Source organism: Blautia massiliensis (ex Liu et al. 2021) (genome assembly GCF_052064225.1).
GTDB classification, from domain to species: Bacteria; Bacillota; Clostridia; order Lachnospirales; family Lachnospiraceae; genus Blautia_A; species Blautia_A fusiformis.
This window is the reverse complement of record NZ_JBQHWA010000021.1, coordinates 1-57,671: the sequence shown is the minus strand read 5'-3', so window position 1 is coordinate 57,671 and position 57,671 is coordinate 1. Positions and strand designations below refer to the sequence as shown.

Genomic DNA, 57,671 nt, shown 5'->3' with positions numbered 1-57,671 from the left:
GTGAGATTCTGCTTGCACCGTAACCGTTTTCTCCAAGGTTTCGGTGATCTTCACATCGTATTCTTTCAAGTTTCGATACCTCCGTTTCTTTGGAAATAAGAAAAGCGACCATCCATGAACCTGTTACAGTTCATAAATAGTCGCATCCACATCGGCTAAAAGCTCGAACAAGCAAATATCGTCCAGTTCGCAAATCAGGGAACCCATGTCGAAGAAAATATCGTCCTCGCATTCCACCGTAGTAACCACGCTGCGGTGTTCGTTAAGACAAATGGCTTCTTCCTTGTCCATCGTGATCGTAGACATACAGGACACCACATAGAATGTCATATCTTCTGCTAACCACAGCTCCTTGCTCTGAATCGTGCGAACTTTTTCATCGCCGCTCATATCTTCTACATAGGACAGAAGCCGCACGGCTCTGCTGTTCAGAAGTACCTTTCCCTGATAGTCGATACCCTCACCAGCAGAGGACAATACTCGATACTCGCTAATCATCTCGGCATTTTTCTGAAACGACTTTGCCAGAAGCGCAGGAGAAATATCATCGAACTCCTCACTGTAGTTTACGAGCATATCTACCATATAATCAGGATCGCAAAGGTCGTAGAGTTCTTCCAAAGCGCCCTGAATGTTTTTGGGTGTAAACATTTTTTACCTTACCTTTCCATTGATTTTTCTCTTTTTTTCTGCCATTGCTCCAAAAGCTGAATGATTTTATCCTCCATCTGCTTGTTGGTATAGGACTTCGGGAAGTATTTTCGCAACGAATCCGTTTTGAAGGTTACTCTGTCCAGCTCTCCCTTCTTGATTTCATTCATAATCTCGCACATCGCATCCAGCGTACACTCGCCCTCCTGTGCGAGCTTTTTAATTCGCTGTGCTTGCGAAAGGGAAGGAGCTGCTTGAGCATAATCCATTGCAGAAAGAAAATCCTTCTGTTCTTCACTTGCCAGATAGGAAAGCTCCACCGCAGGATTGAATTTGATCTGACCCGTATCTACCATATCCAGCAGTTCCGGAATCAGTTCGGTCAGACGGATATAACGGTGTACCTGATTTCTGCTTTCTCCTGCCTCCTGACCGACTATATCCATTGCCTGCAACTTCATCCCAACTTGGGATGAAGTTAAATCGGTGCGTTGACCTTGATGTTTAATCGCATCCAGCTTCATCTTATAAGCAAATGCTCTTTCACTCGGCAGGATACTCTCCCTCTGCAAATTCGCATCAACCATCAAAATAATGGCTGCATCATCGTCCAGGTCACGAACAATCGCAGGCATGGTTTCCTTACCCGCAAGCTCCGATGCCCGGTGCCGCCTGTGACCAGAAACGATTTCATAACCACCGTCGGGGTCAGGACGGACAATCGCAGGAGTGAGAACTCCGAAATCTCGGACGCTCTCTGCCGTTTTCATCATTTCTTCATCATCAACCACACGGAAGGGGTGTCCCTCAAAGGGGTGTAGCTCAGAAAGCGGAATTTCCTGCACACGCTCCTGCTGGGCTTCAGCTCTGGATTGATCGGTGGAGAAAATATCATCGTACCCCTTCAAGCTGATGTTTGCGCCTTTTTTCTGCATTGTTTAACACCTCCTTCGTCAGAATTTTATAGGCTTCGGCAACTTTGCCTTTGGGATCATGCTTGAAGATACTGGTTCCCTCTGCGCTGATTTCCTCTGCACGGACAGAGCGGGGAATGTCGGTCTTGTAAACCTTCAGCTTTCCGCCGTAGCTCTCCCGAATCAGATTGCTGATGTCTTTGGAGTAGTTGGTGCGGCTGTCCACCATCGTCAGAAGAATCCCTTCAATCCTCAGTTTCGGGTTGATTTGCCTCTTGACCTTGTTGATGGTTCCAAGCAGCTGTTCCAGACCCTTTGCAGGAAGGTATGCTGCCTGAACCGGTATCAGCACATTGTCGGCAGCTGCCAACGCATTGACGGTCAGCATACCCAAAGACGGCATACAGTCAAGAAGAATGTAATCATAATTCTGTTTGACTGTATCCAGGTATTGCCGGAGAATGGTTTCCCGGCTCATGGCATTGACCAGTGCTACCTCCATACCTGAGAGTTCGATGTTGGACGGCACCAAATCAACGCCCTCCGGATGATGAAGAATCCCTTCATCGGGAGTAATAGGGTTTTCCATCATAATCTTTCCCATCAGATCGGAAAGTGTCGGAGACAGATCATCCGGGCAGGGATTGCCCAAACTGACCGTCAGGGAAGCCTGGGGATCGGTGTCTACCAGAAGCACCTTTTTTCCTTCAAGAGCCAAGCCAACGCCCAGATTCTCGGTGGTGGTGGTCTTTCCAGTGCCTCCTTTCTGATTGACCACCGCAATGATGGTTGCTTTTTTCGACATTTATCGTCACTCTCCTTCCTCTCGCTTCATTTTCAATTTCTTAAATCCTCCTTCCAAATATCCGTGTGACATATCGTGCCGAACAAGAGCATCGTAGTAGGTGTCTATTGTCGTCGGCGCATTGTATATCGTAGTCAGCATATACTGACGGATATTTCTAATCTTTGTGGTGTTCTCCTTGAAGCAGTCCATAACATATCGAATGTGTTCGGCATTCAGTTTCATAAACCGACTGCGGACAATTTCTGCCGGACGCTCCTCTGCACCAATGCGAATCAACGGTCGCTTCGTGCAAACTGTTTCAACGATCAACTCCAGAATGTTATCCAGCATTTCGGAATCGTAAGGGTAATCCTTCTTCAACAAATCCATACTAAGCTGATCCGAGAAATAATCAAAGTATTCTTGATACCGGTCATTCTCGTCCATCATTCCACCATTTCCGGAAGGAAAGATAGAATCAGTATCACTAAATTCAGTATTTTTAATATCAGTATTATTACATTGTGATTTCGGAAGTTCTTGAGTTGTGATTTCCATTGTTCCAGAATTGTGATTTTCACAATTCAAGAGTTGTGAATCCACAGCAGAGATAAAGTTCTTCACATAGATCAGGTTGGGCTTTCCCAAACCCTGGCGCTTACGTTCAATCAATCCTGCTTTCTTCTCAAGTTCACTGAGCAGCTTGATAGCCTTTTGTTCAGCACAGTTCAGAGCCATCTTCGCTTCGTCGATTGTAAAAATGATATACACTCTACCGTTTTTATCTATCCAACCATTCTTGGCAGACAGGCTCATGCGGTCAAGCAAAATGCCATACAGCATCTTGGCATCGGCAGAAATATTCCAGAACCTCTCGTTCGTGAACAACACCTTCGGAACTCGATAGAATGTGAATAGATCGGATTGCTGACCGTAAAAATAATCAAAACTCACACGGCTTCACCACCTTCTTTCTGCGGAAAACTTTCTGTTGTCAGCGGAATGCTGCGGAAAGTCGTATCCGTCTTTTCGTAAGGACATCGGGCAAAATAGTAGAAGCGGTATTCCTGTTCATACACATCCATATCAACGAAGCCCCACTTCACGCATAACCTTCTTCGTACACCAACCAATGCACGGGTGATCTCGCCCATAGGGACAGCCATCACATTCCGACTTGGGTTTCGGCGGCAAAGAGATTAAGTAGTAGCAATTATTTCTACCCAGACGGCAGCCCTTTCTGCCATTCGTCCAGAAGTAGCAGTAATGACAGTCGCTCGGCTTGTCTGCGGTATAAACAGGCTTGCTCAAATAAAACACCTCCAATCTCTTGTATTTGCCCATGGGTTTGGGCATAAAAAAAGAGCGCCTATCCATCCCCAATGCGGGGCAAATAGACGCTCTATGTACATAACGATATTTAATTTTATCTGCTATAACTGCATGGTATTCAAAACATCCGCCTTTTTTGATTAGCTGGATTTTTGGCACGATTTTGGGGCTGATTAGCAGGAAGGGCATTTTCATTAGCAAGAACAGCCCGTTTTCTGCTAAAAATTAGCTGGCGATTTTGTCTTATAACAACCGTTCGATTCTGGAGGGGTTGTCAAAAATCAAATTTTGGAGTAGAATTTTATCTCATACAGTGAAAGAGCTTTTTCGTAGCTTTTTATATAAGAAAAGCCGAAAACCCTTGAAAACAAAGGCTTTCGGCGTTGTTCACTGGCGTCCATAAGAGGATTTGAACCTCCGACCCCACGCTTAGGAGAGCTCTGTGGTTCTGTTAATCCCTGTCAAGAACTGATATGTTTAGCCCTTTATTATCAAGGACTTTTTTCACTTTCAAATCAAATTCTGGTAATCTGAATATCCTTTCTGTTAAGTCCAGATAAGCCCTGAAAATTAGCAGATTCTTTGCAACTGCTAACATCCGGGGAAAGCTCTGTTGTTACTGACAGATATCATCTTCCGGCTACCATCCCCTTACAAGCGGGAATGATAAACAATATTCAATTGACCAGATTTCTATTATTACTATACACCGTTATTGAAAATTTGTCTATGGTGTTTCGACCACGACAGCCGATTTAAATACGAACATATCCAGTTGCCGGCCCGGCACCTACTTTTGCGATATATCCACTTTTAACCAGTTCCGTCAGGGTCCTTTCTACAGTTACCTTGCTTATATCCGGACATAACTCCATGATTTCTTTTTTGGTAATTTTTCCTACCTTATTATCAATCACTGCCTTTATACGATCCGGCTTTGAAAGGCTTCTGTTTTTCAGGTGCTCTACACGCCCCTCAAACTCACTGTATGCTTTCAGTATAATTCCCAGATAATATTTTACAAATGACTCATAACTGTTTTCATTTTCGTGCCATCCATTGGAACTTTCCTGTAATGCCTCATAATAAGTTTCTTTTGTCTTTTCAATCAGCATTTCAACACTGACATACTTTCCGACAATATAGCCGGCTTTATAAAACAAAAGAAGTGTTAACAGGCGGCTCATTCGCCCATTTCCATCATTAAATGGATGGATACACAGAAAGTCAAGAATAAACATAGGGATAAGAATCAACTTATCTATTCGATCTGCTTCCCATGCTTCCAGAAAATTTGTACAAAGTTCATTCATAGCTTCTGGAGTCTGAAATGCCGGCACCGGGATAAAACGCGCTTTCTGATGACCTTCTGCATCTGTTTCTGCAATTACATTATCCGAATTTTTATAATTTCCACCAGCATTTCCTCCGGAATATGAGTATAAATCCCGATGCAATTGTAAAATAATATTGGGTCTCAGATTAATATACTCATAACTTTCATGGATAGTGGCAAGAACTTCCCGGTATCCGGATATTTCCTGTTCAGACCGGTTACGCGGTTCGGCTTTCTGTCTTACTAATTCTTCCAAACGTTTGTCGGTAGTATAAATACCTTCAATCCTGTTAGAAGCCCCTGTACTTTGAATCAAAGCAACTTCCAGCAGAGTTTTCAATTCGTCTATATTGGCTTCAAGGAACAATTCCTGCTTACCTTTATGCTCATGAATGCTTCCGACCATCTGAACAATTTCAGGTTTTAGCAATTGCTCCGGAGTTTTTATATAATCAAAACTTCTCATCGAAATCTCCTTCATTTTAATATTATCTCCATCATTTTACCATCAAATGACGGTGATATCAATTAGCATGATGGAGATATATTTTTAACATTCCTTTTAACGAAACCCATTTTTTCACTAAAATTACACTATTTTTTCACTATTTTTCACTTCATTGTCTTCGCCAGTGACGTAAGAAGTGCTGCCATCTCAGGATTATTAAGGACCTTTGCAAGCAGTTCTGCATCCACACCTTCCGGAACCGCTACCGTGTTTTGTGCTGTATTCGGATGCATCTGCGGATCCAGATTTTTCTTCTCATAAAAAGCCTCTTCAAATAATTCTGCATTTTTCTTCCGGTCATCATCCAGGATATGGGAATATACATCCGTAACCATGCTGACCTGGGCATGTCCGGAATCTCCCTGAACTGCCTTAATATCTCCACCATTCAGTTTCAACTTATAGGTAACACTGCTATGTCTGAGACTGTGGAAAACAACCGGTGGGAGATCATAGTCCTTAATCAACTGATTCAATGGCTTCCGGATCGCGCCATCCCCCAAAGGAAGACCAAACGTACTTGCCATGACCAGGTTATAGTCCATGTATTCATCTCCAAGAACTTCCTTTGTCTCATTCTGTTTTTCTTTCCATTCGATCAGCATCTTTGCGACAGACTTTGGAAGGAAAACCTTTCGGACACTGCTGTCTGTCTTCGGTGTTTTCAAAACACGGACTGTTTTATTGGTCTTGCTTTTTTCCGGAAATATTAGCAGCACATCTTTTGCATCCAGCTCTTTTAAAGCGGATTTGCTCACTCGCTGGGATTCCTTATTGATAAACAGATATGCCCGGTTTTCCTCAATTGCTTCCTCCGAGATGTCCACACAATCCCAGGTAAGCCCCAGAAGCTCACTGATCCGGAGAGAGCAGGAGAAGGAAAGGTTCATTGCCAGCTTTAGCCGATCATCCTCACATACTTCCAGTGCGTACATCAGAGTTTCGGCAGTCCAGATCTCCCGTTTCTTTGTTTTATGTTTTGGTACGGTCGCATAGATACAAGGATTCTTCTCCATCAGTTCCCATTTGACAGCCTGTTTAAAACAGCTTCGGAGGAGTTTATGGATATCTCTGATGGTACTGGTAGATACATATTCATTCTTTCTTTTCCCAATTATAGGATTAACCACAGCCGGAGCTTTCAACAATCTCTGATAATATTTTTCAATAAAACGGGTATTGATCTCCGACAGTTTTTCATCCCCGATGATCGGAAGAATATAATTATTTATGAGAGAAACATTTCCATCATACGTAGATAATGCCCAGTTGTCTTTTCCATACAGGGCAACGTATTCTGCCAGAAGATCCTTCATGGTTTTACACTGCGGGATTATCATGGATCCCATTTCTTCTTTATATTCAATTTCTTTCTTGCGTTTCTTTGCCTCTGCCCTTGTAGCATAAGTTTCCCATTTCTGCTTCCGTTTCCCGTCTGCATCAGTATAGGAATAGATCACATTAAATTTTCCATTTCGTTCTCTGATCGATGCCATAATTTAACAACTCCTTTCTGTATTTCTCTTTTCCAGCCACGCTTCAAATTCTTTTCGTTTGATCCGAACATGATTCCTTATTTTTACAACCGGAAAATATCCTTTTGTGTACCAGACATTTATCATGGACCGGCTGACCTTTGCCATAAAGGCTGCTTCATCTATAGTAAGATACTGCAGATTGCCATTCCTTCCTCGTTCCCCGGTCTGTGCCAGTTTCTTTCTCCGATAATTCGCCAGTGCCACATTTTCTTCCATTGCCAGTTCTTCATAATCGTTCGCCGGATCCAGATGATATTCATCCTGCCCGTCCAGAAACTTCTGAAAGCTTTCCTTCGTGATTCTTTTTCGATCAGCGATCGTGACGAACTCAAAGAAATGCTGATACTTTTGACTATTCAGGATGCCATATACCTGATTTCTGGTGATTCCCAGCTGTCTGCCCATTTCCGGCATAGTGAGAGTTGCGGCCTCCATTTCCGCATCCCTCTTTTTATCTTCCTTCGTGCGGTATCTGGACTGTCCGTCATACCATTTCTGAAATGCAGCTTTTGGTACTCGTTTCCAGTAGTCCACAATCACGACTTCGATATTATTCCGCTTGATCAGGTCATAAACGACACCATCCGTAAGCTCCAGCATTTTTGCAACTTCCGGAACAGAATAAGACCATTCTTTCAATTCCTTTCCCGGTTCTTCTCCAGTGACTTTATGATATTTAATCTGATTCGCATACCACTTTTCAAAACTCTCAATATTGACCCGCATCTTCCCGGCAATCTCTTTGGTCTCAAAAAAGTTTTTATGTACCAGCCAATACCGATCTGTCTTTTTAAGCCCCAGGAGCTCGCCCATCTCAGAAACACTCATCCATTTCTTTTTCGCAGAAGACAGTCTCTTGTATGGGCTGTTTGCTTCCACTTCCTTTATCAGTTCTTCGTATTCCCCGGTATTCATTTTTTCCTTCTCATCCATGAAGCTTTCCTCCTTCTTCCCATACCATACCGCACTTTTTCAAAAAAATTTAGGATGTCGATTTTTCATCCAGATAGGAGATTAGTTGGAAGATTCCGGCAGCTTATCCAGCCAGTCATCAAAGCTCTTTTTGGAAATACGGTACTTTCCGCCATCCAGCTGGATCCACCGGAACTCATTTTTCTTCAGAAGGTTATATATTGTCGGTCTGCTGACTCCAAGAATTTCCTGTAACTCTTTTACTGTATAACATCTTTTCTCTGACATATGTCATTACCTCACATTTCATTATTTTGGAGGCGGCATATAAATGTCCCTCTATAATATCCAAAGTTTCAGAGGGACTTATACAACATGTTTCAGTAAAAAAATGTCAAGATGAGAAAAATTGGCAAAAAGAAACCTCCGTATGAAACAAAATCATACGATGCAAAAAGATTTATTATGTCATTTCTGAACATTAAAAGTATATTTGGAGAAATACACAAATTGGAATAGTTATTGTCGCAAAATAATCGAAGATTTTAACATCTCTTCAGTGATAATATAAACATTAATTTGTTCCTATAAAATCAGCAAACCACCAGTAGCCCTGCACTTTCTACTGGTGGTTCTTTTAATACGATGAATTATTTCTGTGTCTTTTTGAATACAATATTTTTCTTTCCTGTTCTACGAATCAATTCATCTTCTGTAATAACTTTTACCAAATTAATAATTTGTTTCCCAAGTGCCTCTTGATCATGGTAAAAAATAGTAGTCTTTACATTCTCAGCTGTAATTAATGTCGCTAAGATATCTTTGTCTGTAGCATCAAGAGAATGACCATAAATATAGATATTAGTTTCATCTGGGCAATATCTTTCTGCTGGCCTTGGTTTTATTTTTTCTAGCCAATCAACATAATCACATCCAGTAGCTTTATAAATTCTCTGGAAGAATTTCTTGAACTGAATATACTCATTATCGTTTTCTTTCACAGCTCCATCCAAGTATTCATCAATGCCAATTACCATACTACAAGTATCTTTGTCATGGCTAATCTCTGCTTTCCCATGAATGAAGTCACATTCAACTGTTTTAGGATCTGTTACATAATTTGCTCTGTATGTATCTGTATAGTTAAAACTTACAACGGCATGAATATCAAGTCCATCAAGATCAGGGAGTTTCCCCTTAATAGAAATTTTTTCTACATAGTCACAAAGATAAATTTCTAAGCATCTTGTCAGCCTATTTAAGTCATCTAGCATTTGTGCTTTTCGTTTTTTTAATGGTTCCATGCTCGTAAAGAATGAAGCTTGTCCAAAGAAAGGAGATAACACATTCTGTTCATGTGTAGTTAATTTTTCTCCTTTTCCACTCTGCTGTATGCCTTTTATTGTTTTAATTCTAACAACATCAAGAACTTGAATAATCTTTGCTATTTCTCCCTCAAAATCAATCCAGCCTTGTGCTATGTTAATTTTTTTAAAATGTTCAATTAGGTTATTATCCGTAATGAGCATACTTATCTCATCAACAAGCTTCTGAATATCTGTATCTGCAGAAGCTCTAGTGAAAAGGTCGTTAATATAAGAAATAAGCTGGGTTTCTTTTTCTTCATCCCATTTCTTTTCGTATTTTTTAGGTATTATTTTCCCTGTCTGATTATACTCAACAAATGCATCTGTAAATCTCAGAAAGTCTTTATAGCCTGTTGGTAATCCATGTGCCAAATCAAAACCATTACCAAGTACAAGTATGTTCATAATTTGAATTCCTCCTTAGAAATAGTACTATTCATCAAAATTGCTTATTTTTCCATATGCTGTCATGGAATACTTTAAAGCCTGATATATCTCAGGGTTAAGTTTATACATATGCGTGCTAACTCTTGTGAAAACTTCTTTTTTACCTGTTTCGATGTTTGTATCAATATAATCTTCTGTTGTATGTTTTTCTATGGAAATAACCCAGTTGGAATTATACAGACTATCATAAGAAAAATAACGTCCATACTTTGCAACAGGCTTGTTATCTGTTTCAAGGAATTTCTTGATATCAGCTCTATCACTTTCAGAAAAAGCATCTACAGCATTCCAAAGAGCTTGCATAGCCTCTTTTTCTTCTTTCTTAATTGTGGCTTCTTTATGAGAATTCCAGAATCTTTTCTTTCTGAATTCACTCCACACATATCTTAAAAGGGCAAAAATAAGGGTATATAATACTACAAGTATTGCACACGCCCAGTAAATCTTATTATCTGGGAATGGAACCATTTCCACATATTTATCTGGAGCTATTACTAACGTCACAATGCTTAATATAAATGCTCCAAGCACAGGATATCCAAACTTATCTATTACTTTCCATACAAAATCAAAGAACTCTTTTTTCATGTAATCACTCCTTTTCTTTCGTACAAGTCCATATTATCAAACAATAATAGTTGCATCTTCTATTACAACTGAATGTAATTCTATACGTAGAAATTTTTGATGTGATATTGCGATATCTGTCATAATATCATCGCTTGATTCTTCTTTCAAAAGATCAAAAAACTCCTTAGTTGTTTCAGGAAAAAGTATATCCCCCTCATCACTAAAATTCTCATCAGGTATCAATAGAATATTAACCTTTTTAATATCATCAATGTATTCGATAGGTACAAGTCTTTATTATATGTTTTTTCAAATGTTATATTAGTATCAATAATTTCTAATTTTATTTCATCAATCTCATGTCATATAAATTCTCACCGCGTCTTTTGATCATTACTCCTTATATTTTAATAATTTTCTTCTATATTATAATCCCTTCCAAATGATCCAGCTCATGCTGACAAATTTGTGCCGGCCAGCCACTAAGTTTCTGTCGCTGTTTTTTCCAATTCATATCATAATATTCTACTTCGATATTTTTATATCGTGTGGTTTTTCTTACACCGGAAAGAGACAGGCATCCTTCCTCTGCTTCATACGGAGTATCCTTGCTCAACAGGACTGGATTAAACATCACAACATCTACGAATCCCATATTTACAATGATCACTCTCTTTTTCACACCGATCATATTTGCAGCCATGCCTACACAACCGGCACGATTTGCCTGTAAGGTGTCCTGTAGATCTTTTCCCACCTGCAGATCTGCCTTTGTAGAAGGTTCTGACTTTTGTCCCAGAAAGAACACATCTTTCATTATTGGCTTTACCATCTATCATTCCTCCGTATCAAATCATTTCACATTCTGATTATATCAACAAAATCACATTTCTACCATAGCGAGGTTTTTTCATTTCCATGTTGTATAGGGGGCTCTCTTTTCCCATATAAGTGAGAGGTTCTTTTTCTAAGAGCAAGATCCACCCCGGTAATACCAAAATCCATTTTGGGGATTAGGTATTCCTTTCGGGGATGTATTCTTGATGGGGATTTCGTTTCCCCATGCCCTCGATTTAGACATCCTTGATGTCAATTGGCTTCCACAAAAGTGGTCGCAACACAAATTATATCAGAAGGGACAGCTGATTTAATTTCGTGAATCCACGATGTGGAATCATTGCATTTTTTCAGGAAAGGAGGAGTATGCCGCGTAAGAAAAAGTCAGAAAATCTCCGTCATAAAAATGTAATCACATTGAAATTGACGGACGCCGAGCTGGAACTATTAGATCATTCAGCAAAAATATTAGGCTTATCGCGCTCAGAATTTCTGCGAAAATCTTTTTTAGAAAAAGATATTCAGCTCCGCTATGAGATTGTAGCTGACATGGATGAACTTCGAAAGCTGGTCAGTGAATACGGAAAAATCGGATCGAATCTTAATCAGATAGCAAGGTATTTTAACACTAGCGGAGAATGGTCTGAGGAAATAAAGGATGAGATCCGGCAGTGTATTTCCGAGTTGTTCTCTTTAAGAAAAGAAGTATTACGAATGGCAGGTGAATTACATGGCCATAATCAAACACATTAAAAGCAGAAATTCAAACTATTCTGATGCCCTGGAATATCTGCTTTTTCAACACAATGAAAAAACAGGAAAACCGGTTCTGGATGATTCCGGCAGAAAGGTCCTGAGGGAAGAATTTTATATGGACGGACTGAACTGTGATCCGATGTCATTCGACAAAGAGTGCGAGAGGACTAACCAGTTTTTTCACAAAAATCAAAAAAGAGGAGATATCAAAAGCCACCATTACATCATCAGTTTTGATCCGGCAGATGCAACAGAATATGGACTTACCGGAGAAAAGGCGCAGGCTCTGTGTCTGGAATATACCCGAAAAAACTTTCCCGGCTATCAGGCACTGGTAGTCACTCATACGGACGGACACAATGGATCAGGTAACATTCATACCCATATCGTCATTAACAGTGTCCGCAAATATGCAGTTGAACGACAGGACTACATGGACAAGCCCCATGAGCAGGAAGCCGGATATAAACACCGCTCCACAAACAAATTACTGGATCATCTGAAACAGGAAGTCATGGATATGTGCAACCGGGAAGGACTACATCAAGTTGACCTTCTTTCTCCTGCTCCCGCAAAAATAACTAAAGAAGAATACTGGGCAAAGGCGCATGGGCAGGATGAACTGGATAAAGTGAATGAGGAAATCCGTGCTGCCGGACTTAAACCGGCTTCCACCGTATTCCAGACACAGAAACAGTTTCTGCGGGATGCGATTGATGAATGTTCTCAACTGTCCGGAAGTTTTGATGAATTCCAGTCGCTGCTTTTGGACAGGTACAATATTTCTGTCATCGAGAAAAGAGGAAGCTATCGTTATCTTCATCCGGACCGAAACAAACGAATCTCTGCAGAATCTCTGGGTGCCAACTATGGAAAAGACTTTCTGGAACAGGTATTTCAGAATCATGAAAACAGGAAAGATCTTTCTCACGAAAGGACACACAAATCGGAGAGTGCTTCAAAAGCCGATTATCATACAGATCCATTTGTCATCTTTTACATAAAATCAGAGCTCCGTCTCGTGACGGATCTCCAGAAAAATGTAAAGGCTATGCAGAATCAGGCTTATGCCCGGAAGGTAAAAATCGGCAATCTCCAACAAATGGCAAATACCCTGATTTATATTCAGGATCATGGTTATGACACCAGAGAGGATCTGGAAAAGCAGGCCTCAGATATTCAGGAAAAAATGGAAGATGCTCAGGATCAGCTTTCTGATCTCACTTCCAAAATGAAAACTCTGAACTCACAGATTCACTACACCGGTCAGTATTTTGCTTCCAAATCAGTGTATGCAGAATTTCTAAAATCACGAAATAAAAAGAAATTCCGGCAAGAACATTCTTCAGAAATCAGATCCTATGAGGAAGCCCGCGACTGGTTAAAAGCATTCTATCCGGACGGAAAGATGTTGTCAATGAAGACACTGAAATCTCAGAAATCAGAATTACAAGAATCTATTGATGCCCAGAAATCGGCTGTAAAACAATTCCGGGATTATCACAAAGAACTGGAAATCGCCAGCGTAAATGTAGATGCCATTCTCGGTATGAAAGAACCATTGGTTCACAATTCTTATGAACAACCGACACAAACAGAAAAATCAAAAACTAATACACAACACAAAAAGAAGGAGGACAAGACATTATGACACAAACAGAATTTCATTTGATCTTTGAACAGCAGGTGAAACGTTGTGAAGAAACCCTGTTGAGCAAAGCAAAAGAATATACCGGAAACAGCCCGGACAGGCTCAGCGCATTTAAAACATCTGCAGCCTTACAGGAATGTACACCCGAAAGGGCTCTTGCCGGAATGATGGCAAAACATATCATCTCAATTTATGATATGTGCTTTTCAGAACAGGCATCTTATGATCAGAGCATTTGGAATGAGAAAATTACAGATACTTTGAATTATCTGTTCCTGCTCAATGCATTGGTCAGAGAGGAGGGCGACCATGAATAGAATTGAAACAAAAATCCTGAACTGCTTTGCAGTAAAAGAAGCAGAAAAGAATATGGTTTTTGCCGCAAGACTGACCCAGAGAGGGCATATCATCCATTCCATGAATGACCTGATGGATCTATATAATCAAGCCTTTACGGATGAAACTTTGACAAATCTGGGAGATCTTCCACACCCAGCCATTCAGAAATTCACAGTAATTACTCTGGCTGTTGTAGGTGCAAGCAGAAGATTTCTCTCCCAAATCACACGTCATCAGAATGAAGTGAAATTCATGAGTGCTTCACTGCAGTACAACAACTATTCCGGAGAAGCTGATTTCGCGATTCCATACGAGATTATTTCTGCATCTCCGGAGATACAGGCACTTTATCTTGAAAGCTGTAAGGAAGACATGGACTGTTATGAGCGCCTGTGCAAAGCTGGTATCAGTCATGATGCTGCCGGTTATGCAACTCCACAAGGCCTTCGTAATGTACTGATTATCAGTGCAACACCTTATCAGTGGAAGCATATGATCGGTCAGCGTTGCTGCCGCAGAAATACCGATGAGATGCGGATCGTAATGCTCATGATCTGGCAGAATCTGTATGAATTAAGTCCGCCACTTTTTATTCCGAAACAGACCGGACCATTCTGTCAGAGAGCAAAATGTCTGGAAGGATAAATGAGCTGCAGGCATCCCATTGATCAGATCCTGCTGCCCGAAGATATTCTTCATCTGGATTATCCTTTACTTTTTAGAGGTGATGCAGTATGAAAATAAAACTCATTGATTTCGGGCTGACTTCCGGACACAATCCTCTCCGCGTCCATGAAAACGATGCCGGTTCCGATGTATATATGCCCTATGACTGTACGCTTCAGCCAGGGGAAATTGTCAAAGTTCCTTTGGGATTCGGATTGATCCTTCCAGATGGATATGCCGGATTTGTATTTCCCAGAAGCAGTATGGCAGAGAAAGGATTGACTTGCGAACTACCACCGGTTGACTCCGGATACCGCGGAGAGATCCATGCCATCATCAGCAATGTCAGCAATAAAGCTCAGACCATATCAAAGGATACGAGAGTAGGACAACTGGTGATCACGCCCATCATCATTGCGGATTTTGTATTTGATCTGGGAAAAGAGAGAGGCACGGATGCCCTTGGAAGTTCCGGAAAATAATTGTAACTTTAAAAACTGAGGTGTTAGACCGGCACCTCAACACATATAAAATACGAGGATATGACTATGATTACATTTGGAGAAAAATTACGATATTTAAGACGCAAAAACAATCTTACCCAGAAAGAACTTGGCATGGCTGTTGGATTTCCTGAAAATACCGCTGATGTCCGGATTGCTCAGTACGAAACCAATGCACGTATGCCACGAGAGGAATTATTAAAAAAGTTGGCACAGGTACTTGGAGTACAGAAAGAAATTCTCACTGTTCCGGTGCTCACAAAACCAAAAGAATTCTCTGCAGCATTCTTCTGGATGAATGAAATGGGAGAGAGAAGATTTTATTTATAATAATAAGATGGATTTACTTATACCTCATTTAAACAAATCCATTGCAAATTTTGCTCGACCGGTGTGAACATTTCGTTTGAAACGGTGTGATTGATTATTTCGGCTCTCCGGTCCACCCAGGTCGCATTTCAGCACAGTTAGACCGCACGTCAGTCCATTGATATGATCCGCGTTTCGGCACATGCTGACCGAAGTTCAGCTCATCCGTTGAAAAACCTGAAAGAAAAGGTCTATTAAAGAAGTATGCCAGAAGAATCAAAAGACATATGATAAATAAAAGACCGGCAGCCACAAACTGTCGGTCTCATTCATATTTTTGCTTTGATACAACCTTGCAAATAGTGGGCTAAGTTGTTGTTTTCCACTCCCAAGTTTGCCTCTGTCCTGCCTTTCTTCCCATTAGATACAACAAGAACAAAAACAAACATATTGGGATAATGATGTACTCAGTTACTGAGACTCTAGTTCACCAAACTAAGCGGTCTAATATGAATATTAATTTTCTTTGAATTCAATTCTTCATCAGATGGAATGATAATTCCATCTTTAAAGATCATCAGTTCGTTTGCCTTACGTTTAGTTGAAACGCTGTAGTTTAAATCATAAAGGCGAAGATTATAATTGTGATAGATTTCTTCAATTTGCGGTTCATAGTCATAAGTGATTATCCAATCACAGTTTACATGTTCGCGGATTTCTTGTTCAATACGAACATGATCCTTATAATTAAAGAAATTCATGTATAATTGCTGTCCTTTTCTAAAATATGGAGGATCAAAATAAATTAGTGCATTCTCTTCATACAGAGGAACATAATTTTTGATAAAACTATTTACGTCCTTATTGTACAATTTGATATCTTTTTTCCGAGCAGCAATTCTCTGTATACGTGTTACCAGTTCTTCTCGCTTGAAACGTACGTCCATTTTCCAATCTTTTGCCTGTTCCTGTCCCCCAATAACTCCACCCTTAATAATGCCGGAACGGTTGGTGCGGTTCAGATAAAAAGCAGCAAATCCTAATTCAAAGCTATATTTATCGTTTTGGGTAACAAGAATTTCGTGCTGTTTCTGCCATTCATCCACAGTAAGAGGAACCGTTCTGATTTCTTCAACAAAACGATCAGTCTCTGTGAGAATAGCTTTCCAGAAAGACCATACCGCTTTGTCATAATCGTTTATCACAATTCGGCTTACAACATTTCTTAAAAGCAATTCCATTGCAATTCCGGCTCCGCCGGCAAATGGTTCAATATATGTGCCGCCCTGATGCCCAAGCTGATCAATCATATACTCCATAAAAGAAGCTAATTTTCCTTTCCCTCCTGGATATCTTAATGGCGAATAATACATATACATCACCTCCTTTGCTTTTGTGTATGTCTCTATTCATTAACCTTGCCGTTATACTCCAAAAATGCATTATAAATCCAATCTGAAAGGTTATATGGGTTCAAATACAGCTTTCTATTTTCATCTCGGATTCTTTTTCTTAATGATGGAATCACTTCAAATTCTATCATATCTTCAGGGTTTTCCCCTTTTGATTCTTTGATCAGTTTTTTTAGAGGAACCAGCAATTCTTTCTGTTCTTCTTCAGAATAATCTTCCGGATATTTTCCTTTCAATGCATAATCAAACAGCTGAAGAGCAAGTGTCCTGTCAAATAAATCATGATTTCGCTGATTATAAAAGTTATCAAGGCAATTTTTGCAAGATCTTGAACATGTACATTCTGAAAGGATCTCTCTTGTCCGAATCATTACATCATCAAGAACTCCTTCTTCACCCATCAGAGAAGAATAACCGGCACCGCTGGTAAGGTTGTCGTAAAAGAACATTTCAATATGCGCTTCTCCGTTATCTTCATACCTTGTTCTCCATCCGCCGTTGATTTCATTATAGTCAATATCTAAGGAAAGAGAAACCGCTTTTTTCATTGCTTCATGAAGCGTCGTAGCAGCAGCTCTTAAAATACTCCTTTCTTCATTGTCATATCTTGACACTAATTTTTCAGAATCATACTTGATATCAATCATAAACATGTCTGTAAGAAATTCGTATCCCAAATAAATATTGGTAGCCACCGTTCCTTCATGCTTGCAGATATAACGGTCGTGATAAGGTTGAGAAAAATGGTATTCCCCCGTTGAAATTGGTGATGCAACTTCTGCACCACCACATTTTTTACAAATGTTGAAACCATTTTTCTTCTTACCCATATTTACAGTAAGAACATGATGATCCTCCAACTTTGCGAAACGAATACGACTCTTTTTATACGTCTTCATTTCAGTTTCTTTTGGTACATAAGAATAATACGGTGCTTCAGCGTATGTTTTTTCTTCTTCTTCATCTTCATACTTTACAGGATCGCCCTTTACAGGAGCAAAGCCCCATGGTTTGATCATCGTGCGATGTTCGACACGTGCATGGCAGTATGGACATTCTGTATATGTTTCCTGTGCCCCTCCAAACCAATTGCATTCCGAACAAACAATAATGTCTTTTTTATAATCCTTGCTGTTAAAATAGTATTCAGCCTGATTCTGTTCGTAATCTCTCGGTCTTGGATTAGAATACAAACCTCCACTTTTATATATTTTTTTATCAATCGTGATAAAACGGCCCGGAGCATATTCGCTTATTGCAACAGCAATATCTCTTTCTGGTGCATATTTGATGTCCTTAGGAGCTCTTCTTCCGCGTTCTGAATCTGTTTCCACACAGAATCTTACCACATTCTTAGGGAACGAATATGACGGGATAAACCCTTCTGAATAAAAAACATCAAATGCAGATGTTTCTTTGTCGCCGTTAAAATATTCATTTCTTTTTCCTTCTGCGAGCACCAAGTCACGGATTTTGCAGATTTTTTCGATCGTTCCATCCACTGGGAAATCAAGGGCTTCGCAGTGCTCAATAAATAAGTCGACATAGTTTTCACAAAAAGAAACAATCCCTACTTCTTCAATGCTGTCATAAAGGCTCTTCATCTTTTCCGTTGACATAAAACTATTCAACGCTTTCATATTAAAATGACGCTGCTCGATTTTCGGATTTGATCTGTCAATCCATGGTTTTCTTGGCGCACCAGAGATCATCTCGTCAGGGTGCCTGAAATAGTGACTGTCATGAACGCCGCCAAAAGCATATGTTACGATAGTGGAAATGCCAGAATTCTTTCGACCGGCACGACCTGCTCTCTGCTGATAATTCTCTCTCATCGGAGGAATATTTCTTAATCCTACAGCAGTCAGCGAACCAATATCAATACCAACTTCCATTGTTGTAGTACAACTTAAAACATCTATAGAATTTTCACCCGATTCTCCAGCATCAATGTCCTGAAAACGAATCTCATAATCTTCTGTTCTACTCAATATATCACTGGTTGTTTCCTTATGTGACAACTGTGCTGTATGCTCTTCAGTATCGATTGTGTGAATCCGCTCCTCTCCTTCGATTGCATCAATAACAGGCTTTCTCCAGAAATCAAATCTTGAAAGATCATCATTCGTGATCGTATGAAGATTTTTAGATTTAAAACAGGAACCACAGGTATCACCAATCTTATATGGAGAGATCTTACCACATCTTTCGCATCTGTACCAATTGAATTCTTTGTCAGTAATGACGATCTTAACTGCGTCGAGTTTTAGATAATAGCGCTGATTAGTTCCCGGCCCAAAGAAGTTACTTTTGATACATTTCAAAAGATCTTCCATTTTTTTATCACTGAAACCTGTCGTATTTTTGACTATGTTGATAAACTCTTTATCAATCGATGTCATAAAATCGGCTCCAAGCCCAAATTTAAGTATCTTGCTACGACCAGGGAGATTTTTTCTAATTTCATCATCAATAACATTTCCTAAAGCAGCATTATCATCCATAACATCCCAAAAAAGAAGAACCAAAATAGAGTGTAAAAGTTCTTTGTCAATTTCAATATCATAATCTTCTTCGAGTTCATAGATGCATTCTTCAAGCACATCATCCATAGGACCAAGGAAACCGAGGCCGATATCCTTGAAGGAGCGAGGACTTTCCGTAAAGAACGTCAAAAGCTGTTCATAATAATCGTATGGCAGCGGTTCAAAATTCTCCCTCGTTATGTCTCTTCCTTTTCTTAGTCGCTTTTCTATTTTCTCACGATGAACGTGGAAAATCCCAGCGCTTTCACCAGTAAAAAAGTCCAATTTCTGTTCAACACATACAGCTAAGAATGCATTGTAAAGTTCTTTTAGGGAATGCTCTTTTCCATCTGTTGCCAGTTTTTTAGATGCAAGCATGATTGCCTGACGGAAACCATCTGCATCAGACGATTTTGACAGATCAAGGGCAAGTTTAGCTGCATTCTGTCGCGAATCAGAAAATAGAAGTACTTTTTTACCTTCATTTATCAATTGCTCATCTCTTGCTGGTTGGAGTTCAAACTGTGCTTTTGTAAGGTTGTAAAACGGAATATTCCCCTTTGTTGCCAAATCTGTTGGCTTCTTTAACGGCATGTTTTTTTTACATTTTGGACACTTTCCAAACATAAAGCGGTCATTTTTTTCATCATAATCCGGATACAAAACCTTTAACAGAGAATCATCCCCATTATAATTAAGGTATAGTTTACCCGTAATCGGATCAAGATATGCTGGTCCGTCTTTCCCCTCAAGTTCATAGTCATCCGGACAAATATACAAAAGCATCTCTGTCAACTCATTTGCCCCTCCATGAAGGCCTTTATTCGGAAACACATACCAGTATCCAGTACCCTCAAGTTTTTGCACGTACACCTTAAAATACAGAGCACCGCACTTTACATGGTTTACCAATTCATACATTCTTCCTCCACATTTACATTTATATCGAGGAACAGAAACAACCTTGCCGAGAGGAAGCTTTTCTTGTTCAGAATACTTTTTCCCATCACAGCTACAATGTGGATTGGAACAAGCATACAGTCCTTGAATTCCACGAACAAACATATGAAGTCTTACAGGAAAAAGAATTTCATCATCCTTTTTTGCAAGAGAAACAATCACTAGCAAAGCATCAAATGCATCTGCGCCTTTTTCGTCATTGCCAAATAATTCTTCTTTTAATACAGAATACGATTTTGCTCCTTCTCTGCAAAGTTCATGCAGCTGTACAAAAGCTTGATAATCAGGAAGATTATCGTAAAGCCATGCTTGGGCTTCTTCCGTAGAAATATCACTGGAAAGATCCACATGAAAAACGCTATGAGCAAAAGCTCTTACTCGATCACTGATCTCTGTTTCAGTCACCTGACTTGTTCCGATTACCGCAAGCGATGCAGCATCAGTCATAACTTTATATTCTGTACGTATAGCTTCACGCTTACCAAATAACTTGACACATTCAGAATACTTTTTCCCAGTAAGTCCGTTAAAGAAGTCAGAAATCGCCTCTTCATCCCCTTCAGGCATACTCGCAGTGGTAAGAATAAACTGAACTTTATCAAGAGAGAGTCCAAGACGTGAGAACAGTCGGTCTAATAATAGCGCAATTTCCCCACCTGAAGACCCTCTGTACATATGTGCTTCATCAAGCACGATAAGAAGTCTGTTTTCTTCTGATTTTTCGAGCCACTCTTTTGTGTCATCCCAGATACCAGACTCCATCTGACGCATCAGCATATATTCGAGCATGGAATAGTTTGTAATCAGAATATCAGGGGTATTCCCCTGCATTTCAAATCTTGTGATATATTCAGCATCAAAAGGCCCTGGCTGATGAATACCGTTTTCAAGATTTTCAATAAATTTTCTAAGTCCTTCTTCACCACCATTTCTGGCAGGATATTTATTGATGCTCTTGTAACCATTAATTCTTCTAATCTGCTTTTTCTGATCTTCTTCTGATGCTGATTCATCAATAAGATAGTGCTCACGGTACTTTTCTGCAAGTTCTATATTCTTTTTATTCTTTGATTCTCCTGAATATGGAGTTCTACCGGTGTACATTCCAAAATGGGGAATGCGTTCTGCATTTGAAGAAGATGTAAAAATCTCTTTAAAAATGTTAGAACCCATGATTTTTCTGAATCTTGCCAATTGGTCAGATACAAGTGCATTCATCGGATAAATAATGAGTGTTCTGACTGCTGGAAGCTTGAAATCATCTGGTCTGTTTAATGATTCTTCTATAGCCCGGGAAATGATCGGCCATAAAAAACATTCTGTTTTACCGGAACCGGTACCTGTAGATACAAACAAGTCTCTTCCGTTCATTGCCCCTTCAAGAGCTTTAACCTGATGCTCAAAAGGCGTGGAGTAAATACCAAGTTTCGCTTCAACAAGTTTAAGGAGAACCTCTTTTACATTGTCCGGTATTTCTGCATCCCTGATTCCATCATTTACTTTTCGATAAGAAGAAGATGTTTCGATATAAGGTTCTTTTGCAATATTAATTTCTTCAGGGCACATTTCTCCTAAGATATCATCTGCATACAAAAGAAGCGTCTCACTGTTTGCCAGATAATCAGATTTAATATAATTTGCTAATCGATCTCTGATTGTTTGATAGTACTGTTGTACACCATTTGTGTTTCTATCCATAAAATTCACCATTTCTTGCAGTAAATCCAATTGCGCCAAGGACTTTTGCAACCTGTTCCGTTAATTTGTTACGAATAATAAAATTGTTCCGATCTGTAAATTTGTTTTTTGGCCATGCATTCATGAGAAGATAATAATATTCTCTATTGGGGAGCTGACCAAGAATGCGTATATGCGAGTATTCCTCATCAATCGGACATATAAGGAGCTGCATTGGATTGTCGTAATGCTTTTTTAATGCTATATATTTTCTGCGGAATTCTGCGCCTGTAAGTGCATCAAGATCATCCGTATTGTTATCATCTGCAAAGAGATATGTTCCGTCCTCTTTTCTTATGACTCTGTAATATAGTCCTAAAGCAATATTTCGTGCCATCGTAATATCTGACTTCATTCGTCTGTGCCAAGAACTGGATACATTGCCATAGTAATATGGGTTAAAGAATTCAAGATCATCTAAATCGATGTCTTTGGTATCAAAATCGCACTCATCAAAAACAACGTTCAAATATTCATCAGGAGTAAGGCTGTCGCGAACAAGAAATTCGTTAAGCGATATTTCCAAATTGCTTCTGTCTACATGGATCCCGAGACCATTAATTGTATAACTTTCCTCTGGAACCCCTAGATATAGGTATAACTTGTCGGAAAACCGAACTGTCTCTTTGCTGTTGTTTAAAATATTTCTGTTATTTTCCTTGGTAAGCAAATATCCGGTTTGTTCATAGAGATTGCGAATGAAGACAGCAATATCTATATATTTAGAAACAAACACGTACGGTCTTGCTTCCGGACAAAGGGCTACGTATTTATCTAATAGATTATGTAGCAATATACTTTGGGCACTTTTGCTGATTCCCTTCTCATGCTCTTTTTCGCTTAGTGCCGATTTTAGGCACCATTGACCTAAGGCAGAATAGATAACCCTGAATCCGAAGGACGCATCCTCTTCATTCATATATGACCGAATGCCCATATCGGATGCCATAATTTCAATCAATCTGTTCATTATCCAAACCACCTCATTATTATATCTTTCTTTAAGCACCGTCCAGTTTCTCCTGCGTATCTCTGAAGGCGTTTAGAACAGTTGTATGGATTCTTTCCGATAACCTTTGCTACATACGGAAGAAGTGTAAACATCAGCATCTCATTCAAGTGATTATCATTCTCAATCATGCTTGCCATCGCTACAGCTGCAGATTCTTCTACTCCACACTCACAAGCAATATCCCTGAATATCTTCTGCAGACGAGAGTCTGGATTGGTAATGCCTTTGTACGCAAATGGCTTTTCCTTTATTTCTGAAGGATTTTCCGTAATATCTTTGATTTTTAATAAAGAACTAAATTCATCTGCGTTGATAAAATGAACATGTGATAGTATCTCATTTGGTACAAAAGTCAGCGTTCTGTCAAACATATATGTAAGTATGATGATTTTGTTCCGGTGCTGCTCAAGTACCGGAATGAGTTCCATTACATTACAGTTTCCTACAAAGCCATCCAAACACACAACTCTGTCTGGTGTTTTAGTTAGAAACTCATCAATGATTTGTATATTAGCACCTTCTGAAAAAAGTAAACGTGCCGCAATTGGTACGCCATAAAGCGTATTTGAAAGAGAATTAGCAAGATTTATTCCAGGACCTCTTTTAATCAGTACTGGAACGCCCTGAAAAAATACTTTTTCAAGATAACAAAGGAAGTCTACTGAACCATCTTCGCTTTGATCAAAACCGATATTTTCAAGGTTATAGCAGAAATATTCGTCAAAATCATCCATGTTTTCAGGACACATTGGCATATATCGTTCACTATCATGATATCTCTTTGAGATAGTTTTTACAGCAATGTTGATATCTTCCTGGTCATCGGTTGTTTTCATGATCTCAGCTTCCGTGGCTTGAGCTTTCATTTCAGTACGAACAGACGCTAACTGCTCTTTGTATTGATTTTCTTTTATTAACTCCTGCTCAAGAGCTTCTTTAAGAGCTTTAATCTGCTTTTTGTCAGCATCTTTCTCTGTTAATAACGTAGCTCTTTCTGCTTTGAAAGTGAAAATCTGCTTCTCACGATTTCGTACTTGATTTTTCCAAGTCTGAATATCTTCTTCGGCAGAAGCAAGTTTAGATTTCAGTTCTGAAAGATTCGCTAAATACTCTTCCGCCAGAACAGATTGTTCGTCAATTCTTTTAGTCAAGGCTTCGATTTTCTGCTGCATCTCTGATGTTTTCCAGATTTCGTCTTCTTTTGTCTTTTTTAGTTCAGCTTCATATTTTTCAGCTCTTTCTCTTGCTTTTTTGTACTTTTCCTGTTCTTCTTCCAGTAAACAAGAACTTTGTTCCAGTTTTTCTTTCAGTTCTTTTTTACATCTATTAAATTCTTCCGCTTTTTTCTGTTCGTCAGCGACCTGCTGTTCAAGCTCTTTTTTATTTTCAGAAAGTACTTTTATTTGATTCTTTATTGAATGCAGTTCTTCCTTTTCTTTATTTCTGTAGCCTGCTTCAAAAGATACTGCAGAACTCAATACTTTAAGATAATCTTCTGATTTTTCTTCTTCCTTTATTTTAAAGAAAAGAGCCACATTTTCGGCAAAATACGAATGCGACAGAACGTTTATGTAAGCAGCATCCTGGTTAAGGCCTTCTTCTTTGGCTTTTGCTAATTCTTCATCAATTTCTTTAATCCATCTGTCAATATGTTTGATCAAATAAGATGAAACAAAATCCCTTGTCCGAAATTCATAAAGTGTACGAGACACCATTTCTTTGGTGAGGGATTTCACACGAAAACCGGGTCTCAATTTAGCAAATTCCTTTGGATATCTTTTAAAATATGAAGTTGTCTCCTGATATGGGATAGCAGAACACACATATCTTATATCTTCTTCTGTAAGATCTATTAAATAATTCAAATCAGACCCTCCTTAATGTACTTCTTGATGACCGTATTGATCTGTCCGCTCCTATAACAGTTTTCCAAATATAGTAAAATTGCTTCATCCGCAACAATCTCCATGAAATCATCTGGTTCAAACGGTTCTGACTGAGGATGATATTTTATAATATCGTTTATCAATTTCTTTTTATCAGTTGTTTTTTTTGAAGTTGCCAATACAATAACACGAACATGTCCGTTTTTATATCCGAGAATGTGATCTGTTTCAGAAAGGTATGCCTTCGCTCCAGCAACCAGACGATCACATCCATTCTTATCAAATATAAAATAGTCATATGTATCCGGAACAATGTATTTATCAGCGTGAATGATCTCAGGTTCTTCGTAAGTTGAACCCAAAATCGTTTTCTCATCCTTCACGATCCTACACTGAATATTCTTTTCGCAAATAGTTACTCTTTCATTAAAAGTGAGTTCATATACATCAGAACATACTTTTTTAACATCCATCCCGTTGGCATCAATATTTCCGTGAGGAATCAATTCAAAACTTGGTAATATAAAAACATTATCTGATTCAGTAATGACATCCTCGTCTCTCGTAAATACAGGAGGCCATAGAATATCCATAGACTCCGATTTCTCCACCCGAAATTCATGTTTCTGAAAATAGATTTTCGCAGAATAATCGGCAGAATAAATGACAAACCGTACAGCGAAGAACTGTCTGCCTTGTGTGAAAAATTTAAAAGGTTCACCATCTATCTCTGCGCTCTGCAGAGCAATTAATTCTTTAATGTTATCCTCGTTTTCAGAAATTGCTATATAACAATAATTTGTATACAAGATGTCGGATACGATTCGTTTGTAATGGTTACTGGACTGACTTATCCTGTAAATATTCAACTTACTGTTTCGTTTCAGTACATTCTCACATAATGTTTTTGTACTTTCAGCATTAAATGAAACGTAATAATCGTTGGAATATTCTAAAATTGTGTAATAATTTCCGGTATCAGGTATAAGGTTACCTTTGTTAATCGGCATACTAAAAAATGCCGGCGCATTATATTTTGTATGTAAAGAGAATTGCCCGCCATTTTCTGCATAGTTGCTGATATCTTTATCTGAAAGCGTCAGCGAAATCTCAAAAGTCATGTGGTCTATATTGAAGCAAAAACCAATACTGTCCATAGTATGTTTTCTTATAGACACATAGTGTTCTAATGCACCCGGCTGTCCAAGATAACGCTCACATTCAATATCATTATTTCCTCTTCTATGACGAAAGTGAGGCGATTTCTCGCTACTTTCAGCCGCAGCAAGGAATACTTCTTCTCCACAACATAAACATTGATATCTAAACTGTGTACCATACAATGGTTCTATAGATCTTGAAAGTTCCAGCGCATCAACTTCTCGCTGAAACACAGAGTCAAATGCTTTATCCATATAAATAAAACCCCTACTGGTTAATAATAGTTATTGTTTCTTTTTTAACTTAATATACCGTCCGCTTTTTATCCTACCGTCTTTAGGTCTTTCTGCATCTGCAGGCACCGCCCAATAGTTTCCGATACGCATTGCACCTGGTATTTTTTTCTCTGTACACATCTTTTGTATTCTTCTTGATGATATACCCCATTTTTGAGCAATCTGAGTTGTTGATAAATATTCCATACGGCCTCCTAACATCATTTTATACAAAAATACATTATATTAAATTATAATCCGAACAGCGAACTTTATCAACCTAATGCATTATATCATATACATAATTTTTTATTATTCGTAAACTTGTTGGAAAGCGCACAACAAATATGTCGTGTCTCAATAATAGAAGAGTAACCTATTTAACACTTTATAACGTTATTTTGGAGCATAAAAAAAGATCCAGAGAGAACTAATCTCCCCAGACCTTCAATTTATTTATTCGGGTAAACACAATATACACTTCATATCTTGTTGCTATTTTCTGCTTCTTTCCTGCACCATCTGCTGTTCCAAATATCTCGGCACCGGCTTTCCGGATCTTTTTGCAATGGCAATTTGTTTCTCATGAAGCTTCTTTATCACAGAAGTCCTTTTCTTCGGACGTTTTGCTACCGGATACTGTATTTGCTCTGCACCTTTCTTCTGGTTATTCACCTGTCCATCCACCATATCATAATTGGCTTCTGTACCGGATTCATGACTTCGTTCATACATCCCATTCTGGAAATATTTCTGATAAAGTTCCATCTTGGTCTGCAACTGTTTCATCCTTTCCGGATACTTATCCTCAGGATGAATATATTCACGGATTTTCTGCTTAGCAGTTTCATCAAAACCTCCGATTCCGGTTTCTGCCACATATTTTCCGTAACTGTCGAGAATAATCCTCGCAGCCTGTTCCCTGAATTCCTGATGCTCCAGAAGATAAAACTGTTTTCCGTCGATAATAATGTAGTCTGTTACTCTCCAGTTTCCGGAATAGCCATCGATTTTATAATCTCTGGTATCCACGGACAGAACACTTCCTGTTGTACCCATACTGATGAATCCGCTGATTCTTCTGGGATGATCATCACTTAGATAGAAGCAGGAGATTTCTCCTTCATGGTTAAGCATCAGCACATCACTGACTTCTGTTTTATACCGGATCCGTTTCCAGATTTCATTAGCGGTCTCATCCGGCTTCATTTCGCCGACCATCATATGCCGGTAAAATTCCACACGAACAGCAAAATTCTTTTCCCGAACCTCGTTGTAAGTCAGATGCCATAGTTTCCGTCCGGCAGTCATCTTATTGACACGATAAAGGGCAAATTGATTAATCTTCATACTCATCATCCTCCGATGCCAAGAGATATGAATCCAGATCTAGTGTGTAGTAATACTTGTCTTCAATTTGCTGCAGTTTCTCGATCAGCGAAGATACAATTTCAATCATTTCTTCATCGGATACATCCTCTTTTGTTTCTTCCAGAACATCCAGTGTTTCTTTTAATGTCTCTACGGTATCCTGTCTGGTCTTTTCGGCAAAGATCGCCATTACCATTAATTCATTTTCTTCGAATTTCACTGGTTTCATAAACTCATCGCCTCCCTTCTGTGCTGTAATTTTGTTTTCTGTCTTTCCGTTTTCTGTATTACTTCCGGCATTTTACTTTCTGTTTTTTCTCTTTCATTCTGTCTTTTCTCAATGATTTTCTCTGCATCTGACAACGCTTTCTGTACCAGCTTGTTATCCCGATATCCGGGAATAGAGTTGATGATTTCTTTCTGTAACGAATTTCCCACATACAGATCAAACATTCCTTCATAATCACTGCCATCCTGCAGATTGAAGCCAATACTTTTTATTCCATTCATCCGGCTTCCCGGTATCTGATCAAAAATATCAAAAGCCTGTTCCAGAGTCAGATCCTGATGAAATTCTCCAAGAACTGGAAATTCGGAACATTCTGCCACATAAAAGCTGATGTGAGATTTATCCTCATCCGGATGCAGTGGAAGAGTAGTATCTTCTATTCCAATCATCTCCTGTCTCTGTTTTACAAAATCCGTCAGTTCAGTAAAACCAAAGCTGTCTACATAGAAAGCCCGGATATCACCATTTCTATTTGTAATGACTACATCACTGACTGACATGGAATGCCCTCTGAAATCAGCCGGATGGTTCTCGTTAAATACACTGTAGAGAGTGTCTAAGTTATCCGATGGCTGAAGAATCCCGGAGTACACGCACTGATAATCCCCGGCAGTTACTTCCATTCCCTGGGATTTTACAAAATCCATACCCATAAACTGATATTCCATTGCTTTTGATTCATGATTAATCTGATAAATGGCAAAACGCTCTTCTCCACCAAACATTAATTCTTCAGAAGTTTTTTTAAATCGTTCCGGATGCAATACGCGTTCCACCCGCTCTGCTGTATCTGGATTTTCCAGAACAACACCTTCCAGCCATTCTTGTACATCATTCCAGGAATCTGCAATCCACGCACCGCCAATTTCATGGGTTCCATCCGGCAGAAAACGAAGATTTCCATCTGAACTTTCAAGCTCATCAAAATGATATCCGGCAGCTTCCATTGCCGGTATCAGTTTTTCTTTCTGTTCTGATTCCAGCAGTTGCTTTTTCTCTGTGAACAGTTCCTGCAGTTTCTCGGATAATTCGTCGATCATTTCTCCTGCAGTCTTTCGGATTATGTCCATGGATGCTTTTAACTCTTTCATGTCACGATTGCTGCTCCATCCGGCAATATACGGAAAACTGTATTCAGAAGTATCTACACCAAAAGCAGAGCAGACACAATAAGCAACAGATTCTGCCTCAACCTCTTTTGTCAGCCGATCCTTTTCTATTCCCTGTTTCTCCATGATGTCTTTGTCGTGGAGCCGGGCATGTCCGGTTTCATGAATCGCTGTTTTGATTGTCTGGCTTTCACTCATTCCTTTTTGGATCACAATCTCTTTATCTCCGGAATGATAATATCCTTTGGCTTCTCCTGCAATCTCATCAAATCGGATTGGAACCGGAGAGACCGCTGTGATTGCTTCCATGAATAAATCATAATCCGCAACCGCCTCCGTCAGTTCTTCAGGAGCAAGGGTCTCTATAGGCTCACCATCTGTCTGGCTAATATCAAATACTGTGGTTGGTTTAAACCGTGGAATGACAACTTCGACTTCCTCTGTTCTTGGCTTTCCATCTGCATCCAGAAGAGGATTACGGTTCTGATCCAGAATTTCCTGTTCCCTTTTTCTCTTGATCGGGGCAGGAGCAAGGATCGTAATTCCTTTTTCCCCTTTTTTCACCTGTCTGCCCATTGACTGCCAGTTTCGGTATCCGGTAACAAGGGTTGCATCCGGTCTCTGCATCGCAATCAAGAGTGTATTATTAAATGAATATCTGTGAAACTTCGACATGGTCTGCAGATACAGGGCATATTTATCACCGGTAAAAATATTCTCCACGCCAGTCTCCAAAGATTTCAGGATGCTGTTCATATCCTTTCCCGCAACCGGAAGTGGGATAGTAGCTGACTGAACTGCTTCAATATTATTTTCTCTGTTCATTTGAACTCCTTTCTAAAACCCCGCCGGTTTCTAATTCCGACGGGGCTTCTCATACACATATTTTTAAAGTGACATATCATTTGCTTTATGCTTCGGTTTATGTACCGGCTGAGACATATTTGCATCTTTCTTATCGGGCATTGTTTGTTCCTTTCCTTTCGCTTTCTGACGATCTTCAAAAGCAGATGCTTTTTCAAAAATCCTGTCCTTGGTATCATAGTGATACACTTCATCCGCCAGTTTTTCTTCAGGACGGACTTCACTGTTATTCACTTCCATTACCATGTGTTTTAATTCACGGGAGGTCATCTCTCCATTATCCGGAAGAACCAGCATTTCATGAGTGGAAGAGGGAAGAATATAGTAATCTCCCTTTAATGCTTCTCCAATCTGATCCATCTGGCCGGGATAGAAGAGAACTGCAGCACCATCGAGCATCTGCTCATTCGTAACAATGGTGAGCGGAACAGCCATATTCTGATACATTTCTTCCATCATCTGGTCAATATCTTCTTCTTTTATACCGGCAGCCCGCATATCATTTCTCATCATGTTTTCCATCATTTTATCCATAGATTCTATCTTGACCGGAAACACCTTCGGACTGTTTTCCAGAGCATCCTGATGAAGCTGGTCCTTTGAAACACCAAAAAGTTTCATCATTTCGTTGTTTACAATCGCAGAAGCAATGCCATCTGCTCCGGAATTAGCAAAGATATGATAGGTAATCGCCAGATTCTCTACACGTGTATGGGGAACTTTTGACAGCATTTCCTGATTCCTGTCCGCATCAGATACCCGGATAAACAGATTCTCTTTTGCTTTTTCATAATCGGTCAAAATACCCATGTCAATGTCCATAGGTGTGATCTGCACAACCTCAGCCATCCGTTCCATAATATCTTCCATCTCCATCTGAACATCCTGCATCTGTTCATAGAACATGTTCAGGTTCAGTGTCGGGGAAGACACCTGGCTCTCCGTTCTTACCGTCATCCCCAGATAGCTTTCATTCAGCTTTTCATGGGGATAAACATCAACACTGGCATTTTTATATTCATCCGGAAGATAGTCTTTGATTGTTTCTTTTACAGTTTCTACAAATTTTTCAAATTCCATATTTTTCATCCTTTCCTATTTCATTTTTCTATTTCTTCTTGCCTTTTCCAAAAGGCTTTTTATTCGGAAAATCCAGAGAAAAATTCACACGATCTTCACTGGCATCCATGATCAGATCCGCTTCAAAATACATATTTTTCTTGGCAGAATACAGATCCTTCACCCGGACTTTTCCACTTTTTAAAAGTTCTGCAGCCATACGTTTATCGATGGTTTTCAGCATCCGCTCCAGATATTTTGTTTCTTTCCAGAGGGCAAAACGACATTCCCTGTTACTGCAGTAGAAGTTCTTTTTCCCTTCATACACCAGACTTCCGCATACCGGACAGGTTCCAATGCTTTCCCTTGTCTGGAACCTTCTGGTTTCTTCCTCCGGAATCGTGTCACATCCATTCAGCATCATGGTGATCATATTTTTGATCCCTGTCATAAAGGTATCCGGAGTGATCTTCCCTTTCTCCATATCCAGAAGCTGATTTTCCCATTCCGCTGTCATGCTGGCTGATTTCAGAAAGTCGGGCAGGATCTCAATCAGAACCTTTCCATCTTCTGTAGGAATGATCTGTTTTCCCTTACGGACGGCATACTGGGAATGTACCAGTTTTTCAATGATTCCTGCTCTGGTTGCCGGAGTTCCCAGCCCCTTTTTCTCTGTATCCTCATCGAATTCCTTATTCCCGGCTGTCTCCATAGCTGCAAGCAGAGTATCTTCGCTGTACTGTTTCGGTGGGGAAGTGAAATGCTCCGATTTATCAGCAGCCACATTGTAAAAGATCTGTCCGGGAGCCAGATCAGAAAACCGGTCTGTCTCTACATTTTCCGGATTTTCCATAGCCAGCCCATCTATGTTCTTGAAACACTCTTCATAAAGCTTCCATCCCATCTGCTTTACAACTTTCTTTTTTGCGGAAAACAGCTCGTTCTGGCACTTCACGGTGATATCGGTTTCTGTGAAAATATAATCCTTTTCTGTTGCTTCCACCATACGGACACAGATGAGGAACAATACCTTCTGTTCCCAATCCTTTAACTGTGACAAATCACAATCTGTCAATTCCACAGTGGGAATAATTGCATGATGATCGGATACCTTCCGGTTATTCAGGACAAGACTGATATTCGGCTTTTCCGGCTGATCAAAGGGTCCTGTCAGCTGATACTTTTCATGAATTCTCCGAATCACATTTCCTGCAGTTACCTCCATATCCTCCGTCAGATACTGGCTGTCAGTTCTCGGATAGGTGATCAGTTTCTGCTCATACAGAGACTGTGCTGCATTTAACGTCTGCTGGGCAGTCATACCATAATGTCGATTCGCTTCCCTCTGCAAAGTAGTCAGATCATAAAGCTTTGGTGGTCTTACAGTCTTATCCGTTGAACGTATTTCTTCCACAACAGCATCGCTTCCCTGGCAAAGAACTCTCAGTTTTTCTGCTTCCTTTTCATCAAAGATTTTCTGTCTTTCTACCTGCAGACCATCCAGATCCAGTTGCACATTGAAATACTTTTCCTTTTGGAATGAGGAAACAGCTCTGTCCCTGTCTACCAGCATGGCAAGCGTCGGTGTCTGGACACGCCCCACAGTCAGCTTCTTATAATATTTACTGGTGTAAGCTCTGGTTGCGTTCATTCCTACCAGCCAGTCTGCCTGGGCTCTGCACACAGCAGCATCGGCAAGGTTTTCATATGCAGACACATCTTTCATTTGAGAAAATCCCTCACGGATGGCTTCATCTTCCATAGAACTGATCCACAGTCTTTTTACCGGTTTTCTGCTCCGGGAAAGATCATAGACTCTCTTGAAGATCAATTCGCCTTCCCGTCCTGCATCACAGGCATTTACTACATAGTCGATATCCGGACGGTTCAGCAACTTCTTTAACACATAGAACTGATCCTTCTTGTCCTTTGACACTGCCAGTTTCCACTCCTGCGGAATAATGGGCAGATCCTCATAGTTCCATCTGCTGAATTTCTCGTCATAAGCATCCGGAGCCACATATTCAGCAAGATGTCCAAGACACCAGCTGACGATACAATCCTTTCCTTCCAGATATCCGTCTTCACGTTTCTGTGCGCCGATCACATCCGCAATGGATCTGGCTACGCTTGGTTTTTCTGTAATCACTAAATACATATTCTTACAACTCCTTTCACTAATATGGGAGCTGCGTTGCCCTTATACAACATCAGCTCCCACCTTTTTGGATTTATTCCTGTGATTCGTCTTTTTCTGCCGGATTATCGGATTTCTCATCCTCATTGATGGTCTCCAGCCCGTCATCCATTTCCAGACCTTCATTTTCAGAATCATCATCTTCCTGCTTCGGTTTGTAGATCTTGAAGTAGTAATAGCCTGCAATCCCCGCTACAGCCAGAAGAAGGATCACAAACAGACCAGAATTTGTTGCTGTTTTATCCGGTTTATCTGCCTGTGTTTCTTCTTCAACAACCATGTTGCTTTCCGTATCGTCTGTATGCTCATCCTTCAGGACTACAGAAGGGGCAGTCTCTAAAGTCTGTTGCTGATCCTCATCCAGAAATTCTTTCAGGTCATTTTCATCAATCTGAGACAGCATGTACACGTTGTTCGTTGTTGCCGCCCGGTCAATTACGATATAAAACGTATTGTTATTCTTTGTTTTAATCGTCAGAAATTCCTTACTGGAATCATCGGTAATGTCATCCCTTACCTCTCCGTTACCAGGAACAGAGAACGGATCGCCATTTTCCTCGGTATGAGTATCCTCAACCACCGGTTCCTCCGTTTCTGTTGTTGATTCCTCCTGAGCTGCCTCTGTGCCCTGATCCACATACGCAAAAGCAGTAGCCTGACTGCCAAAAAGCATCATAGCTGCTGTCAAAAGCACCACCAGTTTTTTATTCAGTTTCTTCCATTTCACCATATTCATTTTCCTCACTTTCTCTTTTTTCTTTCTGAACAACAAAGGAGCCAGATTCTTCTTCTGACTCCCCGCTCGCTACAAATGATATCGTTCCATCCTGGATTCCGTTTAGCAGATCAAATAATTCCTGCCCTTTTAATTTCATTCCACGGATGCTTTTGATCATTTCGTTATTTTCTTCCTCTTTCAGCGCTGACCGGACACCTTTCAGATACATTTCCAGATCAGCAATTTTCTTTTCGGTCTTTTCAATCTCATCCAGATACTTTTTAATCTTCCGATTCAAATTTTCACCTTCCTTCCTTTTTAAGGCAGTCTTCCAAAGCACATAAAATGCTGCTGCCAGTAGGATGTATTGATATTCGCATACTGGATCGGATCCCCGCAGTGAATCATCATTCCATTGCCAACATAAATTCCCACATGGCTGGCACCGCTGGTATTATAGGTTCCCTGGAAAAAGATCAGATCTCCCGGCTTTGCCTGTGACGGTGGAACATAAGTACAAAGGCCACGAAGCCCATCTGCGGTCCGACGTCCATAATTCCAGCCATTTCCACAATGATTAACTACCCAGGATACAAATCCGGAACAGTCGAAGCTGGTGCTCGGTGAAGATCCGCCCCATACATAGGGATATCCCAGATATTTTTCTGCTTCCCGGATCATTCTTGCAAACCGTTCATCTGACAGTGCTTCCGGCGGGATCTCATAACTCATACCGCCTCCGGCTCCGGTAATCCGGTTTACATCCCACAAATAATCCCGGTTGCCCAATGTGGTATTTAATGCATCATACAGAATTTCCTGTTCCTCTGTCAGATTTGCCCTTGCCACTGCATCAAAATTCGTATTCGTGAGAGTGACATAGAGGACTCTCTGTGTAGTCGTGGTAGTAACCTCCACCTCTCGGCTGCCATTATCATCTGCGAGAAATGCTTCCCATGTCTGATGTCCATGTGCACTGGCCGCAGAATGGCTGTCGTAATACACATCAAAGGCAACTCCATATCTGGCAAAATTTCCGGTATCCTCTACCGTATATTCCACACCGTTCATGATCACTTTCGTTCCTAGAGGTACGATTGGATTGTTTGCATCAACAGCAATCGTATGGTTTGCAGTCGGATATGCACCGCTGGCTGTCGGCCCGCCGGACCACCTTCCACAGCAGATAGAACAGTTGCAATATCCGCTGGTGACTACATTTCCCAGTGATTCTCCCACACGGACAGTTCTTGTTTCTGTGACTGTTTCCGTTCTTCCATGGGTAGACAGATGGTATTGTGCCTGGAAAAGATCCTGCAGCTCATCCCTTATATCCTCATAGGTGTATCCGCCATACTTTGCAGTCAGGTATGAAGTCAGATGATACGGATTATGCCCGATTTCGCTGACATTGTACTGATAGGAATCGTAATCCGGATATGTAGACTCCATATTGTTAATCTGCCGGTTTAATGCCTCCTCCATGGCAGCATAAGCATTTTCTGCCGCATAGATATCTGCATTTGTGCTGGGATAGGTTGTCATACCGATCACGGAAGCTCCACCCTGAATCGAAGCACTGCAGCTTCCCAAAGAAACTGCAATCAGCATAAAAATGAGCAAAAAAATGCCGATACCAAGAAACACGGTACGGTTTCGCCTTACGATTTCTTTTAAAGCAATCTTGGCTTTTACCGTCATGTTTTCGACACCGGCAATCGTTGTTGCCCCTCCGAGGCTTCCGGCTGTTTTACCAGCCTTTGCTGCCCGGTAGGCATCTTTATATTTTTTTCTCTGGAAGAAGCGGTTTAGCAAACGCTTCTTTTCTGCATTTTGCACTGAATCCCTGGCAGTTCGTTCTGATGCTTCCTTCGCAGCATCAAACTTCAATCTGGAAGCCTCTGGAGCATCCAGATTCATCCCTTTTCTGTGTGCTTTCACATCACTTCTCTGGCTTCTTAACTGTGCCCTGCGAAGACTGTGAGCTGCTTCATCAGCAACTGCCATCACTGCACCGGAACCATCTACAGCAGCATTATCATCTCCATTCTCTGCCATTTGATTTCTGGCATATAGTGCCGCACCGGCTGCTACCTTTCGACCCATTCCTGTTCCGGCTCCGTGGATCATGCCGGATCCTTCATCACCAAAAGAAAGCCTACCCGATTTTTCCTGTTCTTCTGTCAGTCTCTTTCGAGCACGTTTCTTCTTTGCTTGATCTTTCTGATCCGAGATACCGGATACTTCCGGAATCTGTTCCTGAGAACGAAGCTTTCCCTGGTACCGGCTGTCCTTTCTTTCTATGATTCTTTCACTGTTTGCTTTGGAAAAAGTTCTTGCAGATCTTTCTTCAGATGCAATATCCGAAGACATTCTTAATTCCTGCACATACCTTCTCATGCGTCGGTTATCAGTTCTTCCGGAACTGTCCGACAGCCTTTTGCCGGGAGTCGTATTTTTCTCATCCCGCTCCTTACTGTCAAGTTCAGGTTCATCCCGACTTTTCTGGCTGATTTTCTTCACAGAACCATCCCGGAGTGTTTCTTCTGTCAGACCTTCTCTTGTCATTTTAGAAAAGATCTTGTCTTTCGCTGTATATTCCTTTCCTGCCAATCATTCACCTTCTTTCATTCTCAATTTGTTTACCAATCACAACCATCCGCCCGTTTTTATGGGAATACTCACAGGTTGACAGTGTGATCAGCTTGTCTCCATACTGTGCTGTATAACCAGTGTCATAATATGACCGTTTCTTGCATTCTTCAATAAAAGTCATATAATCCTCAGCATCTTCTGCCTTGGTGAAAGAGTAGTATTCAAAATCATATCCTGTATAAACCGGTATGGCAAATGCCGCTATAATCTGATATTGTTCTTCCCCATGCAGTGTGCTGTATTGGATTACCGGGTGTTCCTGAAAGAATTCTTCTGACTTATATTGATCCAAAGCTGCAAACATTTTCCCGGAACTCATGTGATGGCCATAAATAATCAGATTTTCTGCATCCTCTGGATCACACAGTTCAGAAAGAAATGGAGTACCGCTTACGTCATATTCCTTCTCAAAATTTCTCCTGAGATAGTAATTCTTTTCTTCCGGATGATACATGACTGGATAATCAATTGCTGTCCCTTCAATTTTAATCCAGCCGATGCAGTCCGGATTCATTTCGTGCAAAGCCAGAAGGCCAGGATCAACAATAGCAGGAGAATTACTGTCTCCCTCGATATCATCTTTATTATCATTAGTTTCCTGTTCTTCATGGACTTGTCGAATAGAGTCGAATCCTGTTTCGCTTTTTTGATCTTGCAGATACATACCCATCAGAAAGTAGAGGCTGATGGTGAGAAGGATAATGGAAACTACAAACAGAATCCTCGATATCCATTTTCTCATTTCCTTTCTGCCTCCAGTTTCTTTCGTTCCTCCACTTCTTCCGGTTTTGTTGTCATCAGCGAATACAGTTTCAAGCTCTTATCAAACTTATCCTTAAACGGAATGATGATATTTCCGTAGAACAAAAGTCCTTCGCCTTCCCCGGAATTCGTCACATAGGATAATTGATATGGTGAAATGTTCAGTTGCTTTGCCAGAATCTGTCTGTCGCCTGCAGCCTGATTCAGCATCAGGATGAAATCACTGTTTTCAAAGATATTTTCAATCTCCCGGCTGGCCAGAAGGTCTTTGATATTCTGAGTGATTCCTGTGGGAATTCCACCCCATTTGCGGAATCTCTTCCAGATTTCCACAGAATAAGCTGCGGTCTGTTCCTCTTTCAGAAGAAGATGGAATTCATCGATATAGTATCTGGTAGATTTCTGTGAGCCCCGGTTAATGGTAACACGGTTCCATACCTGATCCTGGACAATGAGCATTCCCAGTTTTTTCAACTGTTTACCCAGCTCCTTGATGTCGAAGCAGACAATCCGATTATTCAGTTCCACATTTGTCTGATGGTTAAACACTTTCAGAGAACCATTAACGTAGATTTCCAGTGCTGTTGCGATACGCTGGGCCTGGGGCTCTTTCTGCTTTCTCAGGCAGTCATACAGATCTCCCAGTACCGGCATATTTTCCGGTTTCGGATCTGCAAAATATTTCTGATATACAAGGGGAAGACACCGGTCGATCACTGATTTTTCCTCTGCCTCAATACCATTTCTGGTTCCCATGATCAGCTCACACAACGACAGGACAAAATCTGACTTCACACCCAGTGGATTATCATCATCGGAATAATCCATATTGATATCCATGGGATTAATATAATCCTTGCTGGTCGGAGAAATGTGGATAACCTGACCCCCAAGGGCATGAACCAGTGGATAATATTCTCCCTCCGGATCACCGATGATAATATCGTCATTTGTCACGAAAAATGCATTTGTAATTTCTCTCTTAGCCGCAAAGGACTTTCCGGATCCAGGTGTACCGAGGATCAGCCCATTCGGGTTTTTCAACTTCTTCCGATCTACCATGATCATATTGTTGCTGAGGGCATTCAATCCGTAATAAAGGGATTCTCCACCCATGAACAATTCCTGCGTTGTGAAAGGAACAAAGATAGCAGTGCTGGTCGTAGTCAGTGCCCTTTTGATCGGCACATGATTGACACCAAGCGGAACACTGCTCATCAGCCCTTCCTCCTGTTGATAATCCAGTCGCCTTAACACACAGTTATATTTCTGAGCGATGCCGGCAGTCTGGAATACTGCATTTTCCAGATCCTGTTTACTTTTTGCTGTATTCAAAAAGAGCGCAGTTACCAGGAACATACGCTCATTTCGTGACTGCAGATCTTCCAGAAGTCTCTTTGCCTCGCCACCATACGTATTCAGGTCTGACGGGATGATGTCCATATCATATCCGGAACGAACTGCCTTTTTCTGTTCTTCAATTTTCATGCGGTTGATATCCGTCACCTTGCTTTTTACAAGCTTGATGGCTTTCATCTGATCCACCGACTGCACATGCAGGTTTACGATCAGATCCTTATCCATATCCAGAAACTCAGCCAGCATTTTATCGGTAAGCTCCGGAGCAAGAATCTGCAGATAGGAGACTGCGCCAATCGTTATCCCCATCTGGAATGTCTTCCCTTCTTTAAATACAAAGCTGGTCGGTGCCACATAATCCTTTGTGCTGAGACCGGTCCGGATCATGGAACCATAATCAAACTGGAAATCGGCACTGGCATCCGGATTAAATGTTTCATACATAATCTGAAGCCGCTCCACACCATTGAGTGGATATGCCGGTACACCAAGCACCTTGAAATTATTCAGTATATCCGACTCGATACGTTCCAGCTTCGGTTTCGCCAGCTTGATATTCTCCGCTTCGATAGAAAACGTGATATATTTTGACTTTACCAAACCGTTATTGCCCTTTGCCAGTTGATGCTTCAGCATCTGTGCATATTCCATGCGGACATCATCAAACTCATCATGCTGAGGCCGGATACGGATCACATTCTCAAATTCCTTCATATTACTTTTGTGATTGATAAAGCTCAGCTGGAAATGGATGCTGCTGTCAAAATAGTTGAGGAAATCACACCAGTTTTCAAAAATAGCATTCTTATCCTCATTCTGTGCCAGCTGATAGTTGATATCATAAAACCGGATACATTTGGAATATGTATTTCCCTGTACCCGGCAGATCCCATCCTTTCCCATCTCTTTGTATCGGATCGTCTTTTGTACCGAAAGGCGCTTTTCTTCTTTTTTCTTTGACCTTTTGGTGCTGTTATTTTTTCTTTTTGACACCTGTCTTTCCTCCCTTCTTTTCTCTGGATGCATTTTTCGAACCGGTTGTTTCCGGATTCGATTCATAATAATTCTCTGTTTCATAGGTTCTGACCGGTGGCCGGAACACTTTTACATTCAGGATGTGCAAGATCATATCCTCCAGATGCATCCCGTCTTTTTCATACATAGCAAACATAAATGCCGGTAACATCAAAATCACCATAACAGTAGCCGCATTTGACATCCCAAGTATTCCTCTTGTGAGGAAATAAAACGGAATACCAATCGCTGCACCGATACCGATGCAGATAATCTGTCTCTTTGTCAGATTAAAAGCCACTTTATTTTTTACGTTTGTCAAATCTTTTGGAACACTGACATATGCCATGGTTTATCTCTCCTTCCTGTGATTAATTTAATGGGCATTAAAAATCGACTTGCTCAGGGATCCTGTCTTAAACAAACTGAAACACAGGATGACTGTATAAGCCATTACGCCAAATAATGAAGAACTCAGATTATCTGAATACTGGATACCCGCTACCAGCACAGCATAGATAGCGACGCAAACCATCATCAGAAATGCCTGGAATGCCAGGGCAAAGAGTCCTCTGAAATAATTGGTTCCGATCTGTCCCCACTCTCTGTTGCTCATTGTGGCGAACGGAATCGGCGCGACCGAAGTATAAAGGTAAATCTCAATCATACGTCCATATAGAATTACGGTGATCAATACAGACATGATTCTCATACAGAAGCTGACGATCAGGGTTTCCAATGCCAACACTACTAATTCTCCAATCTCCATGGCTTCCAATGTAGCCTCCAGATCGGTCAGTGCCGAGCTGATATCAATGGCAGTACTGCCTGTGACCACACCGGATGCAGCATTTACTACATGCTGACCCACATCAAAAACAGCCATTGTAATGGTAAAAGTATTGCTTACCAGATACACTGCGATCCACATCTTCACAAAGTATTTGAAGAACATCCATGTATCAATATCATGCATGTTATTACGCTCAGTAAGCATGGAAATTAGTTCATAGCAGAGCACAAACGTAATGATGATACCTGCAATCGGTAAAATTACCGAATTGGACAGGTTCTGGATCATACTGAATATGCTGCCATTCCATCCCTGGGGAGTCTGTCCAACCTGGCTTGCAATCTCACCAGTTTTCTGATTGACATCAGTAAACATCTGATCCAGGTTGGAATTGATCATCCCTGTCAGGAGTTCCCTCATCCATTCTTCGATCGCATCAAAAATCTGATCGAACATGGATAACTACTCCTTTCTCTTAACCAAACAGTCCACTAAGAAGCGGAATTAACTGAGTACCGATGAGAATTACACCACCACCGCTCATAAGCTGTTTGATTCCCTGAGACTTTGCCCCCGGATTGTCATTTCCATAACCTTCCATCAGGTTGATGACACCCCAGACTCCAAGGCCGGCCCCGATGGCAACTACCAATGTCTGCAAAATATTAATTGCGCTCGTAAAAAATCCCATATATTTTTTCCTCCTTCATTTGATTTTTCTTTTCTTCTTTCTTTTTCCGGTGTTCCTGTCTCCCCAGGAACAGGGCGATCTGTTTCTTATCCTCATACAAACCTCCATCAAACAAAAAAATCCGCTCCCTATGGAACGGTTCTTAATACTGTCTGCTTCCTATTTCTTTACAGGCTCCACAAGCAGAAGCAGATATGCCATATGAGTTGTCAGCTCTGCCATTTCATCATCAAATAAAAATGTCGAAGCTACCACCTCTCCTGCGGCATATCGGTTATCACATCTGGACCGGAGCTTATCGATCAGCTCACCAAAATATGCTTTACACTTTTCCGTGGGGATCAATGCTGCAATCTTCTCCATGTGAAAGATAAACGGAATATAATCCTCTTCAATAGAAGTAAATTCAAATACAAAGAGGGATTCACTTCTCCCCCTGCGTCTCATTGTTCTAATCCACATATCGTTCTCCTTCCTCAGCCTCTATGGCTGCAATGTCTTCTTTCGTTATTTCGTATTCATGCATTTCAAATGCTGTATCCCTGGAAATAACCAGCTTGTGTTCCAGATACTTTTCGATATCGAACTCATTTTTCCTGTTGTAATCAGAAAGTTCCTTATACCTTCTGTGCTTCGTAATATCATATTTGTCACTGAAAAACGGACGAACACCCCGAAGCTGCAGGATACACTTATTGCCATCCATGACTGCCAGCTCATCCCGGCTCATCAGATCTTTTCCTGTCTTCTGATAATTCAGTCCATAGGAGCGGTTATTCCCTCTGGTATCTGATGTGTTATACAGATCAATGGTCTCTTTCCCCAGTGTCTCGGATATCTCCTTTAGGGTAGAACTTTCTTTTCCACCAAGAAATAAGACCGTATCACAGTTGCCTATGATGGTTTCTGCCGCATCCTTATAGATTGTTTTTAGCTGGGACTGTGACTGCAAAATAATAGAAGCCGATATTTCGCGGCTTCGGATCGTAGCAATCAGCTTGTCGAATTTTGGAATCTGCCCGATATTACTGAACTCATCCAGCAACAGACGGACATGATAAGGCAATCTTCCTCCATGCTCATCATCTGCTTTATCGCAAAGCAGATTGAAAAGCTGGGTATACATGATAGCAACAATAAAGTTGAAGGTGTCATCTGTATCACTGATAATGACAAACATGGCTGTCTTCTGGTCTCCCAGCATGTCAAGCTCCATCTCATCGTATCGTGTCAGCTCCCGAAGCTCTGCAATATCAAATGGGGCTAATCTGGCACCACAGCTAATTAAGATAGATTTGGCAGTTTTTCCGGCTGCCAGCTTATATTTGCGGTACTGGCGTACTGCAAAATGTTCCGGATTCTCCGCTTCCAGTTCCTCAAACAGTTCATCCACAGCATTTTTAAATTCTTCATCCTCTTCCCTGGTTTCACTGGCATTGATAAATTCCAGAAGAGTAGCAAAGTTCTGTTCTTCCTCCGGTGCTTCATACCAGATATATCCAATAAGGGCGGTGTACAGAAGACGTTCCGCTTTTATCCAGAAATCCTCAGCTGCTTTTTCACCTTCTCCTTTCGTATTTGCAATGATCGTATTCACCAGTTTCAAAATGTCTTTCTCACTCCGAATATAATGGAATGGGTTGTAATGCATGGACTTTTTGAAATTGATCGTATTCAGTACCTTGATCCGGTATCCATGCCGGACTAACATTGTGCCGCATTCAACAATAATGGTACCTTTCGGATCTGTGACCACATACGATACGTTATCCGGCATCTGCATGAGGTTGGGCTTCACATAGAATCGTGTTTTACCGGATCCGGATCCACCGATGACGATCACATTTTTGTTTCTTGCATACTTCGGAAGTTTCGGGCGGCTGTTCATAGTCAGCCTCTCCGTCTGTGTCAGGATGATATTATTTTCAAATACCGGATCAATAAATGGTTCAATGTCTTTTTCATTTCCCCATCTTGCAGAACCGTATTCTTCGCCCTGCCGGAACTTTTTTGCATTTTTCCCTTTCATGTACACAACACAGCGGAGAAGTAACGCCCCGATGATACCGGCTAAAAGATCCCGGATGTGGAAGCTTGGTATCCACGACCGGAAAGCTACTGGAAGATTCATCAGCATAACACCAAGCTTTTGAACCACAGTTCCGCCGATACAGTGCCGGTAAAGCCATGCACATTTCTCTACCACATAGAAAGCGATGAGATAGGGAATATTCATAGCAACCAGCTTTTTAACACTGACCTTTGATAAGCTTTGCTGGATTGCTGTTTCCAACTTTCCCGGACTTCTGGCTTTTGGTTTCTTTTTACTCATCGCTGCTGTCCCCTCACTTTCTGTTTCACTTTTTCTCTCTGGCGGTGTTTAACGTTCATCTTCTGCACAGACTTCTGCAGTTTCTTCCGCACAGAAGGCTTTTTGGATTTCTTCATGGAAACTCCTGCATATTCCTTAAATGCAGCTGTCATCACATCCACATCCTTCGCCTTAAAGAACACCAGATATCTTCGTGGTGTCACACTGTCGTCCCTTTTCAGGCTGTAATCAATGCCATATTTACGGGCAACCCGGTCAAAGGATTTGATATTCTGGTTTGTGATCTGAATATTGGTCAGCTGCGCTCCCTGTTCCTGCAGCTGCTTGATTGTCTGCTTGCCATGGGGCTTTTTCTTTTCCTGTCTTTGCTTTTCTTTTTCAATCCCACGCTCCCTGGCCTGTCCCTGCTTTTCTGCCTGTTTGATCTGCGATGATTTCTGTCCTTCACGCTCCAGCTCCATAAGAAACTTTCTCATGGCTGCTTTTACCATAGAAGCAGTAATCCTGGCTCCCTGTACACTGAGCGTAATAATCTTCTCATTTACCTCTTCCTGCATTTATCCACCTTCCTTCTCAATCAGGGGAAGAATTCCCTGTTCTTTTAAAAACTCATATAAAAATCTTCTGCCTTTCTGTGTCCATTCTGTCTGGATCCTCACGACCGGGCCGGTGCGGTTTGGATGCATATAGATTGTTCTGCTCTGGACATAACCCTTCCCGGCATAATCAGCATATAACACCCATTGGTCATTAACTTTATACTGGATCCTAAAATCATGAAGAAGCCGGTTAAATGAAACCGCGCTGTATCCATAATCTTTTGCAATCTGTGTGACCAGAACAGATGAGGGGGAATTCATGATCAGATCCAGATAAGCAGCCTTTGGTGCCATATCTTCCAGAAGCATCTGATGTTTGATCAGCTGGTCGCCAAGCTCCGTACATTGTTCCTGCAGCTTTGCAATCTGGGAATTGGCCAGCTGCAATGCTCTTGCCATCACCTGTTCCGGCTGATTCCATGCTTTTTCCAGCTCCAGAAAATACTGGCGATACAGTTTTCCTTTCTCATTTCGAAGGAGCATACAGATGTGTTTTGCCATATCCACTGTAATATAATGATCAACACTGCATCTGCCACCGGTACTTTTATTCATTTTTGGATAAAAGTCCTGACCACTCACAAAACCAAGGGAAATAATACGGTCGATCCAGACACTGTACTGTGTCTTAATACCCAGAGCCTCATACAGTTCTCTGGCACAGATTAAGGGACGGTCATTTTTAACTTCCACTCGCAGCATCGGTATCATAGCATCCGCCTCCTTTTTTCCCGCGCATTTCTTTTTGGAGCTTTGCAATACAGTATCCGATACAGGGTGTATGCTTCCCATAAGGGCAGGTTCTGCAGTTCCCTTCCTCATAATCATTTGGCTCCTTCTTTTCCTCCGGCATCAGGTAATAACATTCCGGCAGAATACAACCTTTGTTTTTGCCCTGCCACCAGTAGCAGTAGTCACAAGACTTTGGCTTGTCTTCCAGATACTTTCTTCCATCAATCTTTGCTCCCGGTAATATCGTTTCTTTTCTTCCCATGTTTTTCCTCATCTTTCTGAAATGCATTAAGGGCATTCATGGATCTCCTTTCCGATTTCCACAAATGCCCTTATGCTTCTGGTTCGTCATTATTTTGTTTCTAAGTTACTATTTACGCTTTCTTCTGATTCCAAAAGCGACTCCAAGACCACCGGCACCGATACCGAGCAGGAGCAGCCACAATTTCATGTTGCGTTCATCCCCTGTTTTCGGTGTATCAGCCTGAACAGCCGGTTTTGCTTCATCCACCATTGTTACATGCTGAACCTCTCCGGTATCCTTCACTTCAAATTCCACATCATTGGCAACCAGATATCCATCCGGTGCGGTTTCTTCACGAAGCGTGTATTTTCCAATCGGAAGCATTTCAATATGATGTGCTTTTTTTGTGGAAGTCCAGCTTTCCACAACCTTTCCATCCTTGTCCAGGATTGTGAGTTTAGCACCCGGAAGTTCCTTCCCTGCAATATCCTGTTTAGAGATTTCCACTTTTGTCACATCATCCTTCATCTGATGCTTCTGAATCTCAGCAGTATTCTCTACGGTAAACTCTATACTTTCTGCTGTCACGTATCCATCTGCAGGCTGCGTTTCTACCAGAGTATATTTCTTACCAACTACCAGTTCTTTGATGACATGAGCCTCTTCTGTGGAAGTCCACTCTTCAACGGTATTTCCATCCTCATCCACCAGTTTCAGCTTGCAGCCCGGAATTTCCTTTCCACCAGTCAGATCGGTCTTCGTGATCTCAACTGTCGTTGCTTCATCCTCAAAAGTAAGATCGACAACAACAGAATCTTCATTTTCACCGGCATAGGAAACAGTAAATTCCTGTACTTCCTCTGCATTTACAAATCCGGCTGGCGCATATAGCTCTTTTACATAGTATTCAGCATCAATCGGAAGATCTGTCATAAAGGTGATCTTTCCTTCAGCATCAGTTGATTTCAGCTCGATAATCTCATCTGCCTCAATCAGTACTTTTCCGGTGGTAGAAGACTTGATATCCTCTTTGGCATAAAGACCAAAGACGCCGCCTTCCAGAACACGATCCTGATCTTTTTCCTTTTTCACAAGATTAATGATCACTCTCTGACGGTGATTCTTCCAGTCATCATTATAGGTTACAACCGGTGTATTCTGATCCACATAGCTTAGATCCACATGACGGATTTCTGAATCCAAAACATATCCGTGAGCTGTTCCCACTTCTTTGACATAGTATTTGCCCAGTGGAAGATTACTCAGTTTTGTAATGCCGGTTTCATCTGTCGTCATCGTTGCCACCAGCTCATCTGCCTTATAATAATCTTCGCTGACACCATCCGCAGCCTTGATATCTTCCTCTGCATATACTTCGAAAGTAACATCGGTCAGGCTGCCGGTAATATAATGGAAAATATGTTCCACCACACCTTTGATCTGATCTACAAGAGACACCTCATTCAGGAATTCTCCCTTTTTATTCAGGATTAGTTCTGCAACCGGCACCTCGTCTTTCATTTCCACTTTCTGGATTTCTGCAGTATCTTCAATCGTAAAGGTGATATCATTTGCAACAAGATATCCATACGGAGCAAATTGTTCGCGAAGTATATAGGTCTCTCCAACGGTCAGACGTTTGATCACATGGGATTCGTCTTTGGAAGACTCCCAGCTGTCGATGATATTTCCATTCTGGTCAAGTACCTGCAGGTACGCACCATCCAGTTCTTCGCCTGTGGTGATATCGGACTTCGTGATTTTCACAACTGTCGGCTCGTTTTTCTTAACTGCTTTCAACTCAACGGTCTGAATGTCCTGTCCCTGATAAGAAGCATCAAAGCTCAGGATCTCATCAGAAGAAACAAAACCGGCAGGAGCATGAAGCTCTTTCACATAATACTGTCCGAGAGGCAGATCCAGTGTACATTTTGCCTGACCATCTTCATCGGAAGTCATCTCCTGAAGCAGGGTATCTGCTTTTATGATTACCTGGCCATCTTTATTGATGATATCTTCGGCATTGTAGATTCCGAAGACAGCACCCGGTACGACATTTCCATTATCTGCATCCTGTTTCTCGACAGAAATCGACACTTTCTGTCTTTCATTGGTGAAGGACACCTGGTCAAATACAACCGGGGTATTCTGATCTGCATATACAAAAACAGCTTTTTCACTGTTCTCATTGTGAACAAATCCTTCCGGTGCCTTGGATTCTTTTACATAATATTCGCCAAGAGGAAGATCTTTCACATACGCATATCCATCTTCATCCGTAGTTACTTTTGCCACCAGGGCATCCTTTGCATAATACAAGGTACGGTTTCCATTTTCATCCACCTGATGATCGGCAGTAAAAATATCTTCTGCAGCATATACTTCAAATGTAACGCCTTTCAGTCCACACAGCTCATACTGGAAATCATGATCATAACCGGCAAGAAGTTCTCCCTGTTTGAAAATGGTCAGGTCTCCCTTAACCGGATGATTCTCATATTCCACTTCGATAATGGCATCTTTACTGGTCGGATCGATCATATAGGCTGTGTTAGTATCTACAGATACCGTTACATAAGCAGAAGACTGTGTATATCCCTCCGGCGCAGTCACTTCTTCGATTCTGTAATTTCCGATCTTCAAATTGTTCGGAAGGATCAGATATCCATTCGCATCGGTAAAATATGATTTGTGAACTTTGGTAGAAGGATAAGTAGTAACCTGCTCGACATATTTCTGATGATCCAGATCATATACTTTAAATTCTGTATTTGCCAGAAGCACACTCTTCTTTGTTTCATCATCTTTCTTGATGATCTTCAGCTTTGCCTCAAATTCCTTATCTAGAAGCACACGCCATACCTGCGGAGTGTCTGGGTGATTCTCATTGATTGTAACGATAAAATCATCCACCGGTTCATAGTTGTGTTTACTGGTTGTCTCTTTTACCACGTATGTTCCATACGGAAGTGGAATAGAGCAGGCATAACCCTTTTCATCTGTAAACATCTCTGTTTTTCCATCTGCTGTGATAACAACTGGATTCGCAGAAGAGAAATCATAAGACCCATCTGCTTTTACTTTCAGATCACTTGCCAGCCAGGCAGAGAAACCAATACCTTTCAAAAGATCGGCATCTGTTTTCCCGTTATTCGCTGCCTTGATAATCTGAAATGGCTGTTTGATCACATCTTCTTTGGAAATTGCTTTTCTTTCTACAACTGGTACATTTGCACCTTCGTAAGAGCAGTCTACCTCATGTTCTTCCTGATCCAGCAGATATCCAACCGGAGGAGTCAGCTCTTTAAAATAATATTTTCCCAGATACAAATTGGAAACCGAAGCCTGTCCGTTTTTATCTGTAGTCAGGGATGTGATCTGGGTTCCTTTCTTATAAAGGACACCTGTTTTCCCATCCGGATGTACAATATCCTCACGTGCAAATAAGCCATAAACAGCACCTTTCAACGTTGCATCACCCTGTGGGGTATTTCCTGTCTCGGCATCCTGCTTATGAAGGGAAATCGTTGCTGTCACTCGTTTATCGGTCACATTCATATTGGATGTTTTTCCAATATTCAATGTTACATTGTAAGCTTTTGCATCAATCGTATATCCTGTCGGAACGGAGATTTCTTTCAGATATACAACTTCCTGTGTCTTCTCAATCGTAACTTTTGCTGCACCATTGGCATCCGTTGCCGGCATCTGTTTGATCAGCTGTGTACATGCAGCATCGCTATAGATACCATAAACCGCACCGGCCAGAGTATTAGATGTCTCACTGTCTTTTTTCACGATAGAAATATAACATTCCTTGGTCCATGTTACTTTGAAATCCACATACTTTTCATTTCCGACACCTTCACCAAATACCAGTGCAAGATCCTGTGTGGAAGATCCTGTTGTTATCTTATAGGCAGAATACTCTTTATCAATGCTTCCTTTCATCTTTGAAGAGAATAAAGCACCCACATCCTCAGCCTGAGATAGTGGGGCAGTAAGATAGAACTGTGTTCCACCGCAGATTTCAACACTCGCACCTGCCGCACTGGTTTTGCCGGTAGTCACATTCACAAGCTTTACTCCCTGTGGAAGTTTAAAGGTAATGGTCTGCAATTCATCTGCTTTGAATGTAATCGTCTTTGTTCTCTGGATATTTCCTTCCACATAAGCGTTCACATCACTATCAGAAAAGCTCATATCCACATCCGGGATATCCGGCATATTGATACAGTAGTTATAAAGCTCCTTAGCAAGAGACCGTCCGGTTGCGTTCGTACCGGAATCCCAGTCACTGGATCCGTTGGCATATGCTGCCGCAAGGTGTGTGATAATAAATCTCTTACCAGCAGAGAAATCCGGGTGTTTTTCATCAAAGAATCCATTCTCGTCACTGGCTTTTGTTCCATAGTAACAAACCTTTGCCAGAGTCTTGCCATCAGATAATTTTGTAATAGAGTACGTACCATCATCCGGTCCATTCTTAGATGGCTGAACACAATATGCTGTCGCTTTGATTCCACCCCAGGACACATAATATGGTGCTGTAATGTAAGAACCTAATCCATAATCAGCATAATGATACCAGCTGCCTCTTGTAATAGATACGGACTGGCTACCGGTTTCTGCAGCCGCTAAAAGCATCGGCATTTCAAAAGTGACCATTTCTCCGGCTTCCAGTTCATTTAAGGCAATTCCCTGATCTACCGCCTCTTCCATAACTTCTGAAAGAGTAGTACCGGTTTCCGGATCAACCGTCTCCTGATTTTCCGTTGATTCGATCTCTGCATCAAATTCTTCCTCGGTGATTTCTTTCCCGGTAACCTCTGTTTCTGTCTCAGCTTCTGATACATTTACCGCTTCATCCGTTTCCGGCTGTTTCATTTCGGAAGAATCCGTTTCCGATTCATCATCACTATCCTCAGATTCTTCTGTTTCCCCGGTACCGGAATCCTGATCTGAAGAACTATCCGAATTCACAGTAGTGTCAGCTTCTTTTGAAACATCTTTTACCGTAATGTTTCTGCTGATCTGATACACCGGATGATCTGTTTTCTGGGGTTCAACAGAATATACCGTTTTATAGATATCTGCATGATCCGTAGAAAACTCTTTCCCTTCATCATTCTGGGCTGCCATGAGCTTCACTTTGGCTTTTTCACTGTCCGGAATCTCAATTCCGGAAAAGTCTGCTTTTACATCGAATCCAGACCCAACCGTTACTTCGATATCTCTGGCAGTTACCACTTCATCCTGATCCAGCTGATCTTTAATTTCCTCGTAATAAGGGATTCTACTGTCAGCTTCATCTGCGGGAGCAGCATAAGCAATTACCGGAGAAAGGGCATTGGTAAACAGTGTAATAGCTGTCAGCATACCTGATACAATTCTCATTGTTTTTCTTTTAAATTTCATGTTCTCATCCTTTCTTATTTGTCTGTATACGAAATGTTTCAGTGTAAAATTTCATATCACTTCATTTTCCTCACATCCTCCTCTCGTTTCAGATTTGTACTATTTGGGACAGTCAGCACTCACGCAAATCTCGTGATTTCTGAGATAACAGCACAAAGATGTGGCGGTATTCACGAATCTCTGTAAACACCGCCACATGGTTTCTACTGTCATCCTCCGATTTGGATTCAGACAAATAAATATTCTATTTTGAGCATTTTCCTGTTTTCATTCCCAGACCCGTTCCTGTTTCGGTTTCCATATTTCCGAAACGTATGCTCTGGCCAGATACGCGAAAGATGCATATTCAAGCCAGGTATCATTCTGGGCAGGCTATGAAGTTTTCAAGGTACGTCGGAAATAAATCCTTATACCTATCCAAAGATTCAGAGCCTCTTATACAACATGGATTGAAAATTATTTTTTATTTCTTTTTCTTTTGACATCACTTGGATTAACTTGCATATAGTTACGGATAATCACAAGTGCTCTCTGGATCAGTCCACTAGCTGCCTGCTGAGAGATTTCGAGATTCTTTGCAATCTCAGCCTGAGATGCACCTTCACAATAATATGCAATTACTGCATATCTCTGTCGTTCATTCAAAAGATCTGAAATTTCTCTCATCATTTCATTCCAAAGCACTTTTTCTGTCATATCAGGTACACAACGGGCTTTGATACTAAAGAAATCATTCTCCTCAATATCAATAGAAATCACTTTATGATTTGACAGAATTCTCCGTCTGCTGTCTTCTACACGATCCATACCAACCATCAGCGGTAAGATGTACCAGTTTTCGTTTTCAAAAAAGTCTGCTCCAAAAGCATCTTTTCTGCCATCTACCGCGCTGTAATCATAGTCCTTACATTCATGTAAGCGAAAAACAGTTCTATGTCTTCCCTCTTCATACAAAACATATCCGTTATCATAAACACTGATTTCCACACCATCTTCGATAATTTCTTTTACAACAATTTCCGCACCTGTATTCAAAAGCTCCTTTTTTCTCAAAATCACTTTTTTCTCGTCTGCAACCGGAACTCTCTTCTTTAAGTCTTTTAATGTCATCATATGGACCACCTTTCTGCCTTGCGGCTACGGGTGATCCAGTCTGCATTTGTTTGGAATATAAAAATTGGTAGCGGAAACAGTCCCGGACCAACCCGTTTTTTTTAAACGGGAGTCCGCGACTCCTCAGCTACCTTTTTCTCTGATGTGTTCTACCTCCTTATTCTCTTTTCATTGCATAATAAACAACTTTTTGAGGCCTTTCATTTTTGCAGATATTCTGTTTTTCATATTTTTCCTGTGTTTTCAGAATAAAAAATCCCTCTATCTATCCAAAGTCTCAAGGGTTCTTATACAACATGGATCTTGAAAAAAATAAAAAAACCGGCAAAACAAATGCACTTGATCGTACAGAATCGAAAATGATTCCATAAACCAGTTACAAATGTTTTGCCGGGCTCTTAATGATTCCAGTCAGATTCAGCTCCTTGACAAACTCTTGATATCCGGTGCAGTCTTGATGGTTCCAGCCAAATTCACCGCCCTGCCGGATATCTCATTCTTATTCACTTTTATGATTTCTTTCCGGAAGGATTCATAAACTTCCTGGAATAAACGGACATCCTTTCTTTCAACTGTTCATCCCGGATGACCAGAGGACGGACAGAGACAATATCATCTTTGACCAAAATTTCCAATGTACTCCTGCATTTTTTGCAATCCACTTCTGAATCGCTCTGTGCACTTTTCTCCAGAAATGCTCCACAGACAGAGCAGTGTACATGCCATTTAATATTACCTGATCCCATAGGCTTCCTCCTTTAAGCAATAACATATGATCTTTCATTTATTACTCAACGGATCCAAGGGAAATAAAAATCCGCCTTATGAGCATCATGGTTGTCCATTCCGTAAGCGCCAAAGCTGCGCGGGCAATCACGATTTCCATATTCAGACTGGCTTTGACAATCTGTTGTTTTCATTTCCGCTTCCTGTCAGCTCCCACTCGCCGCCGGTTTTGCGGAAACTTCCACAAAAATAATTAACAGGGTTCTTCTAATATTTCAAACACATTTCCAGACAGATCTGTAATATCTGAAATTGGTATCTCTGTATCTCCAATCCGGAGATGGATCTGCAGATCAAAGAATTCCACAGTTCCTTCAATGGTACAAAGCTTTCCTTTTCCCGGAAATTCCATACTCTCGACAAAATATGTTGCCTGAATCCACATACCTGTAGAAAGATACTGTAACTTTCTGTCCAGTTCCTGCTTCTTTTCCTCAGACAGATCCTTTCTGGATTCATAAAGGATCTCTTTTTTCCGGACCGACTCTTCAAATCCCCGAAGAGCAGCAAACGGTGCAAACTGCTTTGCCCGGTGTCCCACATCCATCTTTCGCCGGTTGGACACCGGTCTTGGCATATAAATTAATTTTGCATACGCACTTGCCATCATGATCTATGCACCTCCTTATGCACGATGACCGCCAATCTGATTATTTCGTTCTCTGTATGTAGAGCAGTCAAGCAGATTAGCTCCCCGCATAATCGCATTTTTTCCATATTTCTTTTTTACATCCAGAATAGCCTGCTGTAAGTTCTTTTCCTTTTCGACTGTAGCCGGATCTGTAAACAGATCATACTGCAGATATCCTTCCGGCATGACCCGGTTGGCGCAGATCTCGATCCTCCGGATCCCTGTATGACGGTCTGTAATTTTCTGATACAGTTTATCCACTTCATCCATGATAGTGCTGGAACTGTTTGTCAAAGATGTCAGCCGCACGGTCCCATGGGATGAAGGCCGCTCATATCGATGATCATAAGCAATCCAAAGTGTGACAGAGCCAGTGATCAATCCTTTAGACACCAGATCCAGAACAAGAACGTCTGTCATTTCCCGGACAACCACCGCTGCCTCCTCAAAAGAGTAATTCCGCATGAGGACCTGCCCGTTAGACAGGCTGTGTTCCTCCGTGTGGTAATTCTTGATATCATGAATATCACAGGATTCCAGCCCCCAGGCATGATCAATCAGCAGTTCTGCATCGATTCCAAACATCTTATAGAGCCACTCCTCAGATGTAACAGACGTATAAGCAATATCTCCCATGGTATGGATTCCATAACCGGCAAGTTTCTTTTCTGTTCTGGAACCAATCCTCCAGAAATCACTGAGCGGACGATGATCCCATAACTGCTGTCTGTAGGATATCTCGTTCAAAATACCAATGTGATCCTCCACATGTTTTGCCACAATATCCATGGCAACCTTTGCCAGATACAGGTTCGTACCGATCCCTGCAGTAGCAGTAATACCGGTTTCTTTCATCACCGCATCCATAAGCTCAACCGCCATTTCCTTTCCTGTCATATGATAAAGGGACAGATAATTCGTCACATCCATAAAACATTCATCAATACTGTATACATGAATGTCCTCTTTGGAAACATACCGGAGATAGATACTGTATATTCTGGCAGAATAATCAATGTACAACTGCATTCTCGGCATGGCTGTAATATATTCAATACCTGCCGGAATCTCATGGATGCGGCACCGGTTCTTCACCCCCAGCTTCTTCATAGCCGGAGTAATAGCCAGGCAGATCGTAGACTGTGATCTTGTCGGATCCGCAACGACCAGATTTGTCTTAAATGGATCAAGGCCTCTTTCTACACACTCGACGGACGCATAGAAGGATTTCAGATCGATACAGATAAAAGACTTCTGACGTCCCATTTTTTCACCTCTTTTGCACGTAATTTCCTATTTTCTCTTCTAATTGCTTCTTCCTACGTCATTTATTCACATTCCAGATGCAATAATACAACTGAAAACCCGCTAAAATAGGCAATTTATAAGAGATTAATATTGACATTATAGGAAATATTGTTTATATTATATGCAAGTAATTGCTTATCTGTTGTGATTCACATTATAGGCAATCAATTTCGCATTGTCAAGAGTTAACTTGCGTATTTTAGGAAATTACTTTCCTGCTTTTGCTCCGGGATAAGTCAATAAACCTGAAATAGCTTAGAAATGAGGTATTGTTATGACATTCGGTGAGAAAGTAAAAACATTGAGAAAGACAAAGGATATGAGCCAAACCCAACTGGCTCAGGCAGTCGGTGTATCTTTAAGAACAGTGGGCGGATGGGAGAAAGAAGGACGTTATCCAAAACAGCATGAACTTTATCAGAAACTTGCGGATACTTTGGGATGTGATGTTTCTTATCTCATGACAGAAGAGGAATCCTTTATTACAGAAGCCACAGAACAATATGGATCCAGAGGAGCCAGACAGGCACAGCAAATTCTGGAACAGGCAGCCGCTATGTTCGCCGGTGGAGAATTATCTGATGAAGATAAAACCGCTTTCATGGATGAGATCCAGATGCTTTATCTGGATTCCAAAAGACGTGCCAAGAAGTTTACACCGAAAAAGTATCTCAATGAAAAGTAAGTGTCCTTTTTATTGTACAGCATTTGGAGTACATTATACTTGTGGGGAACTCTCCGCATCTTTGAGATAACGGATCTTTTGAGGTGATTTATTTGGGAAATAGTTATATCTACGCAAAAGTGGAAAAACTGGTCAAACGCTTTAAGACCAGAGACCCTTTTGAACTTCTCGACTGCATGAACGTCGTAGTCGGAGAAACATCGAATTATAAGAAATTAAAAGGTTACTGCTTCATGAGCTGCCAGACGATCTATGTCATGATCAGCAGTTTCCTTTCTGAAGAAGAGCAGCGCATCGTTGCTGCACACGAACTGGGGCATATCATCCTGCACCGGTCACAGCTGAAAATGGCTCCCATGAAGGATGATGTGCTTTACAATATGATGGATTCTACAGAATATGAAGCCAATCTGTTTGCTGCAGATCTTCTTCTCGAAGACGACGATGTGGCTGAAATGTCCAAGAACGAAGACCTGAATTATTTTGGATTCTGTAGCAGCCTGAATGCCAGCCCGGAACTCATGAGCTTCAAGCTCTACAGCCTGATGAAACGCGGGCAGGCTTATCATATGCCGATGGAGATACAGAGTAATTTTCTGGCGAAATAGAATAAGAATTAAACAAATCGGAATTTATCAGAAAATGAGGAATAGTTGAAATGGAGGCGCTATAATAACATGAAGATTGAAGGGAACCAGAAAGAACTGGATGCAATGGTAGAATTTCATAAGGGAAACCGTGTCGAGGGGCTGAGACTGCAAGAAGAATTTGCAGCGGAATTTCGTAAGGAGTATAAAGACAAAGATCACTGTCCTTGCCTGAAAGCCTGTCGTTATCACGGAAACTGTAAGGAATGTGTAGCAATCCACAGAGCACATCAGGAACATGTTCCTAATTGTATGCGACCATTGATTAATAAAAAATTGAAATTGATGTCAGAATTAACAGAGCATACCTTGGCAAATGAAATAGAAGCTCCACATGAGATTTTAAGAAAATAGGCAAGTCAAATTCAAGTTTACAGAACTGAATCAAAAGAGCTCGAAGGAGCTCTTTTTCCTTTTTTATAATAGTATCATTATGGTATAATAGAGACATTAAAATCGGAAGTTGGAGGATACACGCATGAAAATTGTAATCATTAATGGAAGTGCCAGAAAAGGAAATACGCTGGCAGCAATCAATGCATTTATAAAAGGAGCGTCAGAAAAGAATAAAATTGAAATCATTGAACCCGACAAACTCAACATTGCACCATGCAAGGGATGTGGTGTCTGTCAATGCTCTAAGGGATGCGTCGATAAGGATGATACAAATTCTACCATTGATAAAATTGCTGCCGCAGATATGATTCTTTTTGCTACACCAGTTTATTGGTGGGGAATGTCAGCACAATTGAAACTTATCATTGATAAGTGCTACTGCCGTGGATTGCAGTTAAAAAACAAAAAAGTTGGCACAATTGTTGTAGGTGGTTCTCCCGTAGGCAGCATCCAGTATGAGCTGATTGATAAGCAGTTTGACTGTATGGCAAAATATCTTTCATGGGATATGCTTTTCAAAAAATCATATTATGCAACAGCCAGAGATGAACTTGAAAAAAATAAGGATTCCATGAACGAACTTGAGTGGATTGGAAAAAATTTATAAAGCACACACCAAATTCCAGTTTGTAGAATTGGAATAAAAAAATCAGGACGTAGGGGATTGAAAACCTACGTCCTGATTTTTGTACTACCTATCCTTAATATACATCTCGATCAATTTATTCAAAGACACTTCAAACCTTTTATCGTCTGCCTCTGTCCGCTTTGCCGGACCTTTCAAATGATGTTTTTTCTTTGAGTTTCTGGCTTTCTTCGTCAAATGTCGTTCCATCAGCATCTGATCTATATTTTCATCTGTATACCATTTACCGCTCTGATGGATACCATATGCACCTTTACCCAGAATCATTGCCGCGACACCATAATCCTGCGTTACAACAATGTCTCCTTTCTGGCACAGACTGACCAGTTTAAAATCTACTGCATCAGCACCGGCTCCCACTGTGATTACTTCACTGTAATCTGAATATAAAACATGTATGAAACCAGATAAGGAGAAAACGTAAATTGTGTTAATGATAGCAGACATGAGTATGGAGTGAATATCTTATTTGGAGGAAAAACAAATGGTACAATCAATCTTTGAGGAAATGGGCGGCAGATACGAACGGCAAGGCGAATACATTTTACCCTGCCTTACCATACCACCCGAAAAGGAACAGTCGATAGACTTATTCGGACGGCGGCACTTGGACTATCTGCGGGAGTACCGCAAAATTACATACACCAATCTTCTCACAAGCGGCAGGCTCAATGCTTACCTTGCCGACATTGACAGACAGGCACAGGAACACTTTGAACGGCTCATAGAGGGCATGAAGCAAGCACAGGGCATAACGGAATGCCTAAAGGAAGAAAACGCCTTAGAATGGACTGGAAGAACGAATAACATAAGGGCTTGTGCGAGGGAGATTGTGGAAAAGGAAATTATTTTTGCATAAACA

56 protein-coding genes and 1 pseudogene (1 of these 57 running past the window's edge) are annotated in these 57,671 nt (G+C 41.0%); 11 read left to right on the top strand and 46 right to left on the bottom strand.

What is annotated here, in order from left to right:
* From ACTNDQ_RS10035 to ACTNDQ_RS09965, 15 genes are all read right to left on the bottom strand, one after another.
* Positions 1-69 carry the start of a DUF3846 domain-containing protein gene (locus ACTNDQ_RS10035; RefSeq protein ID WP_002588969.1) on the bottom strand. It extends 573 nt beyond the left edge of the window, so the window shows 69 of its 642 coding nt (coding positions 1-69); its start codon is at positions 67-69; its stop codon lies beyond the left edge, outside the window.
* A 54-nt stretch (positions 70-123) separates the two neighbouring features.
* Complete coding sequence (locus ACTNDQ_RS10030; RefSeq protein WP_243008861.1) at positions 124-585, bottom strand: hypothetical protein; 462 nt, start codon at positions 583-585, stop codon at positions 124-126.
* 74 nt (positions 586-659) lie between these two features.
* Positions 660-1,586: a ParB/RepB/Spo0J family partition protein gene (locus ACTNDQ_RS10025; RefSeq protein ID WP_002304314.1), complete on the bottom strand. Its 927-nt coding sequence runs from the start codon at positions 1,584-1,586 to the stop codon at positions 660-662.
* Positions 1,543-2,370 (bottom strand): ParA family protein, encoded by an 828-nt coding sequence (locus ACTNDQ_RS10020; protein ID WP_002304313.1) that lies wholly within the window; start codon positions 2,368-2,370, stop codon positions 1,543-1,545. Before ACTNDQ_RS10020 ends, ACTNDQ_RS10025 begins: the two co-directional genes overlap by 44 nt.
* Before the next feature lie 6 nt (positions 2,371-2,376).
* Entirely contained in the window at positions 2,377-3,306 is a 930-nt protein-coding gene (locus tag ACTNDQ_RS10015) for a DUF6017 domain-containing protein (protein ID WP_002304312.1), read from the bottom strand.
* Positions 3,303-3,506 (bottom strand): hypothetical protein, encoded by a 204-nt coding sequence (locus ACTNDQ_RS10010; protein ID WP_223385014.1) that lies wholly within the window; start codon positions 3,504-3,506, stop codon positions 3,303-3,305. Before ACTNDQ_RS10010 ends, ACTNDQ_RS10015 begins: the two co-directional genes overlap by 4 nt.
* A 629-nt stretch (positions 3,507-4,135) precedes the next feature.
* Positions 4,136-4,282, bottom strand: a complete 147-nt coding sequence (locus ACTNDQ_RS10005; RefSeq protein WP_297935352.1) for a hypothetical protein — start codon at positions 4,280-4,282, stop codon at positions 4,136-4,138.
* A gap of 157 nt (positions 4,283-4,439) precedes the next feature.
* Positions 4,440-5,501 carry a Fic family protein gene (locus ACTNDQ_RS10000; RefSeq protein WP_441064501.1) on the bottom strand — a complete coding sequence of 354 codons (1,062 nt, stop codon included), beginning with the start codon at positions 5,499-5,501 and terminating at the stop codon, positions 4,440-4,442.
* A 131-nt stretch (positions 5,502-5,632) separates the two neighbouring features.
* Positions 5,633-7,024, bottom strand: a complete 1,392-nt coding sequence (locus tag ACTNDQ_RS09995; protein WP_441064499.1) for a tyrosine-type recombinase/integrase — start codon at positions 7,022-7,024, stop codon at positions 5,633-5,635.
* Positions 7,025-7,027: 3 nt separating this feature from the next.
* Positions 7,028-7,999 (bottom strand): helix-turn-helix domain-containing protein, encoded by a 972-nt coding sequence (locus tag ACTNDQ_RS09990; RefSeq protein ID WP_441064498.1) that lies wholly within the window; start codon positions 7,997-7,999, stop codon positions 7,028-7,030.
* Positions 8,000-8,080: 81 nt separating this feature from the next.
* Positions 8,081-8,266, bottom strand: a complete 186-nt coding sequence (locus ACTNDQ_RS09985) for a helix-turn-helix domain-containing protein (RefSeq protein WP_075671598.1) — start codon at positions 8,264-8,266, stop codon at positions 8,081-8,083.
* Positions 8,267-8,628: 362 nt separating this feature from the next.
* A complete protein-coding gene (locus ACTNDQ_RS09980; RefSeq protein ID WP_441064496.1) occupies positions 8,629-9,750 on the bottom strand; it encodes an AbiH family protein in 1,122 nt (373 codons plus the stop codon).
* A 27-nt stretch (positions 9,751-9,777) separates the two neighbouring features.
* Positions 9,778-10,380 (bottom strand): hypothetical protein, encoded by a 603-nt coding sequence (locus ACTNDQ_RS09975; protein WP_235396695.1) that lies wholly within the window; start codon positions 10,378-10,380, stop codon positions 9,778-9,780.
* Between the two features lie 36 nt (positions 10,381-10,416).
* Positions 10,417-10,605, bottom strand: coding sequence for a hypothetical protein (locus ACTNDQ_RS09970; protein ID WP_235417257.1), 189 nt, complete (start codon positions 10,603-10,605; stop codon positions 10,417-10,419).
* Positions 10,606-10,783: 178 nt separating this feature from the next.
* Positions 10,784-11,194, bottom strand: a complete 411-nt coding sequence (locus ACTNDQ_RS09965) for a peptide deformylase (protein WP_235417255.1) — start codon at positions 11,192-11,194, stop codon at positions 10,784-10,786.
* A gap of 371 nt (positions 11,195-11,565) precedes the next feature.
* On the opposite strand from ACTNDQ_RS09965, the gene ACTNDQ_RS09960 reads away from it, so the two are divergent.
* The 6 genes and pseudogenes from ACTNDQ_RS09960 to ACTNDQ_RS09935 all read left to right on the top strand — a co-directional run bounded on the left by ACTNDQ_RS09960 (position 11,566) and on the right by ACTNDQ_RS09935 (position 15,444).
* The gene (locus tag ACTNDQ_RS09960) at positions 11,566-11,952 is read left to right on the top strand and encodes a plasmid mobilization protein (RefSeq protein ID WP_235396691.1); all 387 of its coding nucleotides are present in this window, start codon (positions 11,566-11,568) and stop codon (positions 11,950-11,952) included.
* A complete protein-coding gene (locus ACTNDQ_RS09955; RefSeq protein ID WP_441064495.1) occupies positions 11,930-13,606 on the top strand; it encodes a relaxase/mobilization nuclease domain-containing protein in 1,677 nt (558 codons plus the stop codon). The genes ACTNDQ_RS09960 and ACTNDQ_RS09955 overlap by 23 nt, the downstream gene beginning before the upstream one ends.
* Positions 13,603-13,923: a hypothetical protein gene (locus ACTNDQ_RS09950; protein WP_441064494.1), complete on the top strand. Its 321-nt coding sequence runs from the start codon at positions 13,603-13,605 to the stop codon at positions 13,921-13,923. The genes ACTNDQ_RS09955 and ACTNDQ_RS09950 overlap by 4 nt, the downstream gene beginning before the upstream one ends.
* A pseudogene (locus ACTNDQ_RS09945) lies at positions 13,916-14,683 on the top strand (FAD-dependent thymidylate synthase). Before ACTNDQ_RS09950 ends, ACTNDQ_RS09945 begins: the two are co-directional and overlap by 8 nt.
* Positions 14,680-15,093 (top strand): dUTP diphosphatase, encoded by a 414-nt coding sequence (locus tag ACTNDQ_RS09940; protein WP_441064491.1) that lies wholly within the window; start codon positions 14,680-14,682, stop codon positions 15,091-15,093. Before ACTNDQ_RS09945 ends, ACTNDQ_RS09940 begins: the two are co-directional and overlap by 4 nt.
* A gap of 66 nt (positions 15,094-15,159) precedes the next feature.
* Positions 15,160-15,444 carry a helix-turn-helix domain-containing protein gene (locus tag ACTNDQ_RS09935; RefSeq protein ID WP_441064489.1) on the top strand — a complete coding sequence of 95 codons (285 nt, stop codon included), beginning with the start codon at positions 15,160-15,162 and terminating at the stop codon, positions 15,442-15,444.
* A gap of 461 nt (positions 15,445-15,905) precedes the next feature.
* Here ACTNDQ_RS09935 and ACTNDQ_RS09930 read toward each other — a convergent pair whose 3' ends face one another.
* The 30 genes from ACTNDQ_RS09930 to ACTNDQ_RS09785 all read right to left on the bottom strand — a co-directional run bounded on the left by ACTNDQ_RS09930 (position 15,906) and on the right by ACTNDQ_RS09785 (position 54,393).
* A complete protein-coding gene (locus ACTNDQ_RS09930) occupies positions 15,906-16,796 on the bottom strand; it encodes a DNA adenine methylase (RefSeq protein WP_441039433.1) in 891 nt (296 codons plus the stop codon).
* Between the two features lie 32 nt (positions 16,797-16,828).
* A complete protein-coding gene (locus tag ACTNDQ_RS09925) occupies positions 16,829-22,018 on the bottom strand; it encodes a DEAD/DEAH box helicase (RefSeq protein WP_441064487.1) in 5,190 nt (1,729 codons plus the stop codon).
* The gene (locus tag ACTNDQ_RS09920) at positions 22,011-23,027 is read right to left on the bottom strand and encodes a hypothetical protein (protein WP_441064485.1); all 1,017 of its coding nucleotides are present in this window, start codon (positions 23,025-23,027) and stop codon (positions 22,011-22,013) included. The genes ACTNDQ_RS09925 and ACTNDQ_RS09920 overlap by 8 nt, the downstream gene beginning before the upstream one ends.
* Entirely contained in the window at positions 23,027-24,934 is a 1,908-nt protein-coding gene (locus tag ACTNDQ_RS09915) for a hypothetical protein (protein ID WP_441039439.1), read from the bottom strand. Before ACTNDQ_RS09915 ends, ACTNDQ_RS09920 begins: the two co-directional genes overlap by 1 nt.
* Positions 24,931-26,370, bottom strand: coding sequence for a hypothetical protein (locus ACTNDQ_RS09910; protein ID WP_441064484.1), 1,440 nt, complete (start codon positions 26,368-26,370; stop codon positions 24,931-24,933). The genes ACTNDQ_RS09915 and ACTNDQ_RS09910 overlap by 4 nt, the downstream gene beginning before the upstream one ends.
* Before the next feature lie 30 nt (positions 26,371-26,400).
* On the bottom strand, positions 26,401-26,598 hold the full coding sequence (locus ACTNDQ_RS09905) for a helix-turn-helix domain-containing protein (protein ID WP_441039441.1): 198 nt from the start codon (positions 26,596-26,598) through the stop codon (positions 26,401-26,403).
* A gap of 288 nt (positions 26,599-26,886) precedes the next feature.
* Positions 26,887-27,741 carry a DUF4316 domain-containing protein gene (locus ACTNDQ_RS09900; protein WP_441064483.1) on the bottom strand — a complete coding sequence of 285 codons (855 nt, stop codon included), beginning with the start codon at positions 27,739-27,741 and terminating at the stop codon, positions 26,887-26,889.
* Positions 27,731-27,991, bottom strand: a complete 261-nt coding sequence (locus tag ACTNDQ_RS09895; protein ID WP_154580931.1) for a transposon-transfer assisting family protein — start codon at positions 27,989-27,991, stop codon at positions 27,731-27,733. Before ACTNDQ_RS09895 ends, ACTNDQ_RS09900 begins: the two co-directional genes overlap by 11 nt.
* Positions 27,988-29,985, bottom strand: a complete 1,998-nt coding sequence (locus tag ACTNDQ_RS09890; RefSeq protein ID WP_441064481.1) for a YodL domain-containing protein — start codon at positions 29,983-29,985, stop codon at positions 27,988-27,990. Before ACTNDQ_RS09890 ends, ACTNDQ_RS09895 begins: the two co-directional genes overlap by 4 nt.
* 63 nt (positions 29,986-30,048) lie before the next feature.
* Complete coding sequence (locus ACTNDQ_RS09885) at positions 30,049-31,104, bottom strand: DUF5688 family protein (protein WP_441064479.1); 1,056 nt, start codon at positions 31,102-31,104, stop codon at positions 30,049-30,051.
* Positions 31,105-31,132: 28 nt separating this feature from the next.
* On the bottom strand, positions 31,133-33,241 hold the full coding sequence (locus tag ACTNDQ_RS09880; RefSeq protein ID WP_441064477.1) for a DNA topoisomerase 3: 2,109 nt from the start codon (positions 33,239-33,241) through the stop codon (positions 31,133-31,135).
* A 73-nt stretch (positions 33,242-33,314) separates the two neighbouring features.
* A complete protein-coding gene (locus ACTNDQ_RS09875; RefSeq protein ID WP_441064475.1) occupies positions 33,315-34,010 on the bottom strand; it encodes a CD1107 family mobile element protein in 696 nt (231 codons plus the stop codon).
* Complete coding sequence (locus tag ACTNDQ_RS09870; RefSeq protein ID WP_154580936.1) at positions 33,985-34,296, bottom strand: DUF4315 family protein; 312 nt, start codon at positions 34,294-34,296, stop codon at positions 33,985-33,987. The genes ACTNDQ_RS09875 and ACTNDQ_RS09870 overlap by 26 nt, the downstream gene beginning before the upstream one ends.
* 20 nt (positions 34,297-34,316) lie before the next feature.
* A complete protein-coding gene (locus ACTNDQ_RS09865; protein ID WP_441064506.1) occupies positions 34,317-36,566 on the bottom strand; it encodes a CD1108 family mobile element protein in 2,250 nt (749 codons plus the stop codon).
* A 49-nt stretch (positions 36,567-36,615) separates the two neighbouring features.
* A complete protein-coding gene (srtB, locus tag ACTNDQ_RS09860; protein WP_235232811.1) occupies positions 36,616-37,395 on the bottom strand; it encodes a class B sortase in 780 nt (259 codons plus the stop codon).
* Entirely contained in the window at positions 37,392-39,800 is a 2,409-nt protein-coding gene (locus ACTNDQ_RS09855) for a VirB4-like conjugal transfer ATPase, CD1110 family (protein WP_235232848.1), read from the bottom strand. The genes srtB and ACTNDQ_RS09855 overlap by 4 nt, the downstream gene beginning before the upstream one ends.
* Positions 39,748-40,137 (bottom strand): PrgI family protein, encoded by a 390-nt coding sequence (locus ACTNDQ_RS09850; RefSeq protein WP_235232810.1) that lies wholly within the window; start codon positions 40,135-40,137, stop codon positions 39,748-39,750. The genes ACTNDQ_RS09855 and ACTNDQ_RS09850 overlap by 53 nt, the downstream gene beginning before the upstream one ends.
* A gap of 27 nt (positions 40,138-40,164) precedes the next feature.
* Positions 40,165-41,037 carry a VirB6/TrbL-like conjugal transfer protein, CD1112 family gene (locus ACTNDQ_RS09845; RefSeq protein WP_154432965.1) on the bottom strand — a complete coding sequence of 291 codons (873 nt, stop codon included), beginning with the start codon at positions 41,035-41,037 and terminating at the stop codon, positions 40,165-40,167.
* Between the two features lie 19 nt (positions 41,038-41,056).
* Positions 41,057-41,272 carry a Maff2 family mobile element protein gene (locus ACTNDQ_RS09840; protein ID WP_154580940.1) on the bottom strand — a complete coding sequence of 72 codons (216 nt, stop codon included), beginning with the start codon at positions 41,270-41,272 and terminating at the stop codon, positions 41,057-41,059.
* A 159-nt stretch (positions 41,273-41,431) separates the two neighbouring features.
* Entirely contained in the window at positions 41,432-41,734 is a 303-nt protein-coding gene (locus ACTNDQ_RS09835; RefSeq protein ID WP_235232809.1) for a hypothetical protein, read from the bottom strand.
* Positions 41,724-43,508 carry a VirD4-like conjugal transfer protein, CD1115 family gene (locus tag ACTNDQ_RS09830; RefSeq protein WP_441064504.1) on the bottom strand — a complete coding sequence of 595 codons (1,785 nt, stop codon included), beginning with the start codon at positions 43,506-43,508 and terminating at the stop codon, positions 41,724-41,726. Before ACTNDQ_RS09830 ends, ACTNDQ_RS09835 begins: the two co-directional genes overlap by 11 nt.
* Before the next feature lie 92 nt (positions 43,509-43,600).
* Positions 43,601-44,161 (bottom strand): PcfB family protein, encoded by a 561-nt coding sequence (locus tag ACTNDQ_RS09825; protein ID WP_235232798.1) that lies wholly within the window; start codon positions 44,159-44,161, stop codon positions 43,601-43,603.
* Positions 44,162-44,914 (bottom strand): phage antirepressor KilAC domain-containing protein, encoded by a 753-nt coding sequence (locus tag ACTNDQ_RS09820; protein WP_235232797.1) that lies wholly within the window; start codon positions 44,912-44,914, stop codon positions 44,162-44,164.
* On the bottom strand, positions 44,886-45,197 hold the full coding sequence (locus ACTNDQ_RS09815) for a hypothetical protein (RefSeq protein ID WP_235232796.1): 312 nt from the start codon (positions 45,195-45,197) through the stop codon (positions 44,886-44,888). Before ACTNDQ_RS09815 ends, ACTNDQ_RS09820 begins: the two co-directional genes overlap by 29 nt.
* A 108-nt stretch (positions 45,198-45,305) precedes the next feature.
* On the bottom strand, positions 45,306-50,597 hold the full coding sequence (locus ACTNDQ_RS09810; RefSeq protein WP_441064472.1) for a SpaA isopeptide-forming pilin-related protein: 5,292 nt from the start codon (positions 50,595-50,597) through the stop codon (positions 45,306-45,308).
* Positions 50,598-51,053: 456 nt separating this feature from the next.
* Complete coding sequence (locus ACTNDQ_RS09805) at positions 51,054-51,650, bottom strand: sigma factor-like helix-turn-helix DNA-binding protein (RefSeq protein ID WP_441064471.1); 597 nt, start codon at positions 51,648-51,650, stop codon at positions 51,054-51,056.
* A gap of 569 nt (positions 51,651-52,219) precedes the next feature.
* Positions 52,220-52,456: a hypothetical protein gene (locus ACTNDQ_RS09800; protein WP_154580941.1), complete on the bottom strand. Its 237-nt coding sequence runs from the start codon at positions 52,454-52,456 to the stop codon at positions 52,220-52,222.
* Between the two features lie 45 nt (positions 52,457-52,501).
* Positions 52,502-52,630 carry a hypothetical protein gene (locus ACTNDQ_RS09795; protein ID WP_268825326.1) on the bottom strand — a complete coding sequence of 43 codons (129 nt, stop codon included), beginning with the start codon at positions 52,628-52,630 and terminating at the stop codon, positions 52,502-52,504.
* Positions 52,631-52,689: 59 nt separating this feature from the next.
* Positions 52,690-53,106 (bottom strand): YolD-like family protein, encoded by a 417-nt coding sequence (locus tag ACTNDQ_RS09790; protein WP_235232794.1) that lies wholly within the window; start codon positions 53,104-53,106, stop codon positions 52,690-52,692.
* A gap of 15 nt (positions 53,107-53,121) precedes the next feature.
* Positions 53,122-54,393: a Y-family DNA polymerase gene (locus tag ACTNDQ_RS09785; protein ID WP_235232793.1), complete on the bottom strand. Its 1,272-nt coding sequence runs from the start codon at positions 54,391-54,393 to the stop codon at positions 53,122-53,124.
* A gap of 316 nt (positions 54,394-54,709) precedes the next feature.
* Between ACTNDQ_RS09785 and ACTNDQ_RS09780 the strand changes: the two genes are divergently transcribed.
* The 4 genes from ACTNDQ_RS09780 (at position 54,710) to ACTNDQ_RS09765 (ending at position 56,770) form a co-directional block, all read left to right on the top strand.
* Positions 54,710-55,120 carry a helix-turn-helix domain-containing protein gene (locus ACTNDQ_RS09780; protein WP_235232792.1) on the top strand — a complete coding sequence of 137 codons (411 nt, stop codon included), beginning with the start codon at positions 54,710-54,712 and terminating at the stop codon, positions 55,118-55,120.
* A gap of 92 nt (positions 55,121-55,212) precedes the next feature.
* Complete coding sequence (locus ACTNDQ_RS09775) at positions 55,213-55,728, top strand: ImmA/IrrE family metallo-endopeptidase (protein ID WP_235904598.1); 516 nt, start codon at positions 55,213-55,215, stop codon at positions 55,726-55,728.
* Positions 55,729-55,797: 69 nt separating this feature from the next.
* Positions 55,798-56,121 carry a hypothetical protein gene (locus tag ACTNDQ_RS09770; RefSeq protein ID WP_004613237.1) on the top strand — a complete coding sequence of 108 codons (324 nt, stop codon included), beginning with the start codon at positions 55,798-55,800 and terminating at the stop codon, positions 56,119-56,121.
* Between the two features lie 124 nt (positions 56,122-56,245).
* On the top strand, positions 56,246-56,770 hold the full coding sequence (locus ACTNDQ_RS09765) for a flavodoxin family protein (RefSeq protein ID WP_055176454.1): 525 nt from the start codon (positions 56,246-56,248) through the stop codon (positions 56,768-56,770).
* Between the two features lie 84 nt (positions 56,771-56,854).
* On the opposite strand, the gene ACTNDQ_RS09760 is transcribed toward ACTNDQ_RS09765, so the two are convergent.
* Positions 56,855-57,256, bottom strand: a complete 402-nt coding sequence (locus tag ACTNDQ_RS09760; RefSeq protein ID WP_268826466.1) for a DUF188 domain-containing protein — start codon at positions 57,254-57,256, stop codon at positions 56,855-56,857.
* A gap of 37 nt (positions 57,257-57,293) precedes the next feature.
* Here ACTNDQ_RS09760 and ACTNDQ_RS09755 point away from each other — a divergent pair, with 37 nt between their 5' ends.
* Positions 57,294-57,668 (top strand): TnpV protein, encoded by a 375-nt coding sequence (locus ACTNDQ_RS09755; protein WP_015535394.1) that lies wholly within the window; start codon positions 57,294-57,296, stop codon positions 57,666-57,668.
* The last annotated feature ends 3 nt before the right edge of the window (positions 57,669-57,671 follow it).

Excerpts from the sequence above, each read along its gene's own strand:
- ACTNDQ_RS10030 (WP_243008861.1), bottom strand. The coding sequence starts at position 585 with ATGGTAGATATGCTCGTAAACTACAGTGAGGAGTTCGATGATATTTCT.
- ACTNDQ_RS10025 (WP_002304314.1), bottom strand. The coding sequence starts at position 1,586 with ATGCAGAAAAAAGGCGCAAACATCAGCTTGAAGGGGTACGATGATATT.
- ACTNDQ_RS10020 (WP_002304313.1), bottom strand. The coding sequence starts at position 2,370 with ATGTCGAAAAAAGCAACCATCATTGCGGTGGTCAATCAGAAAGGAGGC.
- ACTNDQ_RS10010 (WP_223385014.1), bottom strand. The coding sequence starts at position 3,506 with ATGGGCGAGATCACCCGTGCATTGGTTGGTGTACGAAGAAGGTTATGC.
- ACTNDQ_RS10005 (WP_297935352.1), bottom strand. The coding sequence starts at position 4,282 with ATGTTAGCAGTTGCAAAGAATCTGCTAATTTTCAGGGCTTATCTGGAC.
- ACTNDQ_RS10000 (WP_441064501.1), bottom strand. The coding sequence starts at position 5,501 with ATGAAGGAGATTTCGATGAGAAGTTTTGATTATATAAAAACTCCGGAG.
- ACTNDQ_RS09995 (WP_441064499.1), bottom strand. The coding sequence starts at position 7,024 with ATGGCATCGATCAGAGAACGAAATGGAAAATTTAATGTGATCTATTCC.
- ACTNDQ_RS09990 (WP_441064498.1), bottom strand. The coding sequence starts at position 7,999 with ATGGATGAGAAGGAAAAAATGAATACCGGGGAATACGAAGAACTGATA.
- ACTNDQ_RS09985 (WP_075671598.1), bottom strand. The coding sequence starts at position 8,266 with ATGTCAGAGAAAAGATGTTATACAGTAAAAGAGTTACAGGAAATTCTT.
- ACTNDQ_RS09980 (WP_441064496.1), bottom strand. The coding sequence starts at position 9,750 with ATGAACATACTTGTACTTGGTAATGGTTTTGATTTGGCACATGGATTA.
- ACTNDQ_RS09975 (WP_235396695.1), bottom strand. The coding sequence starts at position 10,380 with ATGAAAAAAGAGTTCTTTGATTTTGTATGGAAAGTAATAGATAAGTTT.
- ACTNDQ_RS09965 (WP_235417255.1), bottom strand. The coding sequence starts at position 11,194 with ATGGTAAAGCCAATAATGAAAGATGTGTTCTTTCTGGGACAAAAGTCA.
- ACTNDQ_RS09960 (WP_235396691.1), top strand. The coding sequence starts at position 11,566 with ATGCCGCGTAAGAAAAAGTCAGAAAATCTCCGTCATAAAAATGTAATC.
- ACTNDQ_RS09955 (WP_441064495.1), top strand. The coding sequence starts at position 11,930 with ATGGCCATAATCAAACACATTAAAAGCAGAAATTCAAACTATTCTGAT.
- ACTNDQ_RS09950 (WP_441064494.1), top strand. The coding sequence starts at position 13,603 with ATGACACAAACAGAATTTCATTTGATCTTTGAACAGCAGGTGAAACGT.
- ACTNDQ_RS09940 (WP_441064491.1), top strand. The coding sequence starts at position 14,680 with ATGAAAATAAAACTCATTGATTTCGGGCTGACTTCCGGACACAATCCT.
- ACTNDQ_RS09935 (WP_441064489.1), top strand. The coding sequence starts at position 15,160 with ATGATTACATTTGGAGAAAAATTACGATATTTAAGACGCAAAAACAAT.
- ACTNDQ_RS09930 (WP_441039433.1), bottom strand. The coding sequence starts at position 16,796 with ATGTATTATTCGCCATTAAGATATCCAGGAGGGAAAGGAAAATTAGCT.
- ACTNDQ_RS09925 (WP_441064487.1), bottom strand. The coding sequence starts at position 22,018 with ATGGATAGAAACACAAATGGTGTACAACAGTACTATCAAACAATCAGA.
- ACTNDQ_RS09920 (WP_441064485.1), bottom strand. The coding sequence starts at position 23,027 with ATGAACAGATTGATTGAAATTATGGCATCCGATATGGGCATTCGGTCA.
- ACTNDQ_RS09910 (WP_441064484.1), bottom strand. The coding sequence starts at position 26,370 with ATGGATAAAGCATTTGACTCTGTGTTTCAGCGAGAAGTTGATGCGCTG.
- ACTNDQ_RS09905 (WP_441039441.1), bottom strand. The coding sequence starts at position 26,598 with ATGGAATATTTATCAACAACTCAGATTGCTCAAAAATGGGGTATATCA.
- ACTNDQ_RS09900 (WP_441064483.1), bottom strand. The coding sequence starts at position 27,741 with ATGAAGATTAATCAATTTGCCCTTTATCGTGTCAATAAGATGACTGCC.
- ACTNDQ_RS09895 (WP_154580931.1), bottom strand. The coding sequence starts at position 27,991 with ATGAAACCAGTGAAATTCGAAGAAAATGAATTAATGGTAATGGCGATC.
- ACTNDQ_RS09890 (WP_441064481.1), bottom strand. The coding sequence starts at position 29,985 with ATGAACAGAGAAAATAATATTGAAGCAGTTCAGTCAGCTACTATCCCA.
- ACTNDQ_RS09885 (WP_441064479.1), bottom strand. The coding sequence starts at position 31,104 with ATGGAATTTGAAAAATTTGTAGAAACTGTAAAAGAAACAATCAAAGAC.
- ACTNDQ_RS09880 (WP_441064477.1), bottom strand. The coding sequence starts at position 33,241 with ATGTATTTAGTGATTACAGAAAAACCAAGCGTAGCCAGATCCATTGCG.
- ACTNDQ_RS09875 (WP_441064475.1), bottom strand. The coding sequence starts at position 34,010 with ATGGTGAAATGGAAGAAACTGAATAAAAAACTGGTGGTGCTTTTGACA.
- ACTNDQ_RS09865 (WP_441064506.1), bottom strand. The coding sequence starts at position 36,566 with ATGACAAGAGAAGGTCTGACAGAAGAAACACTCCGGGATGGTTCTGTG.
- srtB (WP_235232811.1), bottom strand. The coding sequence starts at position 37,395 with ATGAGAAAATGGATATCGAGGATTCTGTTTGTAGTTTCCATTATCCTT.
- ACTNDQ_RS09855 (WP_235232848.1), bottom strand. The coding sequence starts at position 39,800 with ATGCATCCAGAGAAAAGAAGGGAGGAAAGACAGGTGTCAAAAAGAAAA.
- ACTNDQ_RS09850 (WP_235232810.1), bottom strand. The coding sequence starts at position 40,137 with ATGGCATATGTCAGTGTTCCAAAAGATTTGACAAACGTAAAAAATAAA.
- ACTNDQ_RS09845 (WP_154432965.1), bottom strand. The coding sequence starts at position 41,037 with ATGTTCGATCAGATTTTTGATGCGATCGAAGAATGGATGAGGGAACTC.
- ACTNDQ_RS09840 (WP_154580940.1), bottom strand. The coding sequence starts at position 41,272 with ATGGGATTTTTTACGAGCGCAATTAATATTTTGCAGACATTGGTAGTT.
- ACTNDQ_RS09835 (WP_235232809.1), bottom strand. The coding sequence starts at position 41,734 with ATGTGGATTAGAACAATGAGACGCAGGGGGAGAAGTGAATCCCTCTTT.
- ACTNDQ_RS09830 (WP_441064504.1), bottom strand. The coding sequence starts at position 43,508 with ATGAATATTCCCTATCTCATCGCTTTCTATGTGGTAGAGAAATGTGCA.
- ACTNDQ_RS09825 (WP_235232798.1), bottom strand. The coding sequence starts at position 44,161 with ATGCAGGAAGAGGTAAATGAGAAGATTATTACGCTCAGTGTACAGGGA.
- ACTNDQ_RS09820 (WP_235232797.1), bottom strand. The coding sequence starts at position 44,914 with ATGATACCGATGCTGCGAGTGGAAGTTAAAAATGACCGTCCCTTAATC.
- ACTNDQ_RS09815 (WP_235232796.1), bottom strand. The coding sequence starts at position 45,197 with ATGGGAAGAAAAGAAACGATATTACCGGGAGCAAAGATTGATGGAAGA.
- ACTNDQ_RS09810 (WP_441064472.1), bottom strand. The coding sequence starts at position 50,597 with ATGAAATTTAAAAGAAAAACAATGAGAATTGTATCAGGTATGCTGACA.
- ACTNDQ_RS09800 (WP_154580941.1), bottom strand. The coding sequence starts at position 52,456 with ATGGGATCAGGTAATATTAAATGGCATGTACACTGCTCTGTCTGTGGA.
- ACTNDQ_RS09795 (WP_268825326.1), bottom strand. The coding sequence starts at position 52,630 with ATGAAAACAACAGATTGTCAAAGCCAGTCTGAATATGGAAATCGTGAT.
- ACTNDQ_RS09790 (WP_235232794.1), bottom strand. The coding sequence starts at position 53,106 with ATGATGGCAAGTGCGTATGCAAAATTAATTTATATGCCAAGACCGGTG.
- ACTNDQ_RS09785 (WP_235232793.1), bottom strand. The coding sequence starts at position 54,393 with ATGGGACGTCAGAAGTCTTTTATCTGTATCGATCTGAAATCCTTCTAT.
- ACTNDQ_RS09780 (WP_235232792.1), top strand. The coding sequence starts at position 54,710 with ATGACATTCGGTGAGAAAGTAAAAACATTGAGAAAGACAAAGGATATG.
- ACTNDQ_RS09770 (WP_004613237.1), top strand. The coding sequence starts at position 55,798 with ATGAAGATTGAAGGGAACCAGAAAGAACTGGATGCAATGGTAGAATTT.
- ACTNDQ_RS09765 (WP_055176454.1), top strand. The coding sequence starts at position 56,246 with ATGAAAATTGTAATCATTAATGGAAGTGCCAGAAAAGGAAATACGCTG.
- ACTNDQ_RS09760 (WP_268826466.1), bottom strand. The coding sequence starts at position 57,256 with ATGTCTGCTATCATTAACACAATTTACGTTTTCTCCTTATCTGGTTTC.
- ACTNDQ_RS09755 (WP_015535394.1), top strand. The coding sequence starts at position 57,294 with ATGGTACAATCAATCTTTGAGGAAATGGGCGGCAGATACGAACGGCAA.